This window comes from Hymenobacter gummosus, from assembly GCF_003970915.1.
Classification (GTDB): Bacteria; Bacteroidota; Bacteroidia; order Cytophagales; family Hymenobacteraceae; genus Solirubrum; species Solirubrum gummosum.
In genome coordinates, this window is record NZ_RXOF01000017.1 from 110835 (window position 1) to 165754 (window position 54920).

Genomic DNA, 54920 nt, shown 5'->3' on the forward strand with positions numbered 1-54920 from the left:
CGTGCCGGGGCTGGACGAGATGTTTACGCGCCGCGGCCTGTACCGCGGCAGCAGCGTGCTCATCACCGGCACGGCCGGCACGGCCAAGACCACGCTGGCCGCCGCCTTTGCCGCCGAAGCCTGCCGCCGCGGCGAACGGAGCCTGTACTTTGCCTTCGAGGAGTCGCCCCAGCAGCTGCTGCGCAACATGGACTCGGTGGGCCTGCACCTGCGGCCCTTCGTGGAGCAGGGCCTGCTGCACATCGAAGCCTCGCGGCCCACGCTCAACGGGCTGGAGCAGCACCTAGTCACCATTCACAAGCTCATCGCCCAGCTGCAGCCCCGCACCGTCATCATCGACCCCATCAGCAACCTGGTGTCGGTGGGCAGCCTCACCGAAGTGCGCGGCATGCTCACCCGCCTCATCGACTACCTGAAGGTGCAGGGCATCACGGCCCTGTTTACGGCCCTGGTCAGCGGCGGCCGCACCAACCAGGAAATGACCGAGGAGGGCGTTTCCTCGCTGGTCGATACCTGGATTCACGTGCGCGACCTGGAAGGCATCGGCGAGCGGAACCGCGGCGTGAGCATCCTCAAGGCCCGCGGCATGGCCCACTCCAACCAGGTGCGCGAGTTCCTGGTGACCAGTGAGGGCATCCGCCTGCTCGACGTGGTTATCGGCCCCGGCGGCATCGTCACGGGGGCCTCGCGCCACACGCAGTACATGCAGGAGCAGGCCGCCGGTCTGGCCGCCCAGCAGGAAATCGAGCGGCGCGAGCGGGAGCTGGAGCGCAAGCGCCGGGTGCTGGAAGCTACCATTGCCAACCTGCGCACCGAGTTCGAGTCGGTGGAGGAGGAGCTGCGCCGCAGCAACCAGGAGGAGGAGCAGCGCCAGCACGAGCTGACGCAGGGCCGCCGCCAGATTGCCGCCGGCGTAGGCCAGCGGCCCGGCGGGGCCACCCCGGGCTCGGAATCAAGCAATTCGTAACTTCCTCTGCATGGCAACGCCCTTGGCACCTACTTACCCCCCCATGGACGAGGAAATCTGGGAACTGCGCCTGTACGTGGCCGGCCAGACGGTCAAGTCCGTCACGGCCCTGACCAACCTGAAGCGCTACTGCGAGGAGCACCTGAAAGGGCGCTACGTGATTGAAGTCGTCGACCTGCTGGAAAACCCCCAGCTGGCCGAAGGGGACCAGATTCTGGCCATTCCGACGCTGGTGCGCAAAGTGCCCTCGCCCATCCGCAAGATTATCGGCGACTTGTCGAACCAGGAACGCGTGCTGGTGGGGCTGGACATCCGCCCCGCCCATAAGTAGCCGCCCGTATGGAAGCGCCTGAGCAACCGGAGGCCGCCGGGGCCGAGTACGAGCTGCACCTGTACATTGCCGGCAACACGCCCAGCGCGGCCGCGGCCGTGCGCAACCTGCAGGACATCTGCGAGCGGTACCTGGCGGGCCGCGTCGAGCTGCGGATCATCGACCTCAGCGCGCAGCCCGAGGCGGCCGGTGAGGAGCAGATTGTGGCCTCGCCGACGCTGGTGAAAAAACGCCCGGGCCTGACGCGCTTCCTGGTGGGCGACCTGTCGGACCGCCGCCGGGTGCTGGCCCTGCTCGGCCTCACGCCCGATGCTCACGACCCCTACCTGCATGACTAACCGCCCGCCGCGCACCGCCGCCGAGCTGGCGCAGGAAAACGAGGAGCTGCGTCAGCGGCTGCACGAGGCCGAGGACCTGATTCAGGCCATCCGCACCGGCACCATCGACGCGCTGGCCGTGCAGGCCCCCGACGGGCCGCGCGTGTTTACCCTGCAAGGCGCCGACCAGAGCTACCGCACCCTCATCGAGCAGATGAGCGAGGGGGCGCTGCTGCTAAGCCAGGACGCCACCGTGCTTTACTGCAACGCCGGCCTAGCCGCCCTGCTGGGCCGGCCCATGGAGCAGCTCATCGGCACCAGCTTCCACCACTACGTGCCGGTGGAGTGCCGCCCGTACTGGGAAGGGCTGCTGGCCAGCAGCTGGACGGGCCGCGGCCGGGGCGAAATGCCGCTGGAAACCGCCGACGGCCTGCTGCAGTCCTTCGCCCTGGCCCTGAACGTGCTGACCTTCGGCGACACGCCCACGCTGGCCGTCATCCTCACCGACCTCACCGACAAGCGCGAAATCCAGGCCATCGGGGCGCGCATTGCCGAGCAGAATGCCCAGCTGGAGCGCCAGAAGGAAGCGCTGCGCACCCAGGCCCTGGCCCAGCGCGCCGCCGAGCAAACCGCCGCCGAAACCAGCCGCATCCTGGAGGGCATTCCGCACATTGCCTGGACGGCCGACCCCGCCGGCCGCAGCACCTACCTGAACCGCCGCTGGTTCGACTACACCGGCGAAGCCGCTACGCCCGCCGGCTCCGAGCTGCTGCGCTACCTGCACCCCGGCGACGTGCCGGCCGTGCAGGCCAGCTGGGCACGCAGTCTGCAGGGCGGCGCCCCATTGGAAATGGAATGCCGCCTCCGCAGCGCCGCCGGCGAGTACCGCTGGATGCTGGCCCGGGCCTTGCCCTCGCGCAACGAGCAGGGCGACATTATCCAGTGGATCGGGGCTTACACCGATATTCACGAGCACAAGCTGGCCCAGCAGCGCGTGACCGAGGCCCAGGAGCAGCTGCGCGCCAGCAACGAGCAGCTGCTGCGCATCAACCACGACCTGGACAACTTCATCTACACTGCCTCCCACGACCTGAAGGCGCCCATCAACAACATCGAGGGCCTGCTGGGGGCGCTGCTGGCCGAATTGCCGGCCGAGCTGGTAAGCAGCCCCGGGGTGCAGCCCCTGGTGACGATGATGCAGGGCTCGGTGGACCGCTTCAAGCGCACCATCGAGCACCTAACCGAGGTGACGCGCCTGCAGAAGGAGTTTGAGCAGCCGCCGGCGCAGGTGGATCTGGCCGACATCGTGCGCGAGGTCGGCCTGGACCTGGCCCCCGAGCTGGCAGCCACCAATACCCGCCTGGACGTGCAGCTGGACGGCTGCCCGCCCTTGTCCTTCGCGGAAAAAAACCTGCGCAGCATCGTCTACAACCTGCTCAGCAACGCCGTGAAGTACCATAACCCAGGGCGCGAGTCCTGGGTGCGCGTCGGCTGCCGGCTGGAGGGGGCGTTCCTGGTACTGACGGTGCAGGACAACGGCCTGGGCTTCAACGCCGCGGGCAACCCCAAGCTGTTCGGCATGTTTCAGCGCTTCCACGACCACGTGGCGGGTTCCGGCATCGGGCTGTACATGATTAAGCGCATCATCGAAAACGCCGGCGGCCGCATCGAAGTGGCCAGCGAAGTGGGGGTGGGCTCAACTTTTTCCGTCTATTTCCGCCGCTGATCCGTATGGAGGAGCAAGCTCCTTCTTTACCGCGCCGCGCACCTGCTTGCTCTAATGCCCAAACTTGCCCGTATTCTGCTTGTCGACGACGACCACACTACCAACTACCTGAATCAGCTGTTGCTCCGCCGCCTCGACGTGGCCGACCGCCTGCTGGTGGCCCAGAACGGGCAGGAGGCGCTGGCGGTGCTGCAGGCGCATGCCCCGCCCGCGGCGCGGCCCGAGCCCACCCTGGTGCTGCTCGACGTGAAAATGCCCGTCATGGACGGCTTCGAGTTTGTGCAGGCCTATTCGCAGCTGCCCGCCGCCGAGCGGCAGGACGTGGTTATCGTGATGCTGACGACTTCCCTGCACCCGCAGGACGTGGAGCGCATGCAGCAGCTCGACATTGCCGGCTTCCTGAACAAGCCCCTGACCCAGGAGAAAGTCGACGATATTCTGCAGCAGCACTTCGCCTAAACTCTTTCTTGCCATTGCCCGCCGGCCACCCGGTGCGGCCCCGCCCCGGAGTTTATTCGGCGGTGCGGGGCCGCACCGGGTGGCCGCTGCGTTTGGCCGGGGCCGGAGGGAAGTCCGCCGACAAAGCCGAACAATTAGCTAAATGCATTGCTAATATGGTTAGTTAAAGTGGCGGGTTCTGGCTTAACATAATACGTTGAACGGAACGGTGTAGGGGCTTTATTTTGGGCCAGGGCATGGGAATGACTAAAAAAATTAGGAACTTTATCGGCGCCAAAAGGCTTGCTGCATGTTGTGCTCTGGCCGGCATCTGATATTTTTGAAGGCCGTGCCCATCCCGTCGTGGTGGGCGCTGCTGGGGCTGTTCTGGTTGCCGAAGCCCGCTGTTTCACCCACGTTTCGCCGCTGAGTTGATGAGTTAAGCCTTACCCGTGTTGCCCGGTGCACGCTAGTTTCACCGGGCGGTTTGCAGAAGCCTTTGGCCGCTGAGCGGCGGCCGAAGAGAGGTACAAGAACATAAACCGTGGCCCCGGGCCACTCCGCGCGTGTCAAACGACCCCCACACCCCCGACGAGCAGAACCTGAACGGCCAAGACCCCGAGTTGTTCGGCGTCGGGGACACCATTGATTTTGGAGCCGCTGCCGACGAGCCGGCTGCCGTTTCGCCGCTCCTGGGCCCCGACGGGGAGCCCCTGCCCGCCGACGAGCTGGCCCCCGAAATGGCCGACGAAGCCCTGGAAGAAGCCGAAGCAGAGGCCGTCGAGGCCCAGCCCGAGGAAGGCGACTTCAAGCCCGGCGAGACGATTCACGACATCAGCAGCATCGGCGGCATGTACCAGAACTGGTTTCTGGACTACGCCAGCTACGTGATTCTGGAGCGCGCCGTGCCCGCCATCGAGGACGGCCTCAAGCCCGTGCAGCGCCGCATTCTGCACGCCATGAAGGAAATGGATGACGGCCGCCTGAACAAGGTGGCCAACATCATCGGGCAGACCATGCAGTACCACCCCCACGGGGACGCCAGCATCGGCGACGCCATCGTGAACCTGGGCCAGAAGGAGCTGCTCATCGACAAGCAGGGCAACTGGGGCGACGTGCGCACCGGCGACGGCGCCGCCGCCCCGCGCTACATCGAAGCCCGCCTCTCGAAGTTTGCCCTCGACGTGGTCTTCAACCCCGAAACTACCGAGTGGCAGGCCAGCTACGACGGCCGCAAGCGCGAGCCGGTGACCCTGCCGGTGAAGTTTCCGCTGCTGCTGGCGCAGGGCATCGAGGGCATTGCCGTGGGTTTGAGCACCAAGATCATGCCCCACAACTTCCGCGAGCTGTGCCGGGCCTCCATCGACGTGCTCAAGGGCCGGGACATCATCCTCTACCCGGATTTCCCGACCGGCGGCCTCTGCGACATTTCGAACTACAACAACGGGGTGCGCGGCGGCAAGCTGCGCCTGCGCGCCACCATTGAGAAGGTCGACAAGACCATGCTCATCATCCGCGACGTGCCCTACGGCACGACCACCACGGGCGTGATGGAGAGCATCGTGAAGGCTTCGGAAGCCAACAAGATCAAGATTAAGAAGGTAGTCGACAATACGGCCAAGGACGTGGAAATCCAGGTGCACCTGCCCAGCGGGGTGTCGCCGGACCTCACCATGGACGCGCTCTACGCCTTCACCGACTGCGAAATCAGCATCTCGCCCAACACCTGCGTCATCATCGACGAGAAGCCGCGCTTTGTGGCGGTGGAGGACATGCTGCGCCTGAGCACCCAGAAAACGCTGCGGCTGCTGGAGCGGGAGCTGGAAATCCGCCAGGACGAGCTGCAGGAGCGGTGGCATTCGGCTTCGCTGGAGAAAATCTTCATCGAAAACCGCATCTACCGCAAGATCGAGGAGTGCGAGACCTGGGAGCAGATCCTGGAAACCATCGACGCCGGGCTGAAAAAGTACGTGCGCATCGATGGGGAGCGGGAGCGGGCCAACGATACGCGCATTGTGCTGCGCCGGGCCATTACGGAGGAAGACCTCACGCGCCTCACCGAAATCCGCATCAAGCGCATCTCGAAGTACGACGGCTTCAAGGCCGACGAGTACATTCAGAAGCTGGAAGCCGAGCTGGAGGAAGTGGCCGACAACCTGGCCAACCTCACCCGCTACGCCATCCGCTATTTCGAGGGCCTGCTGAAGAAGTACGGCGACGGGAAGGAGCGCAAAACCGAGTTGCGCACCTTCGACGTGGTGACGGCCCAGAAAGTGGCCGTGGCCAACCAGAAGCTGTACGTGAACTACCAGGACGGCTTCGTGGGCTACGGCCTCAAGAAGGGCGGCGACGAGAACGTGAAGGAAGTCTGCGCCTGCTCCGACCTCGACGACATCATTGCCATCAAGCGTGACGGCTCGTTCGTGGTGAGCAAAATCGCGGAGAAGACCTTTGTGGGCAAGGACATCCTGTACGCGGGCGTCTACAACAAGAACGACGACCGGCTGGTGTACAACATGGTGTACCAGGACGGCCCCTCGGGCATCAGCTACGCCAAGCGCTTCCTCGTCACGGGCATCACCCGCGACAAAAGCTACGACCTGACGAAGGGCGGCAAGGGCTCCAAGGTGCTCTACCTGACGGCCAACCCCAACTCGGAATCGGAAACCGTGGCGGTGGAGCTGTCGGACAAGGCCCCGGCGCGCATCAAGAAGTTCGACTTCGATTTTGCCGAGCTGGCCATCAAGGGCAAGGGCTCGATGGGCAACATCGTGACCAAGCAGCCGGTGAAGAAGATTCTCTTCAAGGAGCGCGGCGACTCCACGCTGGGCGGCCGGGAAGTGTTCTTCGACGAAGTGGTGGGCCGCCTCAACAACAGCGGGCACGGCCGCTTCCTGGGCACTTTCGACACGGAAGACACCGTGCTGGCCGTGTACAAGGACGGCTCCTACGAACTGACCGCGCCCGACCCGACCATTCACTTCAACATGCGCGACCTGCTGCTTCTGCGCAAGTTCGACGAGGACGTGGTCATCAACGCGGTGTACCTGGAAGGCGAGACGAAAACCCACTTTGTGAAGCGTTTCCGCATCGAGACGAGCACCCAGGCCAAGCGTTTCCTCTTCATCCCCGAAACCAAGGGCACTCACCTGCTGGTGGCGACCTGCGGCGTGGCGCCCGAAATCGAGCTGAAGGTGCAGAAGGAGAAGAAAGGGGAGAAGCTCACCGAGCGCCTGCACTTGCACGAGTTCATCGACGTGAAGGGTTGGAAGGCGCAGGGCAACAAGCTCAACTACTTCAAAGTGCTGAGCGTGGAGCTGCTCACCGACGAAGGCCCCGAGCCGGAGCGCAAGCAGCAGGCCCGCCGCAAGGGCCCGGCTACCATTCCGCGCCCCAACGGCGCGGCCGCGGAAGCGGCCCCGCTGCCCGAGCACGAGGGGCCGGTGGACATTTCGCCCGAGGAGGTGGAACGCGCCCAGGCCCTGCTGCGCAAGCCTAAGTCGCAGCTGGGGCTCGGCTTCTGATTCGCGGACGCGCTGCTAAACCGCGGCCCGGTGCGGCTGTCTGCCTGGCGCGGACGGCGGCGCCGGGCCGCGGCCGTTTGCAGCTTTTCGGGACCAAAACCGTATCTTACCTCTGCCCGTATTGCCCGCCAGTCCATTTCTTATGCGTACCCGTTGCTTTCGTCTTGCCGCCTGCCGCCCCTTGCTGGGCCTGGCCGTGCTGTGCCTGACGAACACCGGCGCGTGGGCCGGGGGCGGCCCCGACGAGGGGCCCAACGGCATCAGCAGCGCCGACGTGCCGGGGCTGCTGGAAGAGGCCAAGGCCCTGCAGCTGCAGTACCGTGAATCGGCCGCGCTGGCCCGCTACGAGCAGATTTTGGGCACCTTCCCGCGCAACTACGACGCCCTTTGGCAGGCTGCGGTGCTGAGCGTGAGCATCGGTACCCGCTACAGCGACGAAAGCCGCCGCGGGGCCTACTACACCTCCGCCCGCCAGCTGGCCGACCGCGCCTACGCCGTCAACCCCCGGGGCGGGGAGGCCAACTACGCCGTGGCCCTGACGCTGGCCCAGCAGGCCACCATCCGCAGCGCCCGGGACCGGCTCAGCCTCTACAAAAGCATGAAGGGCTACGTCAACCGGGCCGTGGAGTACAGCCCCTACTTGCCCCAGGCCTGGCAGATTCTGGGGCGCTGGCACTACCGCGTGGCGCACCTGAACCTGGTGGAGCGGGCTTACTGCCGGCTGTTTCTGGGCGGGCCGCCCACCGGCGCCTCCAACACCAAGGCCATGGAAGCCCTGCGCCGCGCCAAGTTCCTCGACCAGTGCCGCATTCAGTACTGCTACGATTTGGCCCGGGTGTACCACAACCAGCGCCTGCACTCGGCGGCCATTGAGGTGCTGCGCGAGGCGGCCGAGCTGCAGCCCATGACGGGTGAAGAGCTGGAAACCAGCCGCCGCTGCCGCAACCTGCTGGAGCAGCTGGAGCGCAAATAAGCCGCCGCATTCCGCCCGGGCAGATTTCTGAGTGCCGTGTCCGACCTTTTTGCCGCCGTTGTAGTATCTTGATAGGAGGCGGTCCGGGCCATTCCCGCGTCGTTTCTGGTCTATGAGCCAGCTTGCTCGTTTCCTGCGTCCGGCGTGGCTGCTGCTGGCCACGCTCAGCGCCGCTCCCGCGGCGGCCCAGTCGGAGGCCGATGTGGCCGAGGCCCTGCGGCAGGCCCTGGCCGTGGTGCCCGGGCCGGTGGGGGAGCTGCCCGCCCAGGTGCGGCGCTTCTACGAGGCGGTGAACTACGCCCCCGTTTGGACGGACGCCGCCGGTGGCCGGTCCGCCGCCCGGGCCGGCCACCGGCTCCTGCAAAACGCCGCCGCTTACGGCCTGCCGCCTACTGAGCTGGCTGCGGGTCTCGGCAGTCTGCTCGATTCCCTCGCCACCGGCGCGCCGGCGGCCCGGCTGCGCACCCGCGTGGAGGTTGAAACCCGCCTGACGGGTGCTCTGCTGCGGTTTACCAGCCAGCTGCGCCGCGGCCAGCTGAACCCGGCTACCCTGCAGCCCGCCTCCTGCGCGCCCGATTCGGTGTTCGACCCGGTGTTCTGGCTGCTGTCAGTACGCAGCTGCCCCGATTTTACGCGGCAGCTGCTGGCCGCCCAGCCCCGGAGCCGCAGCTACGTGCGCCTGCTCGGGGCCTGGCAGCGTCTGCAGCGCACCGACTCGGCCGCCGCCCGCCGCCTGGCCTGGCCCGTGGCGGCCAACCTGGAGCGGCTGCGCTGGGAGCCGGCCGCCGACTCGTTTGCCCTCGTGGTCAACGTGCCGGCCTACACCCTGCAGGCCGTGCGTGGGGCCCGGGTGGTGCGCACGTTCCGGGTGGTGGTGGGCGGCCCCAGCACGCCCACGCCCGAGCTGTACAGCCGCCTCCGGTTTTTCGAGACTTCGCCCCAGTGGAAGGTGCCACGCAGCATTGCTACCCGCGAAATGCTGCCTCGCCTGCGTCGCAACCCCGGCTACCTGGCCGACAACAACTACCAGCTCTACGACCGGGCCGGCAAGGTGGTCAATCCGCAGCGCGTGGACTGGAAAAGCGTGACGGCGGAGACGTTCCCGTACACCATTCGCCAGGCCGCTACCAGCGACAATGCCCTGGGTAACGTGGTGTTCCGCTTCCCGAACCCGCACGACATCTTTCTGCACGACACGCCCAGCCGCAAGCTGTTCGCCCAGCCCCGGCGCGCCCTCAGCCACGGCTGCATCCGCGTCGAAAACCCCTTGCAGCTGGCCGTGTTCCTGCTCCGCCGCGACTACGCCGACCAGCCCCGCCTGGCCCAGCGCAACGTGCAGCGCATGTGGGACAGCGTGTACGGCGGCTACAGCAAGTATTTTCCGCTGCGCTACCCCGCGTCCATCATCGTGCGCTACCTCACCTGCCACGCCGACGACGGTCCTACGCTGCGTCAGCTGCCCGACGTGTACGGGCGCGACGCCGAGCTGATAGCCGCCCTGCAAGGCCCGGCACCCGAGCTGCCGTCCGCTACGGCGGCCGAGTAAGCGGCCTGCGCTGATGATTTGCGCCGGCTGCCGCGCTGGCCTGGGGCCGAGGCAGCGGGCTGGCAGCCCGATAAAGCGGCCGGGCGCGTACCTTTGCCCTTCGTCACCTGCCTTGCCGTGCCTGCCCCGTTTCGTCGTTGCCTGTTTCCGCTGCTCCTGAGCCCGCTGCTGCTGGCCTGCGGCGACGCCCAGCCTGAACAGGGGCAGCCCGACACCATGGTGGATTTGCGCACCGTGCGCAGCGGGCCCGACATTCAGGCTGCCGAGCTCAACGGGGCCATTGCCCGCCAGCCGCGCAACCCCGTGCTCTACGCCCGCCGGGCCGGTTTCCGCGTGGAAGACGGTCAGCTGGACGCGGCGTTGCAGGACATCAACCAGGCCATTGAGCTGGACGACGAGCCGCCGGGCGAGTTTTTCCTGACCAAAGCCCGCGTGCTGCGCGCCCAGGGCAAGCTGCAGTCGGCCATCGACGCGGCGGCCCAGGCCCAGCAGCGCGGCTACAACCCGCCGGAGCTGCACCTGCTGCTGGGCGAAACCAACCTGGCCGCCCGCCGCTACAGCACCGCCCTCGACTACCTCGACCGGGTGCTGCGCGAAGACGCCGACCACGCCGCCGCGCTGTTCTATAAGGGCTTGGTGTACACCGCCCTGCGCGACACCGTGCAGGCCCTGGACTACCTGCGCGCCAGCGCCGCCCGGGCCCCGCGCCAGCCCGAGGTGCTGCACCAGACGGCCTACCTGCTCAACGCCAACCGCCAGCCCCTGGCCGCTGCGCCCTACATCGAAAGCGGCCTGCGCGCCGACCGCAACTACGCGTCGTTGTGGTACGACCGGGGCCGGGTGTTCGACTTCGCCGGCCAGCCCGACAGCGCCGCCCGCCAGTACGCCCGCGCCACCCGCCTCGACACCACGCTCTACCGCGCCGACTACCGCCTGGGCCTGTATTACTACAAAAACAAGCGCTTCGCCCAGGCCATCCAGCCGCTCAGCCGGGCCCGCCGCCGCAGCCAGTACCTGCCCGACGTGGGCCTGATGCTGGCCGAAAGCTACGAGTGGGTGGGGCAGACGCAATCGGCCTGGATTGCCTACCGGGCCCTCGTGAAGCAGTTTCCGGGCAACCGCCACTACACCTACAAAGTCTGGAAAGTAGGCCAGCGCCTGCCGGGCCGGCAGCTCGATTCGTTGAAGCTGGTGTATGGCGCCCCGCCCTTGCCTCAGCCCCGCCGCGTACCCGCCGCCGTACCCGCGCTGGAACCGTTGGAAGTGAAGCCCCCGACGCTGGTCACGCCCACTAACTAAGCCGGCACTGCTTCCGGGCAGACGGCGCGGGTCGTCCGACCGATTTCGGTATCGGGCTGATAGGCTAACCGGGCCGCGCTGCCCGCTTGCAGAATCCGCTGAATTATCCCGTTGCTGCAGCTGTTACAGGCCTTAGCAATGCCCATTTATCCGCTTCTCGCGTGGTTTCTGCGCTTGAAGCTGCTAACTTGCGCGCTACCGCAATTTTTTGCACGTTTCTCTAATGATTAACATCACGCTCCCCGACGGCTCCGTGCGTCAGTTCGAAGCGGGTGTGAGCGGCTACGACGTAGCCGCCAGCATCAGCGAAGGCCTGGCCCGCAACGCCTTGGCCGTGCGCGTCAACGGCGAAGTCCGCGACCTGCACCGCCCCATCCAAGACTCCGCCAACCTGGAGATTCTCACATGGAACGACGAGGCGGGGAAGAATACCTTCTGGCACTCCTCGGCCCACTTGCTGGCCGAGGCGCTGGAATCGCTGTATCCGGGTATTAAGTTCGGCATCGGCCCGCCCATCGAAAACGGCTTCTACTACGACGTGGACCTGGGCGAAGGCCGCAGCATCGGCCCCGACGACTTTGCCAAGATAGAGCAGAAGATGCTGGAGCTGGCCAAGAACAAGAGCCGCTACGAGCGCCGCGAGGTGTCGAAAGCCGACGCCATTGCCTACTTCACCGAGAAGGGTGACCCGTACAAGCTGGATTTGCTCGAAGGCCTCGAAGACGGTAGCATCACCTTCTACGAGCAGGGCAACTTCACCGACCTCTGCCGCGGCCCGCACATTCCGGATACCTCCGCCATCAAGGCGGCCAAGCTGCTGAACGTGGCCGGCGCGTACTGGCGCGGCAACGAGAAAAACAAGCAGCTTACGCGCATCTACGCCATTACCTTCCCCAAGGACAAGGAGCTGAAGGAGTACCTGCACAAGCTGGAGGAAGCCCGCAAGCGCGACCACCGCAAGCTGGGCAAGGAGCTGGAGCTGTTTGCGTTTTCGGAGCGGGTAGGAGCGGGGCTGCCGCTGTGGCTGCCCAAGGGCACCGCCCTGCGCGAGCGGCTGGAGCAGTTTATGCGCCGGGCCCAGGTGAAGGCCGGCTACCAGCCCGTCGTCACCCCGCACATCGGCGCCAAGGAGTTGTATGTGACCTCGGGCCACTACGAGAAGTACGGCGCTGACTCCTTCCAGCCCATCAAGACGCCGAACCCGGGCGAGGAGTTCTTCCTCAAGCCCATGAACTGCCCGCACCACTGCGAGATTTACAAGACCAAGCCGCGCTCTTACCGCGACCTGCCCCTGCGCCTGGCCGAGTTCGGCACGGTGTACCGCTACGAGCAGTCGGGCGAGCTGCACGGCCTGACCCGCGTGCGCGGCTTCACCCAGGACGACGCCCACATCTTCTGCCGCCAGGACCAGGTGAAGGAGGAGTTCATTAAGGTGATTGACCTGGTGCTGTACGTATTCCGCGCCCTCGGCTTCGAGGACTACACCGCCCAGATTTCGCTGCGCGACCCGGAAAACAAGCAGAAGTACATCGGCACCGACGAGAACTGGGCCGCCGCCGAATCGGCCATCCAGGAGGCGGCGCTGGAGCGCGGCCTGCGCACCGTCACGGAGCTGGGCGAAGCGGCCTTCTACGGCCCCAAGCTCGACTTCATGGTGCGCGACGCCCTCGGCCGCAAGTGGCAGCTCGGCACCATCCAGGTCGATTACAACCTGCCCGAACGCTTCGAGCTGGAGTACGTAGCCCCCGACAACTCGCGCCAGCGCCCGGTGATGCTGCACCGCGCCCCGTTCGGCTCGCTGGAACGCTTCGTGGCCGTGCTCATCGAGCACTGCGCCGGCAACTTCCCGCTGTGGCTGGCCCCGGAGCAGTTCATCATCCTGCCGATTTCGGAGAAGTACCACGACTACGCCCAGCAGGTGCTGGCCCAGCTGCAGCAGGCCGACCTGCGCGGCACCACGGATGAGCGCGACGAGCGAATCGGCCGCAAAATCCGCGACGCCGAGATGCAGAAGATTCCCTACCTGCTGGTGGTGGGCGAGAAGGAAGCCGAAAACGGCATCGTCTCGGTCCGCCGCCACGGCGAAGGCGACCTGGGCTCCATGCCCATTGACGCCTTTATCCGCAACTTCCAGGAGCAGGTGGAGGAAATGATGAGCGGCAAAGCCGTAGCGGCGCACTCGTAAGGGAGACGTCCGTCATCCTGAGCGGAGCGAGGGACCTTCCTCGAACCCTGCACTAACCAAGAAGCGCAGCCACAAGCCGAAAAGGGGAGTGGCTGCGCTTCTGCTTTACGCAAGAGGGAGCCTGCATACGGCTCGTAGCGTCATTACTAGCTCCAAGGAAGGACCCTCGGCTGCACTGTGGGATGACACGTGGCGAAATCGAACTAATCCCGCCCCAACCCCGTTAAAACCCATGCAGCCCGCTGGAAACCCGGTTTTCAGTGGGCTGAATTTTGTCGTTCGGGAAAATTGCCGGATATTCGCCCGCTCAAATAGTTGGCGGCGCTGATTTACAGCCGCTTTCAGCCGTTTGCCCCGACCAAGTTTCACCTAAACTCTGAAGTCTTATCAGAACCCCTAACCGCCGCCTCCCTCCGCGTCAAGTGGAGGAGCCGTTCAAAATCAATAACAAGATTACGGCCCGCGAAATCCGCCTTGTCGGCGAGAACGTGGAGCAGGGCATTTACCCGACCGATCAGGCGCGCCGCATGGCGGAGCAGCAAGGTCTGGACCTCGTGGAAATTTCGCCCACGGCCGTACCGCCGGTGTGCCGCATCATCGACTACTCGAAATTCAAGTACGAGCAGAAGAAGCGCACCCGCGAGATGAAGGCCAAGCAGACGAAGGTGGTGGTCAAAGAAATTCGTTTCGGCCCCAACACCGACGACCACGACTTCGCGTTCAAGCTCAAGCACGCTCAGGAATTCCTGCGTGAGGGAGCTAAGATCAAGGCTTACGTACACTTCGTGGGCCGTAGCATCGTCTTCAAGGAGCGCGGCGAGATTCTGCTGCTCAAGTTTGCTCAGGCCCTCGAGGATCTGGCCAAAGTGGAGCAGCTGCCCAAGCTCGAAGGCAAGCGCATGTTTCTCTACCTGGCTCCCAAGGCCGTGGTAGTGAAACCGGCCGGCGCACCGAAACCCGCTGCTCCGAAGGAAGAAGGCAAGGCCGCACCGGCCCCGAAAGCTGCCGCTTCCAACGAAGCCGCCGAATAAGTTACTCCAGCGCGGCGTGAGCCGCTCCGTTGTTCAGGCGAGCCGGCCCTAGGCAGCCGGCCGCCGATGTTTTACCACTTCAACCTTTCTCACAATGCCGAAAATGAAGACCAAGTCCGGCGCCAAGAAGCGTTTCTCGCTGACCGGCACGGGCAAAGTAAAGCGCAAGCACGCGTACAAGTCGCACATTCTGACCAAGAAGAGCACGAAGCGTAAGCGCGCCCTGACCCATGTCACCCTGGTTAGCTCTGCTGACATGAACCGGGTGAAGGACATGCTGGTCCTCTAAGCGGTGGCCTGAAGCTCCCGCAGTACATTTTTTCAACCCGGCGTCCGGTTATTCGCCAAGCCCCTTCAGAATGAGGGAGGCACCGGCCGCCAAAAACAAGTAGGTTATGCCAAGAAGCGTCAATAATGTGGCCTCGCGCCACCGTCGCAAAAAGGTAATGCGCCTGGCCAAAGGTTACTTCGGCCGCCGCAAGAATGTCTGGACCGTTGCCAAAAACGCGGTTGAGAAAGGTCTGGTTTACGCTTACCGGGACCGGAAAGCCAAGAAGCGCGACTTCCGTGCTCTTTGGATTCAGCGTATCAACGCTGGTGCCCGCATCCACGGCCTGTCGTACTCGCAGTTCATGGGCGGCCTGAAGAAGGCTGGCATCGACCTGAACCGCAAAGTTCTGGCTGACCTCGCCCTGAACCACCCCGAAGCCTTCAAAGGCATCGTGGAGAAAGTGAAAGCCTAAGCTTTCCACTTCCGCAAATGAAGAAGCCCGGCCAGTTTTGGCCGGGCTTTTTTTGTATGCAAGTGACGCGAGTCAGGATTTCTGGGCTTTTTTCATCAACTCAATAATGGTTTGTCGGTCTTCTGCTAGTTGCTTGTAAGTGTTGGCTTTTTCTATCCAGAACGCCAGCTCTTTGCGGCACTCCTGCAGAGCTGCCGCAGTCTCCTCTTCCGGGGCAGCAGGTTTGCCCAGCCGCCGATACGCCGGCTCTTGCACCTGCATTTCCGTTTCCGGGGCGGCATAGGAAGCTGGCGTGAGCAAAGGCTGGCCCTGCCCGGTTACCAGCCATTCCAAATTTACCCGGGGGTAAGCCGCCTTAATTTTCTCCAGCGTTTCAAAGCTGGGTTTAGACTTGCGCCCCCCTAGCATATTGGCCAGCACTGTGCTGCTGACGCCTATGGCAGCGGCGAAATGGCTTACTGATTTTGCGTCAAGCAGTTGTATCAACTGTTGTAAGCGGTCAGATGCGTTGCTGTCAATCATTTGAAATTATTTTAATCATTTGATTGTATTATGATTCAAATGATGTATTATTGTTCATCCTATTCCGCGCTCAAGATCCTCATAACGATGCTTTCTGTGGCGTAGAGTAGGTAGAATCAATTGTGAAGCGAAACAAATGTCCTTTGGTGCTTGGCCCGTTGGCGTGAACTTGAGAGTATCTAGTCATTACCAAACCAGTTCCAATAGTAATCAATAGATAGGTTTTTATAATAAATAATACCCCATGCGCGGTAGGTTGACCTTTTTCATTGACGGTTAAATGGTCATACTATAAAGCTTTAGCGGAGCCAATTGTAGCTCCGGCCTACCACGCTTTACTTACTTCTCCACCGGCTGTAGAGCCGGTGCTCCCCATAGTTGCGCAGAACTGCATTTCCCCGTCGGCTGCTGAAGTGGCAGTATGGCTGGCTACTGCGTGGCCTTGAGCTTCGATCAGAGTGCTGGAAAACCCAGCAAGCATTTCTTACCTACCACCAGTACAATTATGTTCATTCAAGCTGACCGGCTACGTCCGGTCCGGGCCCTGGCAATCAGATGGCTCAGAAAAGCTCGCGCCCGTTTAGGGTTGTTGCTCGGGAAAGGTAGCGGTGATGATGCACCATGCCGGCCATTGGCAGCGGGCTTTAAGCAAGGCGCTGGCAAGCCCACCGAGCTAATGTTGGGACGTGTAGCCCAAACCTACACTGGCAACGCTACTTATTTTCTGCTCGCACGGCAGACAGCGCGCTTGAGCCAATGGTGTTCTGATGTGCGGCTGTATAGCAGTTGCATATACCCGATTGGGCTAGCACACCTATGTAATGCAAGCAGAGCAGGTAGGCTTTTGGCTGCTTTCGTTGCCAGCCTATTGTTACTGCCGTTGGCGGAAGCACAAACGCCAACCAATCCCGACTTACTACCGTCGTACATGATTCCCAAGTCGCCGACTGTTGTTCCGTTTCAGCGGGTTGACGAACAGAGGTACGTGGATTTGATTACTGGTGGGGCTCAGACTTCGCTTCCGTTAGCAGATATCAGTAGCGGAGCACTGAACTTGCCTGTAGCTTTAGGGTATTCATACACAGGGCTTCAAGTATACCGTTCCAATGACCTTATTGGTTTAGGTTGGTCATTGCAGGCTGGTGGAAGTATTAGCCGGCAACTAGGCGGCCAACCCGATGGTATGATGCCTTCTTGGCGTGCTTATTCGCCAGCAGCCGTAAATGCTGGGTTGAACAATCCACTTTATGTAAAAAATGCTGCTACCAATGATATTGATGTGATACCGGACGTATTCACTTTCCAATTTCCCGGAGGTAGCGGCCGGTTTATGTTGCTAGATACATCAATAGTATTATTGCCACAACAGCCTCTACGTGTTCGTCGCCGCTCTGACGGCTCATTTCTTATTGTTACAGAACAAGGGGTGCGCTATGAGTTTAGTGCTACTGAAACTACCCAGCCCAACCCTAATAATTTTGGTAATGTCGGTACTTACGTCAGCGCTTGGCAAATGACCCGCGTTATTTCTGGTGATAATTCAGATACCATTCGACTGCATTATACACGACGCGGTTACACTCCACCAATGCGATGGGCTCAGACGGTGGGCGAATTATTTATGGGCGACAACCAAGATATTGCTAGCCGTTGCAATACGACTGTCGGGGCATATAAAATACATAATGTCAAAACCTTGGGTTCGCACATACAAGCCCAGTACCTAGATTCTATTACCACTCGTGGTGCTCGGTTAGTGCTTGAGCGTAGCTTGACAAATGGCGTACTGCGCCGGGTGAGGCTGCTGGGTGATTACCCCAGGCGCGAGCGAAAAACTATTACATTGTTCCAGTCAGTCTTTGAAAATTCGTCCAGCCTAGATCCGGTTATGCGCTTGGATCGAGTGCAAGAGTGCGCAGCAGGTACCTGTTTGCCTGCCTACCTATTTGCTTATGAAACTGGTGATGGTGAAGAGTTTCCAATCAGGCAAAGCGTAGCTCAAGATCATTGGGGATACTATAACGGCGCCATCAATAACGGTGGAGGTAATGGTAATATAAGTGACGCTAATACTGAAACTACCCAATCAGCCTTGCTGGCGGATCCTATCTTGGGCATACGTGCAGCGGTTCGTAATCCTAACTTTAATTTTTCACGGCTTGGATCGCTTCGCCGTATCTCGTACCCTACCGGTGGTACCACCATGTTGGACTATGAAGCCAATGTCTTGGCCCTCGACGAGGTCATCGAAATCCGCAATTCTTCGCCCGTTTTACAACTAGCTGCAGGCTATACTAGTCAGACTCCACCTAATACGCTGGAGACTGCAACGGGTACGTTTCAAGTGCATTATAGCGGGACCGTCTCGGTTATGCTTAGTCGTCAACCCTATTATGGTGGCGGAGTAGGCAGTGGAGGTTCCAATAGAGAACGGGATTTCAACCTTTGGAAAATTCTACCAGGAGGCGACTCTCTAGTTACGGACCTTACAGCTAGTTACAATTACAAGTGCATTGAGCCGCATACAGAACGCCTTTTTGAATTTGAACTGGGGCCTGGTACTTATCGAGCTACATTGTATTGTGAACGAACCGAATTTAATTCCTCACTTGACATATCAGCACCCTATATTCTTCGCATGACGTCGGCACCGGGACCCGGCATCCGAGTGCGTCAAGTCACTACGACAGCATCTGGCGCAACGCCACTCGTACGTCGCTACCAATATACGGAAGGTGATATACCAACCGGCCGCTCATTATTGCCTTTGAGTGCAACCGGGGAGCCAGGTTTTGAGCGCCAGTCATTTCAGCGTATTCAACTGATGCCGGATAACAACACTCAAAGCGTCACATGCCCTTGTATACAGACTTCCTCTGATAACACAGGGTTAGGTAACGAATACAACCGGCATGTGTTTTACAACACCCGCGTCACGGAGCTACTGGGCAGTGGAGAGGGATATATCGTGCATGATTTCGACGTATTGCCTTCACTCTTCAAGGAAGTAACACCAACTGGGCGGCGTACTTATCGGCATGACATTCGACAGCCTCAACGAGTACAATTAGCTGAGAAGGAGCGTCACTGGTACTCAGGTGACAGCGCTCGGTTCTTTCCTGCACTACGTCTGCGTATGTCGGTCCAAAACTTAGTGACGGCTAATGCTGATGAATACAGTGCACAGGGCTTCGATATTTGGGCTTCCTTTGCTTCAATTCGGCGCTCAGAGTATACGCGCTACGACGAACGTGGTGATTCGCTCGTTCAAGTCACTCTCAGCGGCTACCGCAAACAGCGGCTGGTCCGACAAGCTACGCGCACTGCAACAGGATGGCATATAAGCCGGTACAAATACTTAGCGGACTATAGTCCTACTTTACCGGTTGTGCGTGCGCTACAGGTACACAACTTCAATCCAATTATCGAAACTCAGAATTGGCGTTCAACGCTTTCCGGGCAAGACTCGGTGTTGGTAGGAGGTCTATTAAACTTGTATGACCCGCAGTGGCGCAGTCCGGCTGGCATTTGGGCACTGGACCTGACTAGACCGGTGGCAATGCCCAATGCCGAAACCCGAAGTAATGGTTTCTACATGGGTTTTAAGAGCGACACTCGGTATCGAGCCGACGATAGTATAACGTATCAGCTGCGGACGGGATTACTTCAACAGCGTTTAAAGCCTCATTTGCCTGCAACCGTTTACGTCTGGGGCTACAATCGCACCCACGTCATAGCGCAGATCGAAAACGCGACCTATGCGCAGGTACAGACGGTGCTGTCGCAGGCTACGCTCGACCGCCTGCAGGGCCCTAACCCTGGTACCGACGAGCAAGTGCGGCAGCTGCTAGCGCCGTTGCGGACGGCGCTGCCCCAGGCCCGCGTCACGAGCTATACCTACCTCCCGCTGGTGGGCATGACCTCGCAAACCGACCCGAGCGGCCGCATCAGTTTCTACGAGTACGATGCGCTCGGCCGGTTGCTACGCACACGCGACGAGCAGGGACGCCTTCTCGCGGAGCAAGAATACCATTACGCCCGTCCTTAAAGCCCTCTTTTTATGTTGAAATGTTTACTCACCGCGTGCCGTCCTGGCACGTGGCTGGCGGTAGCTTTGCTATCGGCCGGCATAATCACGCCAGGAATGGCTCAGTCTACAGAAGGACTGGTGCCCGATTCCACCGAACTGCGGGTCTTACGGCAGTTTTACCATCACACCGGTGGGCCGGCTTGGGCCAGCCACGGAACGGACCACTGGCTTGAGCCGGTGAACCGACTGTCGGATGTCAATACCTGGCTCGGAGTATATGTATACAACGGCGACATTGCGCATATATCGTTGCCCAGCAACGGTCTGCGCGGTGATTTGCCGGACTGCCTAAGCGAGCTGCGCCAACTGCGGCACTTGAACTTGGCCGAAAACCAGCTCGCGGGTAGCCTGCCTACTACCTTTGGAGAGTTGCAATACCTGATCAGCTTGAACCTGGCCAGCAACAAGCTGACTGGGCCGTTGCCGGCGGCTTGGCACGCCTTGCGTCAGCTGAATCAGTTGTACCTCGGACAAAACCGGCTAGCTGGGGCTATTCCGAACGAATGGGGACGCTTGCAGCAACTGGCTTATTTTCAAGCCGGCAACAACATGCTGTCCGGCCCGCTGCCCGATTCGCTCAGCCGCTGTACCAATTTGGTGCAGCTGGGGCTCAGCTACAACCAGTTGAGCGGTACGCTGCCGGTTAGCTGGAGTGGCCTAGCCTCCACGCTCGATTTGGACGATAACCGACTTACGGGAAGCATTCCCGCGGCTTGGGGGCAAGGTGTGCTGCGTTACCGGCTCAACTTAGCCCGTAACAAACTGACTGGGACCATTCCGGATGGGCTGCGGGCCAGATTTCTGCTACTGCAGGACAACCGCTTGAGTGGCCGTTTGCCGGATAGTTTTGCTACGGCCTGGCCCCAGCAGGGCATCTGGCAGCTGTTCATCGACAATAATGATTTGACGGGCATTCCGGGCTTCAGCAGCCCGCTGGGGTACCCCGACCTACAGGTAGGCCTGACCAATAACTACCTGCAGTTTGATAGTTACGAGGCCAACCTGACCAATCCCGGGTCAGGCCAGTACCAGTACTTCGATAACGGTCAGCGTACCCCGGCGGCCGTCGATACGCAATACGTGGTGGCCGGCACGAGGGCGTGGCTGCGGCGGCCGTTCGGTGGTAGCCACAACCATTACCAGTGGCAGCGAAAAATCGGTATGCTCTGGGTGGATGTCGTGCCTGGGCCCGATGCCGACGCCCTGCTGCTGCCGGGTGCCAGCGAAGCCGTGGAAGGGGAGTACCGCGTCAAAGTCAGCAACGATTGGCTGCCGTGGATGACGCTCTATTCGGCGGGGCTGTATGTGTCCATACTGCCTTACTCCATAGCCGCCCGTAACGAGCCAAACGACAGCAGCCCGCCCGGGCCCCTCGATGCTTTCGAGCCAGCCGACCGCACCGGAGCTGTCGACTCGGTGAATTATGTGCGGACTTACATAGCCCGGGCGCCGTACACCAATCCGCAGCGCTTGCGGCAGGCCGTCGTCGATTCGGTACAGACGACTACTGAGTACCTGGATGGCCTGGGCCGGGCGTTGCAGACGGTAGGGCGGCAGGAGTCGCCGGCGCGCCGCGACGTGGTGCAGCCCCGGGCCTATGACGCCCAAAACCGGCAGCCCCGGCAGTATCTGCCGTTTAGCGCCGCGGGTGGCAGCGCCCAGAACGGCGCCTATCGGCCCAACGCGCTGCGGGAGCAGTACAACTTCTACCGTAACCCGGCTTCTGCTGCCATGCTCCCCACGGGCGTCCCCTTTGCCGAGACGGGCTTCGAAGCCTCGCCGCGGGGGCAGGTCTTGGGGCAGGCCTCACCGGGCGAAACCTGGCGCTTCGGCGCCTTGGAAAACCACACCGTGGCTTATCTGGAACGCACCAACCGCGCCAGTGAAGACACCGTCCGGCGCTGGACGCCGGGCTACGGCACCGAGCGCGAAGACTTGGTGCTCGATGCTCAGCCCTATCCCGACGGTTCGCTATGGGTGAAGCAAACCACTGACGAGCAGGGGCAGATGAGCCGCGAATTCACGGATTTGGAGGGGAGAGTGGTGCTGAAGCAGGTAGCCCAGGCCACTTCTGGCCAGCGCACCAGCTGGCTGAATACCTACTACATCTACGACGATTTCGGCCGGCTGCGAGCAGTGCTGCCGCCCCGCGCCGTGCAACTCATCCGGCGGCACCAATGGCAGGTCGACGGAGCCGGCGTGGAACGGCTGCTGTTTCGCTACCACTACGACGAGCAGGGCCGCTTGGTGGAAAAGCTCGTGCCTGACACCGACGGCTACCAGTATACCGTCTACAACGAACTGGACCAGCCCGTGCTGGTGCAAGACGCTGCGCAGCGCACCCGGGCCGAGTGGGTAGCCACCAAGTACGATGCCAGCGGCCGACCGGTACTGACCGCGCTGGTAACGCGCCCCGGCCAGACCCGCGCTGACTTAGCCGCGGAAGCTGCCCGGGCCTCGGCGCCGCAGTGGGAAGAGCATTCCAGCGCCGCCGCTACTGCAGCCGAGCTGGGTCATTACTCCGACCGGGCGTTTCCCAGGTTGCGGGCCAACGGGCAGCTCCAGGCTGGCACGCAATTGCTCACTCTCAATCATTTTGATTCCTACGATTTCGACCGCAACGGCTCCGCTGACGCCAGCTACGCTACCCAGTACGATGCGCAGCTGGGTGGAGCCGCGGCGGCACCCGATTTGCGCGTCACCGGCCAGCCCACCCGCACGCAGGTACGGGTGCTGGGCGTAGCTGCCTCCAACCCCGGCGCCTGGCAGACTACCGTCACCTTCTACGACGACAAAGCCCGGCCCATTCAGGTCCAAAGCTCCAATGCCCGGGGGCAGCAAGATGTCCTCACCACCCGCTACGATTGGTCAGGGAAGCCCTTGGTTAGCTACAGCGTACACCAGGGCCCCAATCACGCCCCAGTATCCGTGCGCGAAACCTCATTCTACGACCACACCGGCCGCCTGCTGGAAACCAGGCAGGAACTGGATGGGGGAGACCCTGTCACCATTGCTGCCAACGCCTACAACGAGTTGGGGCAGCTGGAGCAGAAGAAACTGGGTGGTTCCGTTGCTCAGACGGCCCTGCAGACCGTGGATTATCGCTACAACGTCCGCGGCTGGCTGACCCACGTCAACGACGCCCGCCTGACGCCGCAGGCCAACCAGCGGCCCGACTTGTTCGGCTTGGAGCTTTGCTACGATTATGGCTTCCGGCAAAACCAGTTCAACGGTAACATTGCCGGGCAGAAATGGCGTACGGCTTCCGACCAAGCCGAGCGCGCCTACGGTTACCGCTACGATTTGCTTAGCCGCGTCATGCAGGGGGATTTTGTGGCCCGCGACGCCGCCGGCACCTGGAACGCCGAGCGTGATAATTACCGTTTCTGGGCGGCCAGCTACGACGCCAACGGCAACCTACTGACTATGCGCCGCCGCGGCCTTGTGCAGGAAGCCTCGCGCACCACCCCGCGGCGCTACGGCGAAATCGATAACCTGCGCTACCGCTACCAACCCGACGCCAGCACCCCGATTTCGGCCAGCAACCGCCTGCTACGCGTCGATGATTTGGCACCCGTCGCCACGGTCTTTGGCAGTGCGCAGCCTACGCGTCCCGATTTTCAGGATGGCGCCACCACCGGCAGCCCCCAGCCCGATTACGCCTACGATGTCGTCGGCTCGCTCACCCGCGACCAAAACAAGGGCATCGACAGCATCCGCTACAACCATCTGCACCTGCCCACCCACATCGTGTGGCACAATGGCAACAAGCTGGAGTTTCGTTATACCGCCGCGGGGCAAAAGGTAGCCAAGCTGGCCACCGAAGCTGGTAAGCCTACCATCCGCACCGATTACCTCGGGCCCTGGCAGTACGAGGGCGACTCGCTGCGCTGGCTGACTACGAGCGAAGGACGCGCCCTACGCTTCGTGCAGCGCGACGCCGCTGGGCAGGCCCGCACACGCTACACCTACGAATTCACCATCAAAGACCACCTCGGTAACCTGCGTATCGCCTTCCGCCCCGGCGACAGCGCTACCTACCGTGCCTCCATGGAGCCCGCCCTGGCCGATCAGGAGGAAGCGCAGTTCGATTACGTTCGGGAAACACGCTTTCAGACTGCTGACGCCGCCGGTGGCCACCATGTGGCGCGTCTGAATGCCGCTGCCGGTACCCCCATCGGACCGCTCAAGATGATTCCGGTCCGCAAAGGCGATGAAATTGGTGTGGAAGCCTTCGGCCGCTACTTTCAGCCCGCTCGGAACACCAATTATGGCTTCTCGCTGCTGGGTTTTGTGGCCTCTCTGCTGCAACAGCCCGTAGCGCCGCCCGCCCCCGGCGACGGCCGCTCCCGCATCCGGCCACTGCCCTTCCTCGGCATTGGCTTGGCCATGGTACCGCAGCTGACCCAACTCAGCAACGGCGTCCCCAAAGGCTACCTGCGCGTTTTGGTGTTTGACAAGGACTCGAGCTTTATCACCAGTTACACCCAGCAGCTCACCAGCGCCGCCGCCACCGGCTATCAGCGGTTAACTGTTGCCCTAACCGTTCCAAAGGACGGCTACGTGCAAGCCTACGTCGGAAACGAGAGTGATGCTAACGTATATTTCGACGACATCAGCATCCGTTACAAACCTACACTCGTGGTCCAGGAGAATCACTACGACCCGTTTGGGTTAGATTTGGCGGGGCTGGCTAAAAATGCTTCCAATAAATACTTATATAATAGTACCGAGCTTCAAAATGAATTTGGGCTTAGCTGGAACCACTATGGTGCCCGCATGTACGATGCCCAAGTAGGTCGGTGGGCTACCACTGATCCAATGACCGAATCATACTTCAGCTTTGGTCCCTATAACTATGTTCGGAATAATCCTTTATTGAGGATGGATCCAACCGGGCAATGGGATATAACGGTCCACACTTACAAAGACAGAAGTAAGTACGGCTATGGCGTCGCTGTGGTCACGGACTGCAATGGGAAAGAAGTTTATCGATTCAATGTAAGGGTAGAAGGAACCGGAGGACGGGATAGGAAGGTGAACAAGGCTGATACACCGACCGGCGTGTATGATATTCCAAACAAAAATATGTGGACAAACGCAGATCAGGCCGGATTTATAGCTGCAGGTAGTCCTGGGACGGAGAAAGAATTACAAAAAAATCGGGATTCTTACGGGCCTAACCCAAGGCTGCAACTTAATCCCCTTACAGGCGAGATTGTTGATACTGGTCGAGACCTTATCAGGGTTCATGGAGGTCAACAGGAAAAGTTTGATCCAAGAACTGGGAAATGGACTCCTGTTAAAAATCCTCAACTTGTTCGCACGTGGGGTTGCATACGAGCGTTTGATGCCGACATGGTAAGGCTGAAAGCCATAACGGACAACCTGCAAAAAAACAATCCTGATGAATTGGGTGGGGTTTTAAAAGTTGTAGATGACTTAGAGCCACATGTTGAACAGAGTACTGATTCAAAAGGGAAATCGAGCTGGACTACGTCATATTTAGTTCCAGGTGAATATTCGGCCGATAAAAATCCTGAACAATTTAAACAACTGCTTAAAGATTTGTTTCCTAATTGGAATAGAAAATGAGAATGAGTCTTGCAAAATCTGTTTTTCTGTGCTGCCTCATCACTTCTTGTCATAATCAAAAAATGGAAAATATAGGTAGCAGTACTGCCGAAAAAGCCGATGTGACTATCGACGGACTGCCCTACGATGCATCAGCTAATACAACCAATGACATCCCATTCCAAGATTCCGTGGATGTGTTGCAAAATACTTGGCTACGTAGTGAAAGTGATACTCAGCTTGAAGAGTTGGAATCTTTGGCTGTAAAAAGTGACGGAGAAGCTAGTGATTACTTGTGCACTACTCTAAAGATCATGTTTAAAGAAAAGCCCGCTCCTTTGATTATATATCTAGATAAGAATAGAAATTCGGCGCTTTATGGTGTATTGACTGATGGCTTAGGAGTAAGCCTAGTCGTTTATAATAAAGAAGAACGTATTACTGAAAAGCAGCAGCTAAAAGTCAATGCAATTAAGTCGTCTAATGGTAAGCTTAGTAAAAAACAGATTGATTTTATAGATCGATTATTCGAGGACGTATCGCCTGAGAAATTTGATTAAGGCTACAAACGAAAATTGCCGGCTTGTTTTCAAGCCGGCAATTTTCGTTTGTAGCGGGGACGAGATTTGAACTCGTGGCCTCAGGGTTATGAATCCTGTGCTCTAACCAACTGAGCTACCCCGCCCTGTTTTGGTGGTGCAAAGGTAAAGCGAAGATTTCGCCTTGCGCAAGCTTTGACGGAAAAAAAAGCCGTGTATCTTGCCGCAACTCCCCAATCTGGCTGATTGCCAGCTAGACTACTTTTTCGCTTCTCTCGCTGCCCTATGCCCCTTTCCGCTACTCGCTCCAAACACCGGTTCGTGCAGGAGTACCCCGTCAACGCCTCGGTCAAGATTTTGTACCCTTACCTCGCGTCGGCCTCCGGGCTGCGTCAATGGTTCTGCCAGGACGTGCAGATGGTCAACCAGCACATCTTCAACTTCGTGTGGGACAACCAACCCCACCTGGCTGAAATAACCTCGCAACGCACCAACCGGTCGGTGCGCTTCGTGTTCCTCGGGCCGGAGCGGCGCCACATGCCCGATGCCAACTACCTGGATTTCACCATCGAGTCGTCGGAGCTGACGCAGGAAGTATTCGTGCGCGTGGTGGACTACTCGGAAGAAACCGATGATATAGAGCTGCAGGAAATGTGGGACAACCTCATGCAGAATCTGCGGGAATTGGTGGGCGGTTGAGCGACTTTTTACTTCATTCCACGGTTTGCAGAAGGAGCGGAGCGGCCCGACACGGGCCGCAACCGCTCCTTTTTTAATTACTGGCTTCCGGCCGGCAGCCGGGCCGCGTACCTTTGCGGCCATTTTCGGCGTTTGATAGCCGAAAACTGGTCTCTGCCCAGCAATGAAGAAACTCGATAAGCTGATTCTCAAGGCCTTTATTGGCCCATTCCTGCTCACGTTTGCGGTGGTGGAGTTTGTCTTCCTGACGCAGACGATGATGAAATACCTCGACGACCTGGTGGGCAAAGATCTGGGCGCCGGCGTGTTGCTGCAGCTACTGATGTTTTTCAGCGTGCTCATCGTGCCGATTTCGCTGCCGCTGGCCGTGCTGCTGTCCTCGCTGATGACCTACGGCAACCTGGGGGAGCACCACGAGCTGACGGCCATCAAGACCTCCGGTGTGTCGCTGCTGCGCATTCTGCGGCCGGTGTGGCTGTTCAGCGCGGCCCTGGCAGGCTTTGCCTTCTGGTTCAACAACACCATCGTGCCCAAGGCCAACCTCGAAGCCTACAGCCTGCTCTGGGACGTGCGCCAGCAGAAACTGGCCCTCGACATTCGCCCCGGCGTGTTCTACAACGGCATTCCCGGCTATACTATTAAGGTCAACCGCAAGGCCGGGGAGAACGGGGAGAAGCTCTACGGTGTGATGATCTACGACCACAGCGGCAACAGCGGCAACGTAGCCATGGTGCTGGCCGACTCCGGGCGCATGGCCACCCGCTACGGCGGGCAGTACCTGGCCCTGGAGCTGCACAACGGCCGCAAATATGTGGAGCAGCCCACCGCCCGCGACCGGGCCGGGGCCGGTTTCGTGCAGCAAAAGTTCGACCGCACCGACATCATCTTCTCCCTGGCGTCGTTCCGGCTGGGGCGTACCAAAACCGAGCTGTTTGCCGACAACAAAATCATGCTCACGCTGCCGCAGTTGCACGGGTTTGTCGATTCGATGAGCCAGCAGCTACAGAAGGAGCGGCAGCTGACGGGCGTGCAGATGAACCCGTACTTCCTCTACCAGCGCTTCGATACCACCGGCGCCCGGCAAGCCCAGCGCACTGCTTCCTGGCAGGTGCCCAACGCCAAGATGCCCGTTTTGAATACGGTCATCTACGAATCGGCGGCAAATCGGGCGCGTAACATGCAGTCCTTCATGACCAGCTATTCCGAACGACTGGGGAGCACGGTGCGCGAAATGGGGAACTACCGCATCGAGATTTTCCGCAAATACACCCAGTCGGTGGCCATTCTGGTGATGTTCCTGATTGGCGCCCCACTCGGAGCCATCATCAAAAAGGGGGGGCTGGGCGTGCCGGTGCTGGTTTCCATTCTCTTTTTCATCATCTTCTACGTCGTGTCCATCATCGGCGAGAAGTCCGGGCGGGAAGGGGTGATGCCAATTGCGGTGGGCATGTGGCTATCTAACTTTGTATTGCTGCCCGCCGGCCTGTTCTTCCTCTACCAGGCCCGCCGCGACTCCAGTCTGTTCGAGGTTGATTTCTGGCTGCGCCTCTCGCGCAAGCTGCCGAAGTGGTTTGCACGCAAGCCCGCGCCCGTGACGACGGCAGGGTAGAAGTGGAGCCGCTGAAGATGAAAGGCGTTGGCCGGGTAGCTACCCGGCCAACGCCTTTTTTAATGCGGTTTGCCCGAATCATTCCGTCTGGGTTTAGCCCAACGGGTTGAATATTTTCTTACCTTTGCGCCACGCCTAGCTATGTTGCCGGCGTATACCTTTTTCACACTTTTAATCCAAGACGGGGACTTCCTTCCCTATCTGCCGATGAAACTCACTACCGAAGCCAAGCAGGCTATCTTCGAACAGCACGGCGTTGCCAAGACCAAAACCGACACCGGTTCGGCCGAATCGCAAATTGCCCTGTTCACCACGCGTATCTCGCACCTGACGGAGCACCTGAAAGTCAACAAGAAAGACTTCTCGACCCGTCTGGGCCTGCTCAAGCTGGTTGGTAAGCGCCGTCGTCTGCTGAACTACCTGCAGCAGCGCGACATCAACCGCTACCGCGCCATCATTAAGGAGCTGGGCATCCGTAAGTAACCCACTCCAGAAAAGCAGGGAGCCCGCCGGCCGGGTTCCCTGCTTTTTTTGCGCTGCCCGGCATGCCTCGTCTGCCGGGCGCGTTGTTTTAATCCCGAGCCGGATTCGCTGGCCCGCTGCCCTGAGCCGGTGCCCAGCTTCGCTGCCAAAACGCTGTTCCAACCCCAAGCTACCCCTGAAGGAATGCCTCCTTACAACGCGGTTACCAAACACATTACCCTGCCCGACGGTCGGCAGATTTCCCTCGAAACCGGCAAGCTGGCCAAATTCGCCGACGGCGCCGTCGTGGTGCGCCTCGGCGACGCGATGCTGCTGGCCACGGTCGTTTCGCAGCCCTCGCAGCGCGAAGGCGTGGACTTCCTGCCGCTGTCGGTGGATTACCAGGAGAAATTCGGCGGTGCCGGCAAGATTCCCGGCTCGTTCCAGCGCCGCGAAGGCCGCCTGTCGGACTACGAAGTGCTGGTATCCCGTCTCGTAGACCGCATCCTGCGCCCGATGTTCCCCAAGGACTATCACTACGAGGTGCAGGTGATGATTACCCTGATTTCGGCTGACAAGGACGTGCAGCCCGATGCCTTGGCCGCCCTGGCCGCGTCGGCCGCCCTGTCGGTATCCGATATTCCCTTCGCTGGCCCCATCTCCGAAGTGCGCGTCGCCCGCATCGACGGCCAGCTGCAAATCAACCCCAAGACCGCCGACATTGCCCGCGCCGACATCGACCTCATCGTGGGTGCCACCATCGACTCGGTGGCCATGGTGGAAGGCGAGATGAACGAAGTGAGCGAGGAGGAAATGGTGGAAGCCATTGCCTACGCCCACGAGGCCATCAAGGAGCAAGTGCGCGTGCAGCAGGAACTCGGCCAGGCCGTGGAGAAGTCGCACGTGAAGCGCGAGTACCCCAAGTACGACGAGAACGAGGAGCTGAAGCAGCAGATTAACGAAGCCGTGTATCAGGCTGCGTATGAAGTGGCTAAGGCTGGCAACCCGAGCAAGTCGGGCCGCAAGGAAGGCTTCGGCGCCATCAAGAAGCCGCTGCTGGAAAAGCTGCTGGCCGACAACCCGGAGCTGGACCTGAAAATGTTCGGGCGCTACTACGGCTCGGCCGAGAAGAAGGCCATCCGCGACATGATGATTAAGGAGCGCACCCGCCTCGACGGTCGTCAGCTGACGGAAATCCGCCCCATCTGGTCGGAGGTGAACTACCTGCCCGGTGCCCACGGCTCGGCCCTGTTTACCCGCGGCGAAACCCAGTCGCTGACCTCGGTGGCCCTGGGCACCAAGCTCGACGAGCAGATTGTGGACTCGGCCATGGTGTCGGGCTACAACAAGTTCCTCTTGCACTACAACTTCCCGGCCTTCTCGACCGGTGAGGTGAAGCCCAACCGCGGCCCCGGCCGCCGCGAAGTCGGCCACGGCAACCTGGCCATGCGCTCCATCAAAAAGGTGCTGCCGTCGGAAGACGAAAACCCCTACACCATCCGCGTGGTGTCGGACATCCTGGAGTCGAACGGCTCCTCGTCGATGGCCACCGTCTGCGCCTCTTCGCTGGCGCTGATGGACGCCGGTATCAAGCTCAAGGCGGCCGTTTCGGGCATTGCCATGGGTCTGGTGCAGGACAAGGAAACCGGCGAGTACGCCGTGCTGTCGGACATCCTCGGCGACGAAGACCACCTCGGCGACATGGACTTCAAAGTCACCGGCACCGAGAAGGGCATCGTGGCTTGCCAGATGGACATCAAAATCCAGGGCCTGTCGAACGAAATCCTGACCAAGGCGCTGCACCAGGCCCGCGAAGGCCGCCTGCACATCCTGGGCGAGATGAACAAGACCCTGGCTGCTCCGGCCGCTGACCTGAAGCCCCACACCCCGCGCTCCACGAAGATTCTGGTCGACAAGGAGTACATCGGCGCCATCATCGGCCCGGGCGGCAAAGTGGTGCAGCAGATCCAGAAGGACACCAACGCCACCATCACCATCGAGGAGAAGGACGAGAAGGGCCACGTGTACATCTACACCTCGAACGCCGACGACATGGCGGCCGCGGTAGGTCGTATCCGCGGTATCGCGGCTACGCCCGAGGTGGGCGAGACCTACAGCGGCACGGTGCGCTCCATCCAGGCTTACGGCGCGTTCGTGGAGTTCATGCCCGGCAAAGACGGCCTGCTGCACATCTCGGAAGTGAGCTATGACCGTCTGCCCTCGCTGGAAGGCGTGCTGACGGTGGGCCAGGAAGTGAAAGTGCAACTGGTGGAAGTTGACAAGAAAACTGGCAAATTCCGTTTGTCGATGAAGAGCCTCATGCCGAAGCCGGAAGGCTACGTGGAGCCCTCGGAGCGCCCCGAGCGCCCGGAGCGCGGTGACCGGCCCGACCGCGGCCCGCGCCCGGATCGGGGGCCGCGCCCCGAGCGTGGTGAACGTCCGGAACGTTTCAACCGCTAGTACCTCATTCGCCGTAGGAAGGCCATAATCCCCGGCGCGAACTTTCGGTCGGATGCGGCTGTTAGCCTCATCTGACCGAGGTTCACGTTAGGAACTCTCTCAACAAGACCAACCTGCACCTTTTTACCCTTCGCGCCCGTCTACAATGAGACAACTTAAAATCAGCAAGCAGATTACCAACCGCGAAAGCCAGTCGCTGGATAAGTACCTCCAGGAGATTGGCAAGGTCGATCTGCTCACTCCCGACGAGGAGGTAACGCTGGCGCAACGCATCAAGGAAGGCGACCAGCAGGCGCTGGAAAAGCTCACCAAGGCCAACCTCCGCTTCGTGGTGTCGGTGGCCAAACAATACCAGAACCAAGGTCTGTCGCTGGGGGACTTGATCAACGAGGGCAACCTCGGCCTGATCAAAGCCGCCAAGCGCTTCGACGAAACCCGCGGCTTTAAGTTCATCTCCTACGCCGTGTGGTGGATTCGCCAGTCGATTCTGCAGGCCCTGGCCGAACAGTCGCGCATCGTGCGTCTGCCCCTGAACCGCGTTGGCTCGCTGAACAAAATCAGCAAGTCCTTCTCGGAGCTGGAGCAGAAGTTTGAGCGGGAGCCGTCGCCGGAGGAAATTGCCGAAGTACTGGAGCTGACCACCTCGGAAGTGGTGGACACCCTGAAGATTTCGGGCCGCCACGTATCCGTTGACGCGCCGTTTGTGCAGGGCGAGGAAAACCGCCTGCTCGACGTGCTCGAAAACGAGGACGAGGAGTCGCCCGACATGGGCCTGATGAACGACTCGCTGCGCAAGGAAGTGCAGCGCGCCCTCAGCACGCTCACCAAGCGCGAAGCGGACGTGATTACGCTGTATTTTGGCCTCAACGGCGAGCATTCGCTCACCCTGGAGGAAATCGGCGAGAAGTTCAACCTGACCCGCGAGCGGGTGCGCCAGATCAAGGAAAAGGCTATCCGCCGCCTGCGCCACACCTCGCGCAGCAAGGCGCTGAAGCCGTACCTGGGCTAAGCAACCTTCCTGGTTTTTGCCAGCGACGAAAACCCCGGCCCTACGGTCGGGGTTTTTGTTTGGCTATTCAAGTCCTCAGAACGTCATGCCGAGCCCCGCGAGACATATCGCTCGATAGTATTCTACTCGTTGAGCGAGGAGGTTGCCAGCAGACGTCAGCACGCGAGATGTCTCGGCTTCGCTCGACATGACGTTCTGGGGACTTCCCGAACAGCTTCGCGCTACAGTCGTGCTGTGACGCTTACCTTTGCCGCTCCTTACGGAATTCGCATTTTCAACTCATGGAGAATACTGCCGCTGAACACGTCAAGTGTTTGATTATTGGCTCGGGGCCGGCCGGCTACACGGCCGCCATCTACGCTGCCCGCGCCAACATGGCGCCCGTCATGTACCAGGGCCTGCAGCCCGGCGGGCAGCTGACCATTACCAACGACGTGGAGAACTTTCCCGGCTACCCCGAGGGCATCATGGGGCCGGAAATGATGGAGGACCTGAAAAAGCAGGCCGCCCGCTTCGGCACCGATATCCGCTACGGCATTGCCACCTCGGTGGACTTTTCGGGCCACCCGCACCGCGTGACCATCGACGAGAAGCACACGCTGACGGCTGATTCCGTCATCATTGCCACCGGGGCTTCGGCCAAGTGGCTGGGGCTGGAGTCGGAGGCCCGGCTGAACGGCTCGGGCGTGTCGGCCTGCGCCGTGTGCGACGGGTTCTTCTACCGCGGTAAGGACGTGGCCATCGTGGGCGCCGGCGATACGGCGGCCGAGGAGGCTACTTACTTGGCCAACCTGTGCAACAAGGTGTACATGCTGGTGCGGAAAGGGGAGATGCGCGCCTCCAAGATCATGCAGAAGCGCGTGCTTGACAACCCCAAGATTGAGGTGCTGTTCGACACGGCTACCGACGAAATCCTCGGGGAGCACGCCGTGGAAGCAGTGCGGGTGAAAAACCTGCTGACCCACGAGACGCGCGAAATTCCGATTCACGGCTTCTTCGTGGCCATCGGGCACGAGCCGAACTCGGCCATTTTCCGCGAGTACCTGCACCACGACGAGCAGGGCTACCTCAAGACCATTCCCGGTACGAGCAAAACCAACGTCGACGGCGTGTTTGCCTGCGGCGACGTGCAGGACTTCGTGTACCGGCAGGCCGTAACGGCCGCGGGCACCGGCTGCATGGCCGCCCTGGACGCCGAGCGGTACTTGGCGGCGCTGGGCGTGCATTAGGATGCCCTGTCATGGCGAGCCAGCGAGGCATCTGAGGGCAGCCGTTCCACGAAACTGACCCAGATGTCTCGCTGGCTCGCCATGACAGACCCGGCAGAATACTAAAAATTGGATTTGGCCGTTGCAACGGGCCGGCTTGCCTTTGGGGCAGGGCGGCCCGTTTTGCTTGCCTTCCGTACCTTTGCGGGCTCCCGAGGGCTGCGCCACGGAGCGTGGCCCGCGGGGACGTCCACCCAGTCCCATTGCACTTGTCAAACGCATTCAAATTCTGGCTGCTCGGGCTGCTGGCTCTACTGTTGAGCTTCAGCCCCGATGCGGCCCAGGCGCAGCGCCGCCGTGCGCCCCGCCCCAAGGCCAAAGCCGGCACTCCCAAGGATTTCTTCAAAATCAAGGCTCCCAAGATTCGCTACGTACGGCCCGACACCTCCGTGGTCATCGAGACGGTGGATTTGCCGGACGAGAATTCGGAGGCCGCCAAGTCGGTGTTTAAGCCGGCCAAGCCGCTGAGCATCGTCAGCGAGGATACCAGCACGCTCAACCTGGGTACGCAGAGCATTGTGGAAATGTCGGAGGAAGTGCTTATCGACTCCTCCTGGATCAAGGTGGCGGGCTACTATTCCATCTGGGACACCCGCTACGTGAACCCCTACCGCCGCGACCCGAGCCGCTACCGCGACACCCTGCTGCTGCACCTGACCGACCCGGCGCGCAACCGCATGGCCAAGATGCCGCTGAACACCACGCCCGTCACCTCCGGCTTCCGCTTCCGCGGCTACCGCTGGCACTACGGCGTGGACCTCGACCTGGAAACCGGCGACTCGGTGAAGGCTGCTTTCGACGGCGTGGTGCGCGTGGTGAACTGGGACGGCGGCGGCTACGGCAACTACATCGTGGTGCGCCACTACAACGGCCTGGAGACGGTGTACGGCCACCTGAGCAAGCAGCTGGTGAAGCCGGGTACCTTCGTGAAGGCCGGCGACCTGATTGGCAAGGGCGGCAGCACCGGGCGCAGCACCGGCTCGCACCTGCACTACGAAGTGCGCTACGAGGGCAACCCCATCAACCCCGAGGAGATTTACGACTTCCCGGAGTATCAGCTGCGCAAGGAAAACCTGGAAATCACGGCGGCACTGTTTAACTACGCCGGGCAGGCCGCCCGCATGCGCGCCGCCGTGCAGGCCCGCGCCGCCCGCTCGGGCCAGCCCACGGCCGCCCGCCGCACCGTGTCGTACCGCATCCGCTCCGGCGACACCATTTCCGAAATTGCCGACAAGCACGGCGTTTCGCAGGCCCAGATCCGCCGCCTGAATGGGCTGACCAGCAAATCCACCCTCCGCGTCGGCCGCACGATTCGGATCAAATAAATGGCTAAATGGTCGAATGGATAAATGGCTGGTCGTTCTGATACATGCAGTTCAGAACGACCAGCCATTTATCCATTCAGCAATTTGACAATTCGAAAATGATGAAACTCGACATTCTGGTACTGGCTTCGCACCCCGACGACGCGGAGCTGTGCGCCGGCGGCACCATCGCCGCGGCCATTGCGCAAGGCAAGAAAGTAGGCATCGTGGACCTCACGCGCGGGGAGCTGGGCACCCGCGGCACGCCCGAAACCCGCGCCCAAGAGGCCCAGGCCGCCGCCGACATTCTGGGCATTAGCGCCCGCGAAAACCTGGGTTTGCCCGACGGCTTCTTCCGCAACGACCGGGAGCATCAGCTGCCCATCATCCGGGCCGTGCGCCGCTACCAGCCCGATATAGTGCTCTGCAACGCCATTCACGACCGGCACCCCGACCACGGCCGCGGCTCCCAGCTGGCCTCCGAGGCCTGCTTCCTCGCCGGCCTGCGCATGATTGAGACGCTGGCGGAAGACGGGCAGCCCCAGGCCGCCTGGCGGCCGGGCCGGGTGTACCACTTCATCCAGGACCGCTACATCAAGCCCGACTTCGTGGTGGATATTTCGGCCCACTGGGAAACCAAGCGCGCCTCGGTGGCCGCCTACGGCTCGCAGTTCAACGTGGCCGCCGACGGACAGCCGCACACCCACATTTCCTCGCCGGAGTTTTGGCACTTCATGGAAGGCCGGGCCCGGGAGTTCGGCCACGCCATCGGGGTGGAGTTCGGGGAAGGTTTCACCGTGGAGCGCCCGATTGGGGTACGGGATTTGAGCGGGTTATTTTAGTTGTCAATGAGATAGACTGCAAAAAAATGTAATATCTTTGTAGTGTAGTATGAAAAAATGAATAATGGAGGTTGAACGCAAACCAATTAGAATTTGTAATCCGCGGGCAATCATAAAGTTGTACAATAAAAACGGTCCTGCATTCTCGCTTGATTACTATTATCGTGATGATAATCAAGTGTATTTTGGATTATTTAACATTGCTAAAGTGAGTAATGAAATAACTTATATATATAAGCCTATGTGCGGACATGAACAATTTTATCCGCCCAATTCTAAACCGAAGATGTTTGGATACTTTATTAACTCATTGGTAATTATACTTAAAGGCGACAAAGGTAATGAAGTAGTTGGTTTTGAATTGTTCATATCAAGGAACAATGAGCTTACTGATATACTGTCTATTAGAGCAGAAAGTAAATTGCTTAATAATAAAATACCTGATTATCGCCAGGGCATTTTTAAAGACCCTACTTATTTTTATTACAATAATAATATTGGCAACATTTTTAAATTGGCTCTTTCTTATTTTAAGAATAATCCGATTGAGAAGGATTTTTTGTTTACATGGGAGCCAACAGCTGCACTGGCAATACAAACACCCTCTAATAGTAATTTTATTGAATATTTTAAAAATTCAGTGTGGAATATATATGAAGAGGCTGTGTCCCGTGTAGGCAAGGATAACGACTTTTATACAACGGGTGAATGCATATTCCCAAAGCAAAGAACACCATTTAATGATTATATATCTGCTTTGCTCAAAAGTATGTTGACATCCCATTCTTTGATTGGAAGACAGCCTATTTCATATCCTCTTGTTGATAGGTTTGAATATTTCATAGGTAGTAGCTCTGCTTGGTCTCCGTCTTTTAAAAAGAAAATGATTTCGGCTAATGATCAAAGGTTGAAGTATGAGTATATTCCTACTGTTTGTATGGCATTTGATATGTATGAGTATTTTTGCTTTATAATGGACAACTGGGAATATTATGAAAATGAATATATAAAATTATATAATTATCATAAATCTGGTATATAGCCTTGCTGAAAGGCTGTAAAACAAAACCACCCAACTGATACCAGCCGGGCGGTTTTTTTTACAATCTATCAGCCGAAACCCTACCGCGCCAGCCGGTTCTTCTTCCATTTCGATACCGGCGCGGCCGCGCCACCAGCCGCCCCGGCGCCTTTCTGCTCCGTGAGCAGCTTGGCGGCCAGCACGGCGGCAGGGCTATTGGGCCTTTGCCTTCTCCCAATCAACCTGACCAAACACCGCCTGGAACTGCTTCTTCTTGGCTGCTAAAAATTCCGTTTCTGATGCGAAAGCCCCAATTGGCTTCTCGGGCTTCGGTAAGATGACTTTGGCTTCTTTGGCTTTCATGATCTGGCAGATGAAGTAGTTCGCATTGCCACAACGAAGCCGTCGTAGGCTTGGTTCGGCACGAAGGGTTCAAGGGAGGAGCCGCGTAAACCCGAAATTACGAAATCGTCGGATACGGCCTGTACCTCCCGCGCCAGCACTATCTGGTAAAGCCGGGTGCGACTGGGCGTGCTGCCAGAAAACGCTACCAGTGCCGTAGGGTACTGCGCGAAAAAGAGCGGCAAGGTCTGCGCCACGGTGGCCAGGATGCGTTCTAGGTCGCCGTTGTTGCGCACGGAGGTATAGCTCAACGACCCATCGGCCTCTACATCGGCAAGCGCAAGGTTGAAAACGTCGGGAATGTCCGTTTCAGAATACAGCACCAGTTTATCCACCGGTCGGGGGCCAACGCTGGTAAACGTGTAGCGTCGAGCGTCGGCCCCGATGACCTGAAACTGGTAAAACGGCTTATCCATGCGCCGATACGCTAACTATCGTCCCGCCAACCGATTCTTCTTCCAGTTTGACACCGGCACGGCCGCGCCGCCCGTAGCCGCGCCATTCTCGGCCGTAGCGCCGGCAGCACCTTTCTGCTCGGTGAGCAGCTTAGCCGCCAGCACGGCGGCGAGCTGGGCCAGCTCGGGGCTGGGCGTGTGCTGCAGCACGCTGGGCTGAAAGTGGTCCTTGATGAAGTTCGTGTCGAAGTTGCCGCTGACGAAGGCGGGGTGCTGGAGCACGTAGGTGCCGAAGCCCAGGGTGGTTTCGATGCCGGTAATCTGGTACTCCTCGATGGCGCGCAGCATCCGGGCAATGGCTTCCTGGCGGGTGGCGCCGTAGGTGACCAGCTTGGCAATCATCGGGTCGTAGTAGATGGGAATGTCCATGCCCTGCTCGAAGCCGTCGTCGACGCGTACGCCGGGGCCCTGGGGGCGCACGTAGGTTTGCAGGCGGCCGATGTCGGGCAGGAAGTTGTTCTGCGGGTCTTCGGCGTACACCCGCAGCTCCAGGGCGTGGCCGGTGATGCTCAGGTCTTCCTGGCGGAAGCTCAGCGGCTCGCCCTGGGCCACCTTGATCTGCTCCTTCACCAGGTCGAGGCCCGTAATCATTTCCGTCACGGGGTGCTCTACCTGCAGGCGGGTGTTCATTTCCAGGAAGTAGAAGTTGCGCTGGTCGTCGAGCAGGAACTCCACGGTGCCGGCCCCGGTGTAGTTGCAGGCCCGGGCCACGTCGACGGCGCAGCGGCCCATTTCGGCGCGCAGCTCGGGCGTGAGCACCGACGACGGGGCTTCCTCAATCACCTTCTGGTGGCGGCGCTGAATGGAGCATTCCCGCTCGAACAAGTGCACGATGTTGCCGTGCTCGTCGCCCAGCACCTGGATTTCGATGTGGCGCGGGCCGGTCACGAACTTCTCGATGAACACCGACCCGTCGCCGAAAGCCGAAGTGGCTTCGTTGACGGCCAGCTGCATCTGCTCCTCGAAATCGGCCACCTGGTGGACCAGGCGCATGCCCTTGCCGCCGCCGCCGGCCGAGGCCTTGATGAGCACCGGGAAGCCCACCTGCTCGGCCACGCGCTTGGCCTCCTGCACGTCGCTGATGGCCTCGTCGAGGCCCGGCACCAGCGGAATGTTATAAGCCTTTACGGCCTGCTTGGCCGAGAGCTTGTCGCCCATGATGTTCATGGCCTCGGGCGAGGGGCCGACGAACGTAATGCCCGCTTCCGTCACCATGCGGGCGAAATCGGCGTTTTCGGAGAGGAAGCCGTAGCCGGGGTGAATGGCGTCGACGCCCAATTGCTGGCAGACTTCGATGATTTTGTCGCCGCGCAGGTAGCTGTCCTTGGAGGCGGGCGGCCCCACGCACACGGCTTCGTCGGCGTAGCGCACGTGCAGGGCGTTGCGGTCGGCTTCGGAGTAGATGGCCACGGTTTGCAGGCCCATTTCGCGGGCCGAGCGCAGCACGCGCAGGGCAATTTCGCCGCGGTTGGCGACGAGGAGCTTGGTGATTTTCTTCATGCCGGATGGGGCAAGGGGAGGGAGCAGAGGGATTGGAAGGCCGAAAGTAATAGGTATGGCCGACTGTAGCGCGGGCTTTAGCCCGCGTTTGGCGGCCCGATTGTCGGTGAACCACTGCCGTGCGGTTGAAGTGGATTACTATCTAGCGGACACGGGCTAAAGCCCGCGCTACATTCGCCATGCCGAATATCGCGGCGCCTAACGCTCGTTGCCTCAACGGCGTTTCGTAACTTGCGCCGCATTTGGCCTGCGCCAGCTTTGGGCGTGGGCCGAATGGTTTTTCCCGCTTACTCACCCAAAAAACACCCCGCGTGGATATTTTTGAGAGAATTGCCGCCAACCGCGGCCCGCTCGGCAGCCATTCGCATTACGCTCACGGCTACTTCACCTTCCCCAAGCTCGAAGGCGAAATCAAGCCGCGCATGATTTTCCGGGGCAAGGAAGTCCTGACCTGGAGCCTCAACAACTACCTGGGCCTGGCCAACCACCCCGAGGTGCGCAAGGCCGACGCTGACGCCGCCGCCGAGTTCGGCATGGCCCTGCCGATGGGCGCCCGCATCATGAGCGGCAACTCCAACTACCACGAGCAGCTGGAAAAAGAGCTGGCCGAGTTCATCCAGAAGGACGACGTGCTGCTGCTCAACTTCGGCTACCAGGGCGTGGTGTCGATTATCGACTCGCTGGTGTCGCGCCACGACGTGATTGTGTACGACGCCGAGTCGCACGCCTGCATCATCGACGGGGTGCGCCTGCACGCGGGCAAGCGCTTCGTCTTCCCGCACAACGACATGGCGGGCCTGGAAAAGCAGCTGGAGCGCGCCAAGCGCATCACCGACGAGACGGGCGGCGGCATCCTGGTCATCACCGAGGGCGCCTTCGGCATGTCGGGCAACCAGGGCGATTTGAAGTCCATCGTGGCCCTGAAGGAAAAGTGGAACTTCCGCCTGTTCGTCGACGACGCCCACGGCTTCGGCACGATGGGCGCGACGGGCGCCGGTACGGGCGAAGAACAGGGCGTACAGGCTGGTATCGACCTTTATTTTTCGACGTTTGCCAAGTCCATGGCCAGCATCGGTGCCTTCGTAGGCGGCCCCGAGCCGGTAATTGAATATTTGCGCTACAACATGCGCAGCCAGATCTTCGCCAAATCCCTGCCCATGCCGCTGGTAGTGGGTGCTTTGAAGCGTCTGGAGCTGCTGCGTACTAAGCCGGAATTGAAGGAAAACCTGTGGACCATCGTGCGCGCCCTGCAATCGGGCCTGCGCGAGAAGGGCTTCAACATCGGTACCACCACCACCCCGGTGACGCCGGTGCTGCTGAACGGTGAAATCCCCGATGCTACGGCCCTAACCTTCGATCTGCGTGAGAATTACGGCATTTTCTGCTCCATCGTGGTGTACCCGGTGGTGCCCAAGGGCGTGATTATGCTGCGCCTCATCCCGACGGCCGTGCACACCCTGGACGACGTGCAGCAGACCATTGCCGCCTTCGAATCCATTGCCGCCAAGCTGGACAAGGGCCTGTACTCGAAACAGCCCGCAACGGCTTAAAACGCCGTTTTGCCCCGCGCGCCAAGCCACCCGCTGCTAATGCAGCGGGTGGCTTTGTTTTTGGATTTATCGGAGAGAAATTGGGGAGAGGTAAAAACTGAAAATGCAGATTTTGGGGGGTGAAATCACCCTGTACTGGCTGCAATCGGCCTTGAAAAATTTTTTCGAAAATTAGCTTTGATTTGAAATGCCCGTATATTAGCCACGGTCAAACCCTTGTTTCACACCACAAACCCCCTCTCTTTTCTCATGGCTAACAATTTTGGCAAACTCCGCGACCTGGTTCACTCGCTGGAAGCTGACTTCGAGAAATTCTACGACAAGAGCAATTCGGCTGCCGGCACCCGCGTACGCAAGGGCATGCAGGAGCTGAAGAACCTGGCGCAGGAAATCCGCACCGAGGTGCAGAACACCAAGAACAGCGCCGGCGCCGACAAGCCCGCTGCTCCCGCCGCCAAGGCTGCTCCGGCTAAGAAAGCCGCCGCTGCTCCGGCTGCCGCTAAGAAAGCCGCTCCGGCCAAGAAGAAATAATCACGGATTATTTCGGATTTGACGGATTGCACGGATTTCGTGGACGATTCAGCCCCGAAGTCCTAAGTGCTCAGCTGCCCGGAAATAGCAGCTGGGTGGATTCGTCTGATCAGGACAACAAAAAGGCCCTGCCGCAACCGGCAGGGCCTTTTTGTTGTCCGATGGGCAACCGAACGGGGGCTGAACTACGGAACGGAATCGTCCACGAAATCCGTGCAATCCGTCAAATCCGCACGAATCCGTGATTAATCCGTGATTTTGACCAGGAAGTACTTCTTGCCTTTCTGGCCGACGATGTACTTGTTCAGCAGCAGGGGCACTTCCGCGGCCTGCTGCTCGACGGCCGTCTTTTCGCGGTTCAGCTTCACGCCGCCGCCCTGAATCATCTTGCGGGCTTCGCCCTTGCTGGGGAAGATGGCGCCGCCGCTGGCTTCGCTCAGCAGGCCGATGACGTTCTGCTCGGCCAGCGCGGTGCGGGGCACTTCCACCTGCGGCGTGCCGGCAAACACGTCGAGCAGGGTGGCTTCGTCGAGCGAGGCCAGGTCGCCACCGCCAAACAGCACCTGGGAGGCGGCCACGGCGGCTTCGTAAGCCGCCTGGCCGTGCACGCGGATGGTCACGTCCTGGGCCAGGGCCTTTTGCAGGGTGCGCAGGTGCGGGGCCTGGGCGTGCTCGGCCTCCAGGGCTTCGATTTCCGACTGGCTCAGCAGGGTGAACACGCGGATGAGGCGCGGCACGTCGGCGTCGGCGGCGCCGAGGAAGAACTGGTAGAACTGGTAGGGCGAGGTCATCAGCGGGTCGAGCCAGACGGTGCCGGTTTCGGACTTGCCGTACTTGGTGCCGTCGGCCTTGGTGATGAGCTGGCCGGTGAGGGCGTAGGCTTTACCCTCGCCGCCCGACATGCGCCGGATCAGCTCGGTGCCGGTGGTAATGTTGCCCCACTGGTCGGAGGCGCCCATCTGCAGGGTCACGCCCAGGGTCTTGTAGAGGTGCTGGAAATCGTAGCCCTGCAGCAACTGGTAGCTGAACTCGGTGTAGCTTAGGCCCTCGGCGCCGGAGTCCTCGCCCCCGCCGCTGATGCGGCGCTTCACCGAGTCCTTGGCCATCATGTAGTTTACCGTCAGGTGCTTGCCCACTTCGCGCAGAAACTGCAGGAAGCCGAAGTCCTTGAACCAGTCGTAGTTGTTGACGACCAGCGCGCCGGTGGGCGAGTCGTCGAAGGTGAGGAACTTCTCCAGCTGGGCGCGGATGCCGGCCTGGTTGGCGCGCAGCGTGTTTTCGTCGAGCAGGTTGCGCTCCGCGGATTTGCCCGACGGGTCGCCAATCATGCCGGTGGCGCCGCCCACCAGGGCCACGGGGCGGTGGCCGGCGCGCTGCAGGTGCACCAGCAGCATGATGGTGGCCAGGTTGCCGATGTGCAGGGAGGCCGCCGTGGGGTCGAAGCCGATGTAGCCGCTGACGGGCGCGCCTGCGTTGAGGTGCTCGTCGGTGCCGGGCATCATGTCGTGAAACATGCCGCGCCAGCGCAGTTCGTCGATAAGGGACATGCTGGATTTTCGTTTTTCGTTATTGGTTTTTCGTTTTTCGGAGCGGGCGTGCGTCGAACGACGAAAAACGAGCCACGAAAAACGAAAGGCGCAAAGGTAAGCGGCCGGGGCGCTGCCGCCGCATCGGGCTTATTCAAACCCGTCCTGCGCCTCCCGGATGCGTTTGCGCACGAAGGGGCGCAGATCGGCTTTGGGGTGACGAAACAGCAGCACCTCGCTGCCGCGCACCCGGGCGTAAGGGTTCTGCACCCGGCCCACCACTTCCATGGTCCGGAACGCCTGCTTGAGGTCCTCGGGCTGGTCGCCCTCGTTGGCGTAGATAAAGGCCGTGACGGAGTCGGGGGCGGGCATCCAGTAGCTGTTGGAGCCGTTGAGGGTGTAGGCGCGGGGCAGGCCCAGGGCCGGGCCGAACCAGTTCAGCGCCCCGGCCTGCCCGTAATTGTCGCCGTACACGATGCAATGGGCCCGCTCCTGGGGCGGAAGGCGCTGCAGGGCCCGCTGCACCAGCGGGGCGTACTCGTCCCAGCCCTGCATGTCGGCCACGTCCTGGGGCAGCTGGTGCTGCCGGCCGTCTTCCCAGCGCGTGAGGGCCTGCACGGGCAGGGCGCGCACGTAGCGGGCCAGCCGCTCGACGGACAGCACCGGCAGCAGCGCGGGCACCAGGGGCAGGGTCAGCAGCAGGCCCAGGGCCAGGGCGCCGAGCAGCAGCGGGCGGCTTTTGCGCTCCAAGTACACCGCGCCCAGGGCCATCAGCGGCGGGTACACGGCGGCGGCGTAGTAGTTTTTGCCCCGGCTCAACAGCAGCAGGCCGATAACGAAAAAGTACGCCAGCACCAGCGGGCGGTAGGGCCGGCCGGCGCGGGTGAAGCCAAACCAGAGCCCGGCCAGCCAGAGCGGGGCGCCGGCCAGCGTCATGGGCAGCTGCTCGACGAGGAAGCTGAGGGGCGAGACGTTGGTGAGCTGGGTTTCCTGCAGCTTGTGCATGTGCCCGAGCACCGGCCAGTGGTGGGTGGCCTGCCAAACGAGGTTGGGCAGAAAAATCAGCAGGGCCAGGGCCACGCCGCCCGCAAACCAGCGCGTGGCCAGCCAGGGCCGCTCCTCGGGCGTGAGCAGCAGGGCCAGCAGCAGGGCCAATACATAAAAAGCGGTGGTGTACTTGGCCAGCAGCCCCAGCCCGATGGCCGCGCCCAGCCAGAGCAGCAGCCGCGGCTCGTGGGTGTGCACGAAGCGCACGATGAGGTAGCCGTAGAGCGTCCAGAAGAACACGTCGAGGAAGTTGGGCTGCAGCAGGCCGTGCATGGCCAGATACACCGGCGCCACGGCTACGGCCACGCCCGCCGCCAGCTGGGCCCCGCGCCCCCCGCCGGCCCGGCGCGCAATCAGCCCGGCCAGCAGTACCGTGAGGGCCCCGAACAAGGCCGGGAAAAACTTCACCCCGACGACGCTGTGCCCGAACACGGCCCGGGTCAGCCCGGCCAGCGGGGCCAGCAGCGGCGGAATTTCCTTGTAGCCCCAGGCCAGGTGCCGGCCCATGTCGAGGTACAGGTACTCGTCGCGGTGCAGGCCGTAGCGGCCCGACAGCAGCAACTGCCCGAGAAACTTGGCGGCGGCCACGGCCAGCAGCCCGGCGCCAAGGCGCCCCGGACGAGCCGCGGGGAAAGCAGGAGCGGAAACAGACGAAAGCATAGGCGGCGGAATGTGCAGCGAAAGGTACCTTTGCGGAGCTAAATGGTTAAATGGCTGAATGGCTAAATGGCTGGTCGTTCAAGAACAATCGACCATTTAGCCATTTAACCATTCAGCCATCCGAATCCATGCCCGCCCTGTCCGCCGACCAGATCATGCCGCAGCTCCAGAAGGGGCAGTTTCAGCCGGTGTACTTTCTGCAGGGGGAGGAGCCGTACTACATCGACCTGGTGTCCGATTTCATCGAGAAGAATGCCCTCAGTGAAATGGACAAGGGCTTCAACCAGGTGGTGCTCTACGGCAAGGACACCGACATTCCGACGGTGCTCGGGCAGGCGCGACGCTTCCCGATGATGGCCGAGCGCACCGTGGTCATCGTGAAGGAGGCCCAGAACCTGCCGGGGCTGGAGGGCGAAGCCGGGCAGACCATGCTCGAAGCCTACCTGAAAAACCCGCTGCCGAGCACGGTACTGGTCTTCGCCCACAAGCACAAAACCCTCGACGGGCGCAAGAAGCTCGGCAAGCTCATGACGGAGCACGCCGTGCTGCTGACCTCCGACAAGCTGCGCGACTACCAGGTGCCCCAGTGGCTGCAGGCCACCATGAAGCAGCGCCAGCGCCCCATCCACGACGAGGCCGTGCAGCTGCTGAGCGAGTACATCGGGGCCGACCTGGGCCGGCTGCTGGGCGAAATCCAGAAAATCGAGCTGAACCTGCAGCCCGGCCAGCCCATCGACGCGGCCACGGTGCAGCGCATGGTGGGCATCAGCAAGGACTACAACATCTTCGAGCTGCAGAAGGCCCTCATCATGCGCGACGTGCTCAAGGCCAACCGCATCGTGCAGCACTTCGCCCTGAACCCCAAGGACAACCCGCTGATTCCGAACCTGACGCTGCTGTTCAACTTCTTCCTGCGCCTCCTGCAGCTGCACACGCTGCCGAACCCCTCGCCGGCCGACTGGAAGCGCATCGGCGTGGCCAACCCGTACGCCCAGAAAGAGTACCAGCAGGCGCTGAAGGTGTTTCCGTACCAGCGCACCCGCGACATTATCCGCCTGCTGCGCCGGGCCGATCTGCAGAGCAAAGGCGTGGAGTCGGGCTCCATGTCGGAGGCCGACATCCTGCAGGAGCTGGTGTTTATGGTGCTGCACCCGCAGGTACCGGTGGCGGCCGTGCTGGGCTGAGGCGGATGGAATACAACCTCGACGAGCTGCAGCGCCACCTGGAAGGGCAGTGGCAGGCGGCCGGCCGCCGCATCAAGTGGGAGCTGGGCCCGACGGAAAAGCTGCACCCTGATTTCCGGGTGGTGGAGTTCGAGCCGGGCGGGACGCATCACTTCTGGGTCTATTCCACCCTGGGCATGTCGCTGGGGCTACCCGGGGAGGCCCTCGAACTGCACCTGTTCGCGCCCCGCGCCGATATGGACGTGGTGGAGCTGCTGGTGGCCGCGGCGTCGTACCACCGCAACGTGGCCCCGCTGGGCGTGTATCATACCGTAAACTTCGGGCAGCCCTGGCTGGACGATTCCCGCTGTGACCACGGCTACATTTCGCTGCCGTACCTGGATGGGCTGGAGCTGCAGCTGTGGCGCACGGAGGCCGGCCCCGTGGCCAGCTACTGGCTGCTGCCAATAACCGAAGCCGAGCGGGACTTCAAAATCGAGGCGGGCTGGGAGGCACTGGAGGAACTGTTCGAAGCCAGCGAACTGGATTACCTCGACCCGGCGCGGCCGTCCTGCGTGTAGCCGCCGCGGGCCGGCCGGGCATCTTTTCAAGGTGCGAATCGGCTATCTTTGCGCCGACCCGCCGGCACCTCTGCCCGCGGCCGAATGGTTGCCGCCATGATGATGTTTCCCGCTCCGCACCCGCTGCCGCTCGACGAGGCGGCCCGCCTGCAGGCCCTGCGCCCGTACCAGCTCCTGAACACCATGCAGGACGAAACCTTCGCCGAGCTGGTGCGGCTCACGGCCAAGCTCTTCCACGTGCCCGTCTGCATCGTGGCCCTGGTGGAGGAGGACCAGGTGCGCTTCGGGCTCAACCACGGCCTGCCCGCCGACATGGACCGCGTGAACCGCTGGGAAACGCTCTGCTCGGTGGCCCTGCTGGGCGAGGGCGTAACGGTATTCGAAAACCTGCACGCCGAGCCCTGCGCCCTCATCAACCCCGGCCTGGTCCAGAACCTGCACCTGGGCTTCTACGCCGGCCACACCCTGCGCACCGCCGACGGGCAGCCCATCGGGGTGCTGTGCGTGATTGACTACCAGCCCCGGCCGTTCCGCGCCTCCGAGTCGGCGCTGCTCGGGCAGCTGGCGGCCGTGGTGATGAGCCTGCTGGATTTGCGCGTGGCCCTGGTGCAGCAGCCGCGCTGGAACCAGGAGCTGTGGGCGGCCATCTACGCCCGCATCGAGGACTCGGTGCAGCGGCTGGAAACCCTGGCCGCGCTGGCCGGCTGGGAAGACACCGCCGACAGCGCCAACGCCCGGGCGTACCAGGAGTCCACCCACGCCGAAATGCTGCGCATCGTGGAGGTGCTCGGCCAGCAGATTCAGGCCCTGCAGCCCCGCTAACGCCGCTTTCATCTTCCCGCCCGCGCGGCTGCTGCCCTGAATCAGCGGCCGCGCGGGCGTTTTCATGCCACTGCCCATGCGCGCCTATATCCACCAGGACTCCGACGGCCACTGGTCGAACCCCAACAGCTTCGTGGCCCTCGACGGCTTCCGCCACATGGGCTGGGAAATCGTGCCCTTCCGGCAAACCGCGGAGCTGGAAGCCCTGGCGCTGCCCGGCCGGGAGCCCGCCGACGTGGTGGTGGGCCCCATCGGCTCGGTGCAAACGGCGCTGCGGCAGCTGGGCGTAGCCGTGCCCGCCGAGGCCAGCTACCCGCCCGCGCTGCGCCCGTTTCTGGGCCGCCGCCTCTGGCAGAGCACCCTCGACGCCGTGGCCGCCGCGCCCGAGCAGTGGCCGGTGTTCGTGAAGCCCGTGCACGCGCTCAAGCAGTTTACCGGCGTGCTGGTGCGCAGCCCCCGCGACCTGGTGGGCTGCGGCACCCAGGGCCAGGATACGGCCGTATGGTGCGCCGAGCCGGTGCGCTTCCTGGCCGAGTGGCGCTGTTTCGTGCGCTACGGCCGCATCCTCGACCTGCGCCTCTACCGCGGCGACTGGGCCCAGGCCCCCAGCCGGCCGGTGGTGGAGCAGGCCGTGGCCGCCTATGCCGACGCGCCCCACGGCTACGCCCTGGACTTCGGCCTAACCGACACCGGCGCCACGGTCATCGTGGAGGCCAACGAGGGCTACGCCATCGGGGCCTACGGGCTGGCCGCGGTGCCCTACGCCAAGCTACTCTCCGCCCGCTGGGCCCAGCTGACGGGCACGGAGGACTATTGCAACTTTTGAAACGGCCAAGCCAGCACGTCATCCTGAGCAGAGCGGAGGACCTTCCTCAAACCATGCACGGCCGAAAAGCGCAGCCGCCACCGCTCAATCGTTCGGGTAAGGTAGCTGTGCTGCTATCGGTCTGGCGGAGTAGCGTCTGCATGTTGTTGGCAGCGGCGGCGCAGGGTGAGAGGAAGGTCCTTCGCGTTGCTCAGGATGACCGTTCTTCAGTGTGAGCGTTCCTGAAAGATTGGAACCCAAAAGAAAAATTTCCGCGTTAAAAGGAAAAATTTCCCTAAGTTTCGTTCGTCAAAACACCCGCCCGCTATGGCCACCGCCAGCCTCAAACCCAAAGATCCGACGACGGCCCTGCCCGTGGCCCTGCGCAAGAAATGGGCGGCCTGGGGCCGCACCGGCAAAGACTCCTTCGCCTTGGTGCTCGAAGCCCGCAAGGGCGTGCCCGCGGCCACGGCCTTTGAGGTGGCCCAGGCCTACCAGCTGCAGCCCAACGAGCTGGAGGCCATCTACGAGCTGTCGACCAAGACCTTGCGCAGCTACTCGCAGGAAAACCGGCCCCTGAGCGCCGCCAGCAGCGAAAAGACGCTCAAGATTATTGCCCTCTACAACCTCGGCGTGGAGGTATTCGGCCAGGCCGACGCCTTCCTGCGCTGGCTCGACAAGCCCGCCCACGGCCTCGACCAGGAGGTGCCCCTGCGCCTGCTCGAAACCAGTGGCGGCATCGACCTGGTGGCCGAGGAGCTGCAGCGCATTGCCCACGGCGACCTGTCGTAGGCCGTGCTGCTCTACCGCATCTGCCTGGCCAAGTACGCCGACGGCCTGTTTGCCTCCGGCTACCGGGCCCGCTGGAATTTCAAGGACCAGTTCGTCATTTACTGCGCCAGCAGCCGGGCCCTGGCCTGCCTGGAAAACGTGGTGCACCGCAGCGGCGAGGGGCTGAACGAGCAGTTTCGGGTACTCGTCATCGAAGTGCCCGACGACTTGCTGGTGGAAGAAGTGCTGCTGACCGAGCTGCCGCCTGACTGGGCCAAGGCCAGCCGCTACGCCCTCTGCCAGCCCCTGGGCAGCGCCTGGTACGAGGCGCGCCGCTCGGCCGTGTTGCGCGTGCCCTCGTCCATCGTGCCGCAGGAAAGCAACTACCTGCTGCACAGCCGCCACCCCGACTTCCAGCGCATCCGCATCGTGGCCCGGGAGCCGTTTAGCTTCGACGCCCGCATCAAGACCTCCGACCTGGGCGCGGCGTAAGGGGCGCTGCAGAACAATAGAGCAGCCAAGAAATCAACGTCATGTCGAGCTTGCCGAGACATCTCGCGTGCTGACGTTTGCACGGCACACCAGAACGTCATGCTGAGCCCGCCGAAGCATCTTTACCGAACAACGGAGCGGTAGAGATGCTTCGGCGGGGCTCAGCATGACGTTCTGGTTATCTTAGTTGCTTGGCTTCTTCATCCCCGCAGCAGCTTGTCCGGGGTGAGCGGGAGGCTGCGCAGGCGCTGGCCGGTGGCGTGGTACACGGCGTTGGTAATGGCTGCCGGCGTGCCCACGCAGCCGATTTCGCCGATGCCGCGGGCGCCCAGCTCGCTGATGTGCGGGTCGGGGATGCCGAGCCACTCCACGGTGATGTCGGGCGTGTCGGCGAGGCTGGGCACGTGGTAGTCGGCCAGGTTGCGCACCACGGCGCGACCGGTGCGCGCATCGTACTGGGTTTCCTCCATGAGCGTAGCGCCCAGGCCCATCATCACCCCGCCGATAATCTGGGAGTGCGCGGTTTTGGGGTTCATCAGCCGGCCCACGTCGTACACGGCGCAGAGCCGGGCCAGGCGGATGGAGCCGCTGGCCTCGTCGACGCGCACTTTCACGAACACCGCCCCGAAGGAATAGAACGAGTACTGCTCCCGCTCCTCGCCGGGCTTGACCGAGGCCGTGGCCGCCACTAAGGGCAGCTTGGCCCGGCGCAGAATGGCGGCGTAGTCCTCGCCCCGGCTGGCGTCGGCCTTGAGCACCAGCCGCCCGTCGCGGGCTTCGATGGCGTCTTCGGCGGCACCGTGCAGCGGCGACTGGGCCTGCTGAATGGCTAGGCGCTTGAGGGCCGTAAGTACGTTGCGGCAGGCTTCCAGCGCCGCCGGGCCGATGGTGGCCGTGGTGGCCGAGCCCCCGCTGGTGGGCGCGGCCGGCAGCGCGGAGTCGCCCAGCTCGAAGCGCACGCGCTCCAGGGGCAGGGCCAGGCCGTCGGCGCTGATCTGGCGGAAGATGGTGTAGGCCCCGTTGCCCAGCTCGTGGGTGGCGCTCTGCACCAGGGCGCGGCCGTCGGCAAAGAGGGTGGCGCGGGCTTCGGCGGGGCGGCGGGCGGCCGGGTACATGGTGGTGGCCATGCCGTAGCCGACGAGCTGGTTGCCCTCGCGCATGGCGCGCGGCTTGGGGTTGCGCTGGTCCCAGCCGATGAGGGCCTTACCCCGCTCGTAGCACTCGCGCAGATGCTTGCTCGACCAGGGCTTGCCGGTTTCGGGGTTTTTGTCGGCGTAGTTGCGCAGGCGCAGCTCCACCGGGTCCAGGCTGAGCTCGGCGGCCAGCTCGTCCATGGCGCACTCGAGGGCCCAGCCGCCCACGGTTTCGCCGGGGCCGCGCATGGGGCAGGGCGAGGGCAGGTGAAGGTGGGCCAGCTGGTGCGAGAAGCCCAGGTTGGGCACCGCGTACAGCATCCGCGACACGCGGGCGCAGGGCTCGGTGTAGCCGCTCATGATAGAGGCGTGGGTCTGGGTGTCGTGCTGCAGGGCTAGGAGCTTGCCGTCGCGGGAGGCGCCCAGGCTGAGCGTCTGGTGGGTGGCGGCGCGCTGCCCGGCCACGCTGAACATGTCCTGCCGCCGCCATTCCAGCTTCACCGGGCGCCCGGCCAGGCGGGCGGCCATGGCCGTGAGTAGGGGCGGGGCAAACAGCCAGCCCTTGGCCCCGAACGCCCCGCCGATAAACGGGCAAATCACCTGCACGCTCTCCTTGGGCAGCCCCAGCGAGGTAGCCATGACTTCCTGCAGGTTCTCCACCCCGCGCGAGGTGTCGTAGAGCGTCAGGAACTCGCCCCCGTTGCGCTGCTCCCAGCGGGCAATGGTGGCCAGGGGCTCGATGGGGTTGTGGTGGGTAATGGCCGACTCGTACACCCGCTCCAGCCGCACCGGGGCGGCGGCCAGGGCCGCTTTCGGGTCGCCTACCGTCACTTGCAGCTTTTCGTCCTTGTTGCCCACGAAGGTTTCGGGCAGGCTGCGCTGGCTGACCGATTTCAGGGTCAGCTCCGGGGGCTGCTCGGCGTAGGTCACGCGCACCAGCGAGGCGGCGTGGCGGGCCCGCTCCAGGGTGTCGGCCACCACCACGGCCAGGGGCTGGCCGGCGTAGTGCACGGCGGTGTCCTGCAGGGGCTGGCGGGTTTCGGTCATGCCGCCCTCGCCCCGAAACAGCGTGCCGCCCACCTTCTCGGGCAGGGGCTGCAGGCGCGGGGCGTTTTCGTGGCTGAGCACGGCCAACACGCCGGGCGCCGCCCGGGCCGCCGCCGTATCGAGGGCGCGCACGCTGCCGCGGGCCACGGTGCTGCTCACCACGGCCGCGTGGGCCAGGTTGGGCACGTCCCACTCGGCGCTGTAGCGCGCCGCGCCGGTGACTTTCAGCCGACCATCCACGCGGTCGAGCGGTTTTCCGGTATTTTCTACCATGGGGAGTCGGGTAAGACGCGGGTTCTTGCGGAAAAGAAAATTGTTCGTTGGGCCGCCGCCCCTCACCAGCCCTGGGTTTAAAACCCTGGGCAATCGGTAGGGAAGTAGCGCGGCCGTTTGCCCCTCACTAGCCCAGGGTTTAAACCCTGGGCAATCGATAGGGTAATTGCGGCTATCAGCGCGCGGCCACCTCCCCGCTGACGCCGCCCACGCTGGCGGCGAAGGCCGTGCCGGCCGGGCCCTGCAGGGGCTGCAGGCCGCTGGTTTCGAGCAGGGCGCGCACCAGCAGGTTGCGGCCCATGGGGATTTTGTAGGCGTTGTGTTCGAGAGGTTTGGCTTCGGCAAAGGCTTTGTCGGCCACGGCGCGGAACAGCTTTTCGCCGGGCTTCTTGCCGGTCAGCATAGCCTCCACCTCCGCCGGCAGGCGCCAGGGCTTGTGGGCCACGCCGCCCAGCGCCACGCGGGCCCGGCGGATTTTCTTGCCGTCCATCTCCAGCGCCACCGCGCACGACACTAGGGCAAAGGCGTAGGAGGCCCGCTCGCGCACTTTCAGGTAGTGCGAGCGGCCGTCGAAAGCCGGTAGGTCGAGGCTGGTAATCAGCTCCCCGTGGGCCAGCGTGGTGTCCTGCTGCGGGGCGTCGCCGGGCAGGCGGTGCAGTTCGGGGAAGGGGATGCTGCGCGGGCCGTTGGGGCCGGTGGTTTGCACCCGGGCGTCGAGGGCGCTGAGGGCCACGGCCAAGTCGCTGGGGTGGGTGGCTACGCATTTATCGGAGGCGCCGAAGATGGCGTGCACGCGGTTGTAGCCGCCCAGGGCCGCGCAGCCCGAGCCCGGCTCCCGCTTGTTGCAGGGCTGGGCCGGGTCGCGGAAGTAGGGGCAGCGGGTGCGCTGCAGCGGGTTGCCGCCCAGGCTGGCCATGTTGCGAATCTGGGTGGAAGCCCCGGCCAGCAGGGCTTCGCTCACGGCCGCGTAGCGCCGCTGCACCTCCGGGTGCAGGGCCGCGGCCGTGTTCGACACGCCCGCGCCCAGGCGCAGGCCGCCGTCGAGGGGGCTGATGGTGGTCAGGGCCAGCGGGGTCACGTCGACCAGCAAATCGGGGCGGAGCACGCCTTCCTTCATCAAATCGAGCTGGGAGGTGCCGCCGGCCACGAAGGCGGCCGTGGGCCGGGCGGCTACGGCCGCTACGGCCTGGGTAGCGTCGGTGGCGCGTTGGTACTGAGACGGGTGCATGGGCTGGCGGCGGGTTGGGCGGAAGGTTAGGCGCGTTGGGCCTCCTGAATGGCGGCAATGATGTTGGCGTAGGCGGCGCAGCGGCAGAGGTTGCCGCTCATGGCCTCGCGGATTTCGGCGGCCGAGCGCTGCTGCCGGTCCTGCACCAGCGCGGTGGCCGCCATAATCTGCCCCGGCGTGCAGTAGCCGCACTGAAAGGCGTCGTGCTTCACGAAGGCCTCCTGCACCGGGTGCAGCTCCTCGCCCCGGGCCAGTCCTTCGATGGTGGTAATGGCGCGGCCCTCGCTCATCACGGCCAGCGTGAGGCAGGAAAGGGCGCTCTGCCCGTCGATATGCACGGTGCAAGCCCCGCACTGGCCGTGGTCACAGCCCTTCTTGGTGCCGGTCAGGTGCAGCTGTTCGCGCAGGGCATCGAGCAGCATCACCCGGGGCTCCAGCTGCAGGCGGTGGCTTTGCCCGTTGATGCGCAGCGTGACGGGCCGCAGCTCGTCGGCGGGCCGTGGGCTGGGGGCGGCCGGGGCGGCTGCGGGGGCCTCGGCTGCCTCGGCCGCGGTGCCGGTCAGTAGGAGCAGGGCGGCGGCGGCCAGGGTGGCGGTGAGGAAGGTGCGGCGGGAGAGGGCGCCGCCGGGGACGGGGGGGGGGCCGACGCCGCGCCGTCCGTGGCCGGGGCGGGGCGCAGGGCTTCGAGGGCGGCCAGTACCTGCCCGGGCTGGATTTCCTGGCCCGGCGCCACCGTCACCTGCCAGCGCAGGCGACCCTGCTCGTCGAGCAGAACGAGGGCGCGCTGCCCGGCTACCCCGAAATGGGCCGCTACGTCGCCGTGCGCGTCGAGGGCCTGCCAGCTGTCGGCCGGCACGTCGACGAAGGCCGCCCCGGCGTCGAACTCCTCCACCAGGCGGGCAAAAATGGCGCTCTGGTAGGCCTGGGCGGGGTTCCACTCGCGGGAGGCAAAGGCAAGTATCAGGGGCTGCCCGCGGCGCTCCGACAAGCGCGTGCCGTCGGGCAGCAGGCAGTCGGCTACGGGGGCGCCGGGGGGCAGGATGGGGCGGAGGGCTTCGGGCATGGCGGCAGCAGTAAGCGGGGTGCAGCTTCCCCCTACGCGAAACCCGACCGTACGGCGGCCCCACCAGGGTAACCTGCGGGTAAGGCGCAGCCGGGCGCTTACCCGAGTAGGTAGTAGCCGCGCACCGGATTTTCGCGGCTACTGCGCCAATGGGCCACGGACGTTGCGCTTGCTCCGCGCAAGTAGGGAAGCTTCGAAGCAGCTGCAGCTCTCCACGCCAGAAAACGGAACTGGGGCGGCTTGCGGGCTGTAGCTTTGAAAAAATAACCCGGCGAAAATGCCTGCCCTACAGCGGCGCCTACGTTTGCCGGAACGGTCAGTAGCTCATGCGCAAACGTTGGATCTACCGGAGCCTGCTCGTGCTGCCCCTCAGCCTAAGCACCACCGCAGGGCGGGCCCAGCAGGCCCCCGCCGACCCACTGGCGGCCGAGCTGCGGCGGCAGCTGGCCCTCATCCAGCGGGAGGACCAGGACGGGACCGGCGCGGAGCAGCTGGAAGGCACCACCCGACAACTGGTGGCCTACCTGAAACGCCACGACGTGTCGGCAGCCGACGCCCGGTGGCTGGGGCTGGCCCGGACGGCCACCGCCCCGGGCGACGCGGCCGAGCTGCGGGTGTACACCTTCGACTACGACACGGGCAACCCCCACGGCGCCATCAGCCACCCGGTGCTGCAGTGGAAAAATCGGGCGGGGCAGCGCTTTGCCTACTCGCTGGCCGTCCACAGCGCGTTTTTCGCCGTCTACCCGCTGTCCAGCTCCGGCCGCAGGCTGTATTTGCTGCTTGGCACCCAGAAGGGCAGCGCGGGCTGCCTGGACTACGAGGCGCGCGTGGTGAAGCTGCAGGGCGACTACCTGCTGCTCGACATTCCCGCCTTTGCCAATGCGGCCAGCCTGAACCTGTGCAACGTGCCGATGACCTTCGACGCCCGGCGTCAGGAGCTGCAGTTGGATCTGCTCGGCTTCGAGCGTTTCGAGCCCGACGACGAAGCCGCCCGGCTGCTGCAGCGCTGGGGCTACCGCCGGGCGCTGCCCACCCGTCAGCTCACCCTGCGCTTCGACGGCCGGCGCTTCGGGAAGTAGGCCCCATCTAGAAGCTAGTTCCCCTCCTCAGCTGACGCCCGAATGCGGGAGCATGAAGGGGGCGAGCGTAGCTCTGGGCTAGGGGTGGTTGAAAAGCTAGAGCTAGAAATTACTATCGGGCGTCAGCACGCGAGATGTCTCGCGGGGCTCGACATGACGGCCTTTTCCGGCTGTGCAACGATTGGTCAACCACCCCTTGTATGATTGCACTGCCCTATCTTCTGGGTAGCCAGCCAAGGAAGCGGAGTCACCTACCATCCCTAAATGCGGGGCTTCGGCCTCGACCTTGTGGGTTAGAGCCAGTGCTCCG

General features: G+C 62.2%; 42 protein-coding genes, 1 tRNA gene and 2 pseudogenes (1 of these 45 only partly in view). 34 read left to right on the top strand and 11 right to left on the bottom strand.

The window, feature by feature from the left end; genetic code table 11:
* The 13 genes and pseudogenes from kaiC to rplT form a co-directional block, all read left to right on the top strand.
* A protein-coding gene (gene kaiC / locus EJV47_RS23235; RefSeq protein WP_126695604.1) for a circadian clock protein KaiC crosses the window boundary here: on the top strand, positions 1-967 show its 3' portion. The gene continues 770 nt to the left of window position 1, outside the view; 967 of the gene's 1737 nt are visible here — the last part of the coding sequence; its start codon lies beyond the left edge, outside the window; it ends in the stop codon at positions 965-967.
* 10 nt (positions 968-977) lie between these two features.
* Complete coding sequence (locus EJV47_RS23240) at positions 978-1298, top strand: circadian clock KaiB family protein (RefSeq protein ID WP_126695605.1); 321 nt, start codon at positions 978-980, stop codon at positions 1296-1298.
* Between the two features lie 8 nt (positions 1299-1306).
* On the top strand, positions 1307-1636 hold the full coding sequence (locus EJV47_RS23245) for a circadian clock KaiB family protein (protein ID WP_126695606.1): 330 nt from the start codon (positions 1307-1309) through the stop codon (positions 1634-1636).
* Positions 1629-3341 carry a PAS domain-containing sensor histidine kinase gene (locus EJV47_RS23250; RefSeq protein ID WP_165903900.1) on the top strand — a complete coding sequence of 571 codons (1713 nt, stop codon included), beginning with the start codon at positions 1629-1631 and terminating at the stop codon, positions 3339-3341. The genes EJV47_RS23245 and EJV47_RS23250 overlap by 8 nt, the downstream gene beginning before the upstream one ends.
* Before the next feature lie 54 nt (positions 3342-3395).
* On the top strand, positions 3396-3800 hold the full coding sequence (locus EJV47_RS23255; protein ID WP_126695608.1) for a response regulator: 405 nt from the start codon (positions 3396-3398) through the stop codon (positions 3798-3800).
* A 719-nt stretch (positions 3801-4519) separates the two neighbouring features.
* Complete coding sequence (locus EJV47_RS23265; RefSeq protein ID WP_126695646.1) at positions 4520-7303, top strand: DNA gyrase/topoisomerase IV subunit A; 2784 nt, start codon at positions 4520-4522, stop codon at positions 7301-7303.
* Positions 7304-7445: 142 nt separating this feature from the next.
* Positions 7446-8276 carry a tetratricopeptide repeat protein gene (locus EJV47_RS23270; protein ID WP_126695609.1) on the top strand — a complete coding sequence of 277 codons (831 nt, stop codon included), beginning with the start codon at positions 7446-7448 and terminating at the stop codon, positions 8274-8276.
* Positions 8277-8388: 112 nt separating this feature from the next.
* Complete coding sequence (locus tag EJV47_RS23275) at positions 8389-9822, top strand: L,D-transpeptidase family protein (protein ID WP_126695610.1); 1434 nt, start codon at positions 8389-8391, stop codon at positions 9820-9822.
* 117 nt (positions 9823-9939) lie between these two features.
* Entirely contained in the window at positions 9940-11121 is a 1182-nt protein-coding gene (locus EJV47_RS23280; protein ID WP_126695611.1) for a tetratricopeptide repeat protein, read from the top strand.
* 223 nt (positions 11122-11344) lie between these two features.
* A complete protein-coding gene (thrS, locus tag EJV47_RS23285; RefSeq protein ID WP_126695612.1) occupies positions 11345-13306 on the top strand; it encodes a threonine--tRNA ligase in 1962 nt (653 codons plus the stop codon).
* A 386-nt stretch (positions 13307-13692) separates the two neighbouring features.
* Positions 13693-14247 (top strand): annotated as a pseudogene (gene infC / locus EJV47_RS23290) (translation initiation factor IF-3); the annotation flags it as partial.
* Between the two features lie 184 nt (positions 14248-14431).
* Positions 14432-14626, top strand: coding sequence for a 50S ribosomal protein L35 (gene rpmI / locus EJV47_RS23295; protein ID WP_078013514.1), 195 nt, complete (start codon positions 14432-14434; stop codon positions 14624-14626).
* 106 nt (positions 14627-14732) lie between these two features.
* Entirely contained in the window at positions 14733-15080 is a 348-nt protein-coding gene (gene rplT / locus EJV47_RS23300; RefSeq protein WP_126695614.1) for a 50S ribosomal protein L20, read from the top strand.
* A 72-nt stretch (positions 15081-15152) separates the two neighbouring features.
* Here rplT and EJV47_RS23305 read toward each other — a convergent pair whose 3' ends face one another.
* Complete coding sequence (locus EJV47_RS23305; protein ID WP_126695615.1) at positions 15153-15602, bottom strand: helix-turn-helix domain-containing protein; 450 nt, start codon at positions 15600-15602, stop codon at positions 15153-15155.
* A gap of 505 nt (positions 15603-16107) precedes the next feature.
* Here EJV47_RS23305 and EJV47_RS23310 point away from each other — a divergent pair.
* The 3 genes from EJV47_RS23310 to EJV47_RS23320 are packed head-to-tail and all read left to right on the top strand — an operon-like array spanning position 16108 to position 25826.
* A complete protein-coding gene (locus EJV47_RS23310; protein WP_165903901.1) occupies positions 16108-19650 on the top strand; it encodes an RHS repeat domain-containing protein in 3543 nt (1180 codons plus the stop codon).
* 12 nt (positions 19651-19662) lie between these two features.
* Positions 19663-25287: a DUF6443 domain-containing protein gene (locus EJV47_RS28965; RefSeq protein ID WP_126695617.1), complete on the top strand. Its 5625-nt coding sequence runs from the start codon at positions 19663-19665 to the stop codon at positions 25285-25287.
* Positions 25284-25826 (top strand): hypothetical protein, encoded by a 543-nt coding sequence (locus tag EJV47_RS23320; RefSeq protein ID WP_165903902.1) that lies wholly within the window; start codon positions 25284-25286, stop codon positions 25824-25826. Before EJV47_RS28965 ends, EJV47_RS23320 begins: the two co-directional genes overlap by 4 nt.
* 51 nt (positions 25827-25877) lie before the next feature.
* Here the strand turns inward: EJV47_RS23320 and EJV47_RS23325 are convergent.
* Positions 25878-25951, bottom strand: a tRNA-Met gene (locus EJV47_RS23325).
* Positions 25952-26090: 139 nt separating this feature from the next.
* Between EJV47_RS23325 and EJV47_RS23330 the strand changes: the two genes are divergently transcribed.
* From EJV47_RS23330 to EJV47_RS23370, 9 genes are all read left to right on the top strand, one after another.
* Positions 26091-26504: an START-like domain-containing protein gene (locus EJV47_RS23330; RefSeq protein ID WP_126695619.1), complete on the top strand. Its 414-nt coding sequence runs from the start codon at positions 26091-26093 to the stop codon at positions 26502-26504.
* A gap of 163 nt (positions 26505-26667) precedes the next feature.
* The gene (locus EJV47_RS23335) at positions 26668-28113 is read left to right on the top strand and encodes an LptF/LptG family permease (RefSeq protein WP_126695620.1); all 1446 of its coding nucleotides are present in this window, start codon (positions 26668-26670) and stop codon (positions 28111-28113) included.
* Positions 28114-28320: 207 nt separating this feature from the next.
* The gene (gene rpsO / locus EJV47_RS23340) at positions 28321-28596 is read left to right on the top strand and encodes a 30S ribosomal protein S15 (RefSeq protein WP_126695621.1); all 276 of its coding nucleotides are present in this window, start codon (positions 28321-28323) and stop codon (positions 28594-28596) included.
* A 183-nt stretch (positions 28597-28779) separates the two neighbouring features.
* On the top strand, positions 28780-31035 hold the full coding sequence (gene pnp / locus EJV47_RS23345) for a polyribonucleotide nucleotidyltransferase (RefSeq protein WP_126695622.1): 2256 nt from the start codon (positions 28780-28782) through the stop codon (positions 31033-31035).
* A gap of 145 nt (positions 31036-31180) precedes the next feature.
* Positions 31181-32044, top strand: a complete 864-nt coding sequence (locus tag EJV47_RS23350; protein WP_044513580.1) for a sigma-70 family RNA polymerase sigma factor — start codon at positions 31181-31183, stop codon at positions 32042-32044.
* Between the two features lie 281 nt (positions 32045-32325).
* Positions 32326-33273, top strand: a complete 948-nt coding sequence (gene trxB / locus EJV47_RS23355; protein ID WP_126695623.1) for a thioredoxin-disulfide reductase — start codon at positions 32326-32328, stop codon at positions 33271-33273.
* Between the two features lie 248 nt (positions 33274-33521).
* Positions 33522-34637, top strand: a complete 1116-nt coding sequence (locus tag EJV47_RS28970) for a peptidoglycan DD-metalloendopeptidase family protein (protein ID WP_279389074.1) — start codon at positions 33522-33524, stop codon at positions 34635-34637.
* Positions 34638-34738: 101 nt separating this feature from the next.
* On the top strand, positions 34739-35458 hold the full coding sequence (gene bshB1 / locus EJV47_RS23365; RefSeq protein WP_126695648.1) for a bacillithiol biosynthesis deacetylase BshB1: 720 nt from the start codon (positions 34739-34741) through the stop codon (positions 35456-35458).
* A gap of 118 nt (positions 35459-35576) precedes the next feature.
* Entirely contained in the window at positions 35577-36500 is a 924-nt protein-coding gene (locus tag EJV47_RS23370; protein WP_207895977.1) for a PX domain-containing protein, read from the top strand.
* A gap of 192 nt (positions 36501-36692) precedes the next feature.
* Here EJV47_RS23370 and EJV47_RS28225 read toward each other — a convergent pair whose 3' ends face one another.
* Genes EJV47_RS28225 through accC form a run of 3 tightly spaced genes read right to left on the bottom strand, consistent with a single transcriptional unit; the run spans position 36693 to position 38836 of the window.
* Positions 36693-36842 carry a hypothetical protein gene (locus EJV47_RS28225; protein ID WP_165903903.1) on the bottom strand — a complete coding sequence of 50 codons (150 nt, stop codon included), beginning with the start codon at positions 36840-36842 and terminating at the stop codon, positions 36693-36695.
* A complete protein-coding gene (locus EJV47_RS23375) occupies positions 36839-37297 on the bottom strand; it encodes a DUF6934 family protein (protein ID WP_126695625.1) in 459 nt (152 codons plus the stop codon). Before EJV47_RS23375 ends, EJV47_RS28225 begins: the two co-directional genes overlap by 4 nt.
* 15 nt (positions 37298-37312) lie before the next feature.
* Positions 37313-38836: an acetyl-CoA carboxylase biotin carboxylase subunit gene (gene accC / locus EJV47_RS23380; protein WP_126695626.1), complete on the bottom strand. Its 1524-nt coding sequence runs from the start codon at positions 38834-38836 to the stop codon at positions 37313-37315.
* A gap of 311 nt (positions 38837-39147) precedes the next feature.
* On the opposite strand from accC, the gene EJV47_RS23385 reads away from it, so the two are divergent.
* Positions 39148-40386 carry an aminotransferase class I/II-fold pyridoxal phosphate-dependent enzyme gene (locus EJV47_RS23385; RefSeq protein ID WP_126695627.1) on the top strand — a complete coding sequence of 413 codons (1239 nt, stop codon included), beginning with the start codon at positions 39148-39150 and terminating at the stop codon, positions 40384-40386.
* 249 nt (positions 40387-40635) lie between these two features.
* A pseudogene (locus EJV47_RS29050) lies at positions 40636-40812 on the top strand (histone H1); the annotation flags it as partial.
* A gap of 350 nt (positions 40813-41162) precedes the next feature.
* Here EJV47_RS29050 and tyrS read toward each other — a convergent pair.
* Positions 41163-42464, bottom strand: coding sequence for a tyrosine--tRNA ligase (gene tyrS, locus EJV47_RS23395; protein ID WP_126695629.1), 1302 nt, complete (start codon positions 42462-42464; stop codon positions 41163-41165).
* 129 nt (positions 42465-42593) lie between these two features.
* Positions 42594-44150 (bottom strand): glycosyltransferase family 39 protein, encoded by a 1557-nt coding sequence (locus tag EJV47_RS23400; RefSeq protein ID WP_126695630.1) that lies wholly within the window; start codon positions 44148-44150, stop codon positions 42594-42596.
* 128 nt (positions 44151-44278) lie between these two features.
* Here EJV47_RS23400 and holA point away from each other — a divergent pair, with 128 nt between their 5' ends.
* The 6 genes from holA (at position 44279) to EJV47_RS23430 (ending at position 48784) form a co-directional block, all read left to right on the top strand.
* Positions 44279-45334: a DNA polymerase III subunit delta gene (gene holA / locus EJV47_RS23405; RefSeq protein ID WP_126695631.1), complete on the top strand. Its 1056-nt coding sequence runs from the start codon at positions 44279-44281 to the stop codon at positions 45332-45334.
* Between the two features lie 5 nt (positions 45335-45339).
* Positions 45340-45894: a suppressor of fused domain protein gene (locus tag EJV47_RS23410; protein ID WP_126695632.1), complete on the top strand. Its 555-nt coding sequence runs from the start codon at positions 45340-45342 to the stop codon at positions 45892-45894.
* Positions 45895-45990: 96 nt separating this feature from the next.
* Positions 45991-46716, top strand: coding sequence for a GAF domain-containing protein (locus EJV47_RS23415; RefSeq protein ID WP_165903904.1), 726 nt, complete (start codon positions 45991-45993; stop codon positions 46714-46716).
* 76 nt (positions 46717-46792) lie between these two features.
* A complete protein-coding gene (locus EJV47_RS23420) occupies positions 46793-47542 on the top strand; it encodes an ATP-grasp domain-containing protein (protein WP_126695634.1) in 750 nt (249 codons plus the stop codon).
* A gap of 306 nt (positions 47543-47848) precedes the next feature.
* Complete coding sequence (parS, locus tag EJV47_RS23425; RefSeq protein WP_126695635.1) at positions 47849-48313, top strand: type II RES/Xre toxin-antitoxin system antitoxin; 465 nt, start codon at positions 47849-47851, stop codon at positions 48311-48313.
* A 3-nt stretch (positions 48314-48316) separates the two neighbouring features.
* Positions 48317-48784 carry an RES family NAD+ phosphorylase gene (locus EJV47_RS23430; protein WP_126695636.1) on the top strand — a complete coding sequence of 156 codons (468 nt, stop codon included), beginning with the start codon at positions 48317-48319 and terminating at the stop codon, positions 48782-48784.
* A gap of 200 nt (positions 48785-48984) precedes the next feature.
* On the opposite strand, the gene EJV47_RS23435 is transcribed toward EJV47_RS23430, so the two are convergent.
* The 4 genes from EJV47_RS23435 to EJV47_RS28765 all read right to left on the bottom strand — a co-directional run bounded on the left by EJV47_RS23435 (position 48985) and on the right by EJV47_RS28765 (position 53528).
* Positions 48985-51237 (bottom strand): xanthine dehydrogenase family protein molybdopterin-binding subunit, encoded by a 2253-nt coding sequence (locus EJV47_RS23435; RefSeq protein WP_126695637.1) that lies wholly within the window; start codon positions 51235-51237, stop codon positions 48985-48987.
* A gap of 175 nt (positions 51238-51412) precedes the next feature.
* Positions 51413-52465: an FAD binding domain-containing protein gene (locus EJV47_RS23440; RefSeq protein ID WP_126695638.1), complete on the bottom strand. Its 1053-nt coding sequence runs from the start codon at positions 52463-52465 to the stop codon at positions 51413-51415.
* 26 nt (positions 52466-52491) lie between these two features.
* Positions 52492-52950: a (2Fe-2S)-binding protein gene (locus tag EJV47_RS23445; RefSeq protein ID WP_341539277.1), complete on the bottom strand. Its 459-nt coding sequence runs from the start codon at positions 52948-52950 to the stop codon at positions 52492-52494.
* Between the two features lie 74 nt (positions 52951-53024).
* Positions 53025-53528, bottom strand: a complete 504-nt coding sequence (locus tag EJV47_RS28765) for a peroxiredoxin family protein (protein ID WP_243651292.1) — start codon at positions 53526-53528, stop codon at positions 53025-53027.
* 326 nt (positions 53529-53854) lie between these two features.
* Here EJV47_RS28765 and EJV47_RS23450 point away from each other — a divergent pair, with 326 nt between their 5' ends.
* On the top strand, positions 53855-54610 hold the full coding sequence (locus EJV47_RS23450; RefSeq protein WP_126695639.1) for a hypothetical protein: 756 nt from the start codon (positions 53855-53857) through the stop codon (positions 54608-54610).
* Positions 54611-54920 lie beyond the last annotated feature (310 nt).

Bases quoted from the DNA above. Each gene is read 5' to 3' on its own strand.
- EJV47_RS23240 (WP_126695605.1), top strand. From the start codon at position 978: ATGGCAACGCCCTTGGCACCTACTTACCCCCCCATGGACGAGGAAATC.
- EJV47_RS23245 (WP_126695606.1), top strand. From the start codon at position 1,307: ATGGAAGCGCCTGAGCAACCGGAGGCCGCCGGGGCCGAGTACGAGCTG.
- EJV47_RS23250 (WP_165903900.1), top strand. From the start codon at position 1,629: ATGACTAACCGCCCGCCGCGCACCGCCGCCGAGCTGGCGCAGGAAAAC.
- EJV47_RS23255 (WP_126695608.1), top strand. From the start codon at position 3,396: ATGCCCAAACTTGCCCGTATTCTGCTTGTCGACGACGACCACACTACC.
- EJV47_RS23265 (WP_126695646.1), top strand. From the start codon at position 4,520: ATGGCCGACGAAGCCCTGGAAGAAGCCGAAGCAGAGGCCGTCGAGGCC.
- EJV47_RS23270 (WP_126695609.1), top strand. From the start codon at position 7,446: ATGCGTACCCGTTGCTTTCGTCTTGCCGCCTGCCGCCCCTTGCTGGGC.
- EJV47_RS23275 (WP_126695610.1), top strand. From the start codon at position 8,389: ATGAGCCAGCTTGCTCGTTTCCTGCGTCCGGCGTGGCTGCTGCTGGCC.
- thrS (WP_126695612.1), top strand. From the start codon at position 11,345: ATGATTAACATCACGCTCCCCGACGGCTCCGTGCGTCAGTTCGAAGCG.
- rpmI (WP_078013514.1), top strand. From the start codon at position 14,432: ATGCCGAAAATGAAGACCAAGTCCGGCGCCAAGAAGCGTTTCTCGCTG.
- rplT (WP_126695614.1), top strand. From the start codon at position 14,733: ATGCCAAGAAGCGTCAATAATGTGGCCTCGCGCCACCGTCGCAAAAAG.
- EJV47_RS23305 (WP_126695615.1), bottom strand. From the start codon at position 15,602: ATGATTGACAGCAACGCATCTGACCGCTTACAACAGTTGATACAACTG.
- EJV47_RS23310 (WP_165903901.1), top strand. From the start codon at position 16,108: ATGTTCATTCAAGCTGACCGGCTACGTCCGGTCCGGGCCCTGGCAATC.
- EJV47_RS28965 (WP_126695617.1), top strand. From the start codon at position 19,663: ATGTTGAAATGTTTACTCACCGCGTGCCGTCCTGGCACGTGGCTGGCG.
- EJV47_RS23320 (WP_165903902.1), top strand. From the start codon at position 25,284: ATGAGAATGAGTCTTGCAAAATCTGTTTTTCTGTGCTGCCTCATCACT.
- EJV47_RS23330 (WP_126695619.1), top strand. From the start codon at position 26,091: ATGCCCCTTTCCGCTACTCGCTCCAAACACCGGTTCGTGCAGGAGTAC.
- EJV47_RS23335 (WP_126695620.1), top strand. From the start codon at position 26,668: ATGAAGAAACTCGATAAGCTGATTCTCAAGGCCTTTATTGGCCCATTC.
- rpsO (WP_126695621.1), top strand. From the start codon at position 28,321: ATGAAACTCACTACCGAAGCCAAGCAGGCTATCTTCGAACAGCACGGC.
- pnp (WP_126695622.1), top strand. From the start codon at position 28,780: ATGCCTCCTTACAACGCGGTTACCAAACACATTACCCTGCCCGACGGT.
- EJV47_RS23350 (WP_044513580.1), top strand. From the start codon at position 31,181: ATGAGACAACTTAAAATCAGCAAGCAGATTACCAACCGCGAAAGCCAG.
- trxB (WP_126695623.1), top strand. From the start codon at position 32,326: ATGGAGAATACTGCCGCTGAACACGTCAAGTGTTTGATTATTGGCTCG.
- bshB1 (WP_126695648.1), top strand. From the start codon at position 34,739: ATGAAACTCGACATTCTGGTACTGGCTTCGCACCCCGACGACGCGGAG.
- EJV47_RS28225 (WP_165903903.1), bottom strand. From the start codon at position 36,842: ATGAAAGCCAAAGAAGCCAAAGTCATCTTACCGAAGCCCGAGAAGCCA.
- EJV47_RS23375 (WP_126695625.1), bottom strand. From the start codon at position 37,297: ATGGATAAGCCGTTTTACCAGTTTCAGGTCATCGGGGCCGACGCTCGA.
- accC (WP_126695626.1), bottom strand. From the start codon at position 38,836: ATGAAGAAAATCACCAAGCTCCTCGTCGCCAACCGCGGCGAAATTGCC.
- tyrS (WP_126695629.1), bottom strand. From the start codon at position 42,464: ATGTCCCTTATCGACGAACTGCGCTGGCGCGGCATGTTTCACGACATG.
- EJV47_RS23400 (WP_126695630.1), bottom strand. From the start codon at position 44,150: ATGCTTTCGTCTGTTTCCGCTCCTGCTTTCCCCGCGGCTCGTCCGGGG.
- holA (WP_126695631.1), top strand. From the start codon at position 44,279: ATGCCCGCCCTGTCCGCCGACCAGATCATGCCGCAGCTCCAGAAGGGG.
- EJV47_RS23410 (WP_126695632.1), top strand. From the start codon at position 45,340: ATGGAATACAACCTCGACGAGCTGCAGCGCCACCTGGAAGGGCAGTGG.
- EJV47_RS23415 (WP_165903904.1), top strand. From the start codon at position 45,991: ATGATGATGTTTCCCGCTCCGCACCCGCTGCCGCTCGACGAGGCGGCC.
- EJV47_RS23420 (WP_126695634.1), top strand. From the start codon at position 46,793: ATGCGCGCCTATATCCACCAGGACTCCGACGGCCACTGGTCGAACCCC.
- parS (WP_126695635.1), top strand. From the start codon at position 47,849: ATGGCCACCGCCAGCCTCAAACCCAAAGATCCGACGACGGCCCTGCCC.
- EJV47_RS23435 (WP_126695637.1), bottom strand. From the start codon at position 51,237: ATGGTAGAAAATACCGGAAAACCGCTCGACCGCGTGGATGGTCGGCTG.
- EJV47_RS23440 (WP_126695638.1), bottom strand. From the start codon at position 52,465: ATGCACCCGTCTCAGTACCAACGCGCCACCGACGCTACCCAGGCCGTA.
- EJV47_RS28765 (WP_243651292.1), bottom strand. From the start codon at position 53,528: ATGCCCGAAGCCCTCCGCCCCATCCTGCCCCCCGGCGCCCCCGTAGCC.
- EJV47_RS23450 (WP_126695639.1), top strand. From the start codon at position 53,855: ATGCGCAAACGTTGGATCTACCGGAGCCTGCTCGTGCTGCCCCTCAGC.